Raw genomic sequence first — 57,671 nt, 5'->3', positions numbered from 1 at the left:
ACCGCCAGCGACTACTTCTTCCCCAATGGTAAACCCTTACAGGCCGGTACGTTAAAAAAGAATCCTGAATTGGCCGACACGCTAACGCGCATCGCGGAGCAGGGCGCCGATGCTTTTTATCAAGGCGAATTAGCACAACAGCTAGTCAGCGCCGTTCAGCAAAGCCCGATAGCCCCGGGTAAGCTCGCTCTACAAGACTTAACACAATATCAAGCTAAGCTACGCGAGCCGGTCTGCCAAGGTTATCATCAGTATCAGGTTTGCGGCATGGGCCCACCGAGTTCTGGCGCCTTAACCATCGGTCAATTACTGGGCATTTTGGAGCAGACCAATATTGCCGAGCAACAGCCCAATAGCGCTGAGGCGGTGCATTTATTTACCCAAGCCTCGCGCTTGGCATTCGCCGATCGCGATTATTACATCGCTGACAGCGATTTTGTTGAGGTGCCAAGCGAAGCAATGCTGGCCCCCGACTACTTGGCCAGTCGAGCTAGCTTGATCACAGACAACGATATGGGTAGCGCAGAGCACGGGCAACCGGTAGCTGGTGAATGGGGCCAAGATTTAGCCTATGAATTGCCCAACACGAGCCATGTGTCAATTGTTGACGCTGAAGGTAATGCGCTGTCAATGACCACCAGTATCGAAATGGGGTTTGGTTCCACGGTGATGGTCAATGGCTTCCTGTTGAATAACCAGTTAACCGACTTTTCACTGCAACCGCGTGACCAACAAGGACGTTTGATTGCCAACCGCGTCGAAGCCGGAAAACGTCCGCGTAGTTCGATGTCACCAACCATTGTGTTAAGTGAAGATGGTCAGCGCGTAGTGCATGTGATAGGTTCACCGGGTGGTAGCCGTATCATTGATTACGTGGCACAGACGCTGGTGGCTCTGCTGGATTGGGACATGACCATGCAGCAAGCAGTCGCTTTACCGCATGTGACCAATCGTAATGATTACACCGCACTCGAGCAGGGTACAGCAATTACGGATGTTGCTGAGGCATTAAAAGCACGTGGCCATGAGGTTAAAGTGATGTCGTTAAATAGTGGCTTACACGGCATTACGGTGACTGCGGAAGGGGGCTTGCAAGGGGGTGCAGACCCGCGCCGCGAAGGTATCGCCAAGGGGCAATAACGATGATAAAAAAAGGCTTGCTCATTGCAGCAACCGCATTGCTATTAAACGCGTGCGGCGAGCAATCCGCCGCCGATGCTATGCATGCGGCGATGGAGCCGCAGACGGTGGTTACGGAGTTTTTTGATGATATTTATAACGACCGCGATTTAGAAGCGGCAATGACACACACCAGCGCCGACTTGAGTGCGTTATTGCAACATTATGGTTCTATCAGTTCGGTGCAGCGTTATTTGCTCAACCGTTATTTTGATGAAGCCAAAATTAATGTCGATAACAGTAGCATTCGGCCGTATCTTGGTAACCCAGAAAACTTGCGGGTCACCGTTGCGTTATCAGGGCCGTATAACGGCGGTCAGTATGACGAAGTGCGTTCGGTGTTATTGGTGAAACATGAGAATGAGTGGCTAGTCACACGCATTTTCGACGACCCGTTTAAGTAACGGGTCGCCACTTTAGATGAGGCTGGTTTTACGCTTTCTTGAGCGTGTTGCTGTAGGGCGGCCAGCCCATCGCCTTGCCGGCTAATAGGTGCAAATGAATGTGATAGACGGTTTGTCCACCGTGTTCATTACAGTTCATCACTAATCGGTAACCATCCTCTGCAAAACCCTGCTGCTGAGCGATTTTTGCGGCGACTAAGTAAAGGTGACCGACGCTTTCACAATCGGCGGCTTGAATGTCGTTAACGGTGGCTATCGGCTGTTTGGGAATGATCAACAAATGCACCGGTGCTTGCGGGTTAATATCCTCAAATGCTAACGCAATGTCATCTTCGTAAACGATATTGGCGGGAATTTTGCGCTCAATGATCTGACTAAAAATTGTTGCTTCTGCCACCCTAGACTCCTGTTATAGGCTGCTATTGTCATTGCATGGTACTGCCCGCAGGAGTATAGCGCAAATACTCAATTAGTCTTCGCTAGCAGGCCGTAGCTGCCATGTTGGAATTGCCCCAGCAAACTATTTAGCAATGGATGACTAATTTGCTTAGGCTCGCTCTCGGCCAGCAAGTGTTGCTCGGCGACGTAAGTCTGTAGACTAGAATTATTCACCAGTAATAGATACCAAGGCTGTTGTTTTGCTGGACGCGATAGCGCCATGCGTTGATACCAGTCATCGCTGAGCGAGAAGCACGCGTCGACATCAACAATAACACCACGATAGCCATAGAGCTCATGCACGACCAGTTGCCCCAGTGCAAATTTTACCTCTACCATACTGCTACCTCATTATGCTTTACTGATAACCTATTATCGGACAGACTGACAGCGACTTTAGCGTCAGCTAAGCTTTACTCAGGCTTTTTTTAAGTTGATGCCGAACCGCCGCGAGAGACTCTGTAAGTCAGCAGCGACGCTTGGTGAGAGGGAGGGTGATTATGCAAGGTTATGACGATAAACGGGGATTTCGCCGGGTACCTATCGACACACCGGCGGTTGCCAACTTAATCGACGGACGCCAAGTTCATGGTCGCTGTATCGATATTAGCGCCAGTGGCTTATCGTTGATCATGCCAGACACGATTGCCTGCGGTGAAAGTTTAGTGGTCGAAGTTGCCTCCGCCGGTGGCATTCCACCGTTAGAGGCGGAGGTGCGGGTGCTGCGCTGCGAAGAGCCCGGCGTCGAGGTCAAAGACGCCGACCACTATCATTGGGGCTGTGTCATCGACAAAGTCCGTTAACCGTTTAATCGGCGCGCAGCACTAACCCTTTCAGGTACAAGCCCTCGGGATAGCTGAGTAACACCGGATGGTCGGCAGCTTGATACAGGCGTTGCACTAACTTTAATGGGCGGCCGGCGTCTAAAGCAGCGTCGGCGACTACCTTTTGGAATAAATCCGCGGCCAATAAACCTGAACACGAAAACGTCAGCAAGATACCACCCGGGTTGAGTAATCCCGCCGCCAACCGGTTAATGTCTTTATAGCCGCGACAGGCCCGGGTAAGACTGGCTTTACTGTCAACGAACTTGGGTGGATCTAAGACAATCACATCAAAGCGCTCACCGGCTTTGGTATAATCGCGTAACGCCTGAAAGACATCTGCCTGGTGCTGCTGTACCGGGGCATCGGTCATATTGTTTAGCGCCAGGTTTCGCTGGGCAGTTGCTAACGCCGGCTCAGACACATCGACGTTGATGACTTCACGCGCGCCCGCCGCTGCCGCATAAATACTAAAGCCACCGCTATAACTAAAGGCATTGAGTACACGTTTACCGGCTGCGTAAGTCATGATGGCATGACGACTATCTCGTTGGTCCAAATAATAACCGGTTTTATGACCAGCACAAATATCAACCGCCAGTTGCAGGCCATTTTCGCGAATGATGACCTCGGCTGGCGGCTGATCGCCGCTTAATACACCCGTTACTAGTGGTAAGCCCTCTTTTTTACGAACGTCGACGTCGGAGCGCTCGTATATATGGCAACCGGCGAAACAACGTTTTAATGCGTTAACAATAGCACCACGCCAACGTTCGGCACCGGCGCTCAAGAGCTGGCAGACCAGGTAATTGTCATAACGGTCAATGGTGATGCCGGGTAGCTCATCGGATTCGGCGGCGACCACACGGTAACTGTTGGTATCGCTGCTCAGTAATTGTTGTCGTAGTTGCTGCGCTTGGTGAATACGTCGATAAAAGAATTCATCGTCAATGCTGTCGTTGGCGTCAAAGCTCCACACCCGCGCCCGAATTTGAGACTGCGGAGAATAAGCCGCTAATGCCAAAAATTCACCATTGGCACTCTCGACACGAACCGTATCACCGCTTGCGGGCTTACCTTTGACGGTTTGAATAGCGCCGCTGAAAATCCACGGATGGCGGCGTTTCAGCGACTTCTCTTTACCCGATTTTAAAACAACAACAGCACTCACTTATTTAACCTTCATGCCGGGTTTTGCGCCGTCGTGCGGGTTCATGATGAACAGTTCTTTACCACCCGGACCGGCGGCTAAAACCATTCCCTCAGACAAGCCAAAACGCATTTTTCGCGGTGCTAGATTGGCGACCATGACGGTATGCTGACCAACTAACTCAGCCGGATCGTAGGCCGATTTGATACCCGCAAACACTTGACGAGTTTCACCACCCAGGTCAAGCGTTAACTTAATCAGTTTATCGGCGCCTTCAACAGGCTCGGCGTTAGCAATCAACGCAACGCGCAGATCGACTTTGGCAAAGTCGTCGATAGTGATGGTGTCGGCAATCGGATCGTTTGCCAATTCGTCCCCCCAGCCGATGCTGCGTTAGCGGTATTCTGTTGTTTCGAATCTGCAATCATTTTTTCGACGTTATCCATATCGACGCGCTGCAATAGCGCTTTAAATTTGTTGATGTCGTGGCCAGTTAACACCTGTTGCGCGCTGTCCCAGCTAAACTCGTCGTTGAGGAAGTCTTGTACACGGTGCGCAAGTTCGGGCACCACTGGCGTTAAATAAATCATTAATATGCGAAATAAATGAATCCCCATTGAGCAAATGTCGTGCACATCTTGTTGGCGTTCGGGATCTTTAGCCAGCTGCCAAGGTTCACGATCGGCAATATAACCGTTGGCCTCGTCGGCTAGCGCCATAATGTCGCGCATCGCGCGCGCAAATTCGCGTTTTTCAAAGCTCTCGGCAATGCTGTCGGCGGCTTGTTGAAAACGCGCCAGTAACTCGGGTTCGGCGATTTGCTGTGATAACTTGCCGTCGAATTTTTTGCTAATAAAGCCAGCGCAGCGGCTGGCGATATTAACCACTTTACCGACTAAGTCGGCGTTAACCCGTTGCGCGAAATCGGTCAGGTTCAAATCTAAGTCGTCGATACGGCTGGTTAGCTTGGCGGCAAAATAATAACGCAGATAATCGGGATCTAAATGATCCAAGTAGGTGCGAGCTTGAATAAACGTGCCTTTAGATTTAGACATTTTGGTGCCGTTAACGGTAATAAAACCGTGTGCCCAAACGTTAGTCGGCTGGCGGAAATTGGCGCCTTTTAACATGGCTGGCCAGAACAAACTATGGAAGTAGATGATGTCTTTGCCGATAAAGTGGTAAAGCTCGGCGGCGCTATCGGCACGCCAGAAACTATCCCAATCGGCGTTACCAGTTTGTTCGCAGTAGTGGCGGAAGCTACTCATATAGCCAATCGGCGCATCTAGCCAGACATAAAAGTACTTGCCCGGGGCATCGGGGATTTCAAAGCCAAAATAGGGCGCATCGCGAGAGATATCCCAGCGTTGTAAACCGCTTTCGAACCATTCGTTCAGTTTATTCGCCATTTCTGGCTGTAATGAGCCCGAGCGTGTCCACGCTTTCAACATGTCGGCAAAAGCCGGTAGATCAAAGAAGTAATGCTCGGATTCACGCAGTTCAGGTGTGGCACCGGATACCGCTGAACGCGGATTTTTTAAATCGGTGGGAGCATAAGTCGCACCACAGACATCGCAGTTGTCACCATACTGATCTTCGGCACCGCACTCTGGACAATCGCCTTTGACAAAGCGGTCGGGTAAGAACATCGACTTTTCTGGATCGAATAATTGTTCGATCACTTCGGTTTTGATGTAACCGTTGTCGCGTAGACGGCCATAAATGACCTCAGCTAAGTCACGGTTTTCTGGACTATGGGTTGAATAATAATGATCAAACGCCACATTAAAATCAGCAAAGTCTGCTTCGTGGGCGGCTTTCATGTCGGCAATCATCTGCTCAGGGCTGATGCCCAATTGCTGCGCTTTAAGCATGATTGGCGTACCATGAGCGTCGTCGGCGCACATGTAGTGGCACTCGTGGCCACGAAGTTTTTGAAAACGTACCCAGATATCGGCCTGGATATAGCCCAGCATATGGCCGATATGAATCGGGCCATTGGCGTATGGCAGGGCGTTAGTGACAAGAATTTTGCGAGATACGGATGCCATGCGTGTGTTTGCTTCTCTTGTTATGGATGCGTTAAAAACGAAATGCGTTGCGTTGGCTAGCTAACGGCGCATTGCCGAATGACGCCACCAACGTTATAAAATCACGTCGGCAGTTTAGCATAAAAGCCACGCGGTACACAGCTATCAGGAGTGTTCATGTCGAGTCAAATTGTGGCGCAGTTAGGCGCCCTGAAAACCCGTTACTTTCCGCACGGTATTGCGCCGCAATGGATTACCATTGAGCAGCAAACGGTGACTCTGCGGTTACCGTTTTTATTGAGCCAGCAGGGCTTGCATGAAGTTATTGAAGCCGCTGGTTTGAGTGGCTGGCAGTGGCAGCTAGCACCACAGATTGAACGGCTACGCAACTCGCAACCGGAACTACCCATGCGTACCGGCAACGTGATTGTGGTGTCGTCGGGTAAAGGTGGCGTGGGAAAATCATCGGTAACGGTGTCGTTGGCGATAGCGTTACAGCAACTCGGGGCGCGTGTCGGTATTATTGATGCCGATATTTATGGGCCGTCGATTCCGACGATGCTGGGGCGAGCCAGCGATAGCTTACAGTTCACCTCGCGTAATAAAATGATCCCGCAACAGGTACATGATTTGCAGGTTAACTCGCTGGGTTATCTGGTTGCCGATAAAGATGCCACCATATGGCGCGGGCCGATGGCCAGCGCGGCGCTACAACAACTGTTTAAGGATACCGATTGGCCACAGTTAGATTATCTATTAGTCGACATGCCACCGGGTACCGGTGATATTCAGCTAACCATGGCGCAAAAATTACCCGTTACCGGCGCGCTGGTCGTGACTACTCCACAGACGGTGGCGTTAGCCGATGCGCAAAAGGGCATTGCAATGTTTAATAAGCTCGATATTCCATTGCTTGGCGTGTTAGAGAATATGAGCGTTTATCAGTGCCCCAGCTGTGGTCATCAAGAGGCTATTTTTGGTGACTCTGGTGGCGCCCAAGTGGCTGCTGAACAGGGCGTGCCGCTGTTAGGTCAATGGCCGCTATTCGCGCCGTTGCGCGAAAGTCTGGATCAGGGAGTACCCTATAATCGTCAGCATGCCGACAGCGCGATTGCTGCGCAAATGCGCGACAGTGCCGCGTTTTTAACGGCAAACTTGTACTATCAACGACATGATCGGGTATAGTGTCAGTCAGTTTTGAACCGTAGCAATAACAGGTGGCATCATGCGCTTAACCGATACCGAAATTGAAGCGTATTTAGCAAAGGGCATTATTGGCGTAGAGCCCGCGCCACAAACACAGAATATTTCCGGCGTGACACTGGATATTCATTTGGGTAACGAATTTCGTGTGCTGCAAGATCACGCCGCACCTTATATTGATATTAGTGGTCCACGCTCAGAAATTGAACAAGCCATCAATCAGGTCATGAGCGATCCGATTCATTTGTCTGACGAGCGAGCATTCTTCATTCATCCCGGTGAGTTTGCCTTAGCGGTAACCCACGAGGCAATCACCTTACCAGACGATATGGTCGGTTGGTTAGATGGTCGCTCCTCGCTGGCACGCTTAGGGTTGATGGTGCATGTTACCGCGCATCGCATCGACCCAGGTTGGTCGGGACAAATCGTGTTGGAGTTTTATAATGGTGGCAAATTACCGTTGGCGTTGCGTCCGGGTATGAAAATTGGCGCCATCAGTTTTGAAACCCTCAACCAACCCTGCGCACGCCCATACAACAAACGTTTAGACGCCAAATACAAAGGCCAGCAAGGCGCTGTTGCATCACGCATTTCCGCCGACGGCTCGTAGTTTATCTATTGGCTACCTTCAACTGGCTTTAAGCTTAACGAGCAGTTGTACACATCACCATTCAAGTCTACACTAATGATACTTAAAAGTGTTATTTTTGTAGACTTGAAGGTTGTTATGAAGAAGCTTGATGCACTTAAAGCATTTTCAAAATACGGCGAACAAGGCCGTTATGTCTATGCGTTGTCTGACTTAAAAAAAATATTTCATGAGGACGGAAAGGCGAGTCTACGCGCCGGTATTAAACGTTTGATTGAGGATAACTTGCTGGTGCGGGCTAGTAATGGTGTGTTTGTTTATTCACTTCATATATCGAAGCCCAGCGAAGTACTGGAACAAATAGCTAAAACGTTACGTCGCGGCGAGTATAACTATGTCAGTCTAGAATCGGCGCTTTCTGAATATGGTGTAATTTCTCAAGTGCCCGTTGACCGTTTAACGATCATGACGACGGGACGCTCGGCTGAATACAAAACGCCCTTCGGTACTATCGAATTCACGCATACTAAACGACAAATCACCGACATCCTTGATGATTCAATTGATGTTGATCGGCCACTACGACTAGCGCGAGTTTCGACAGCATTGCGTGACTTAAGAAGGGTCGGTAGGAATCTGCACTTGCTCGATCAAGAGGTGTTAAATAAAAATCGATAGACAAAACTTTTTGCAGCTAGTCGAACGCGCGATGGCCTCGCGCGAGATGGGTCACATGAGAGCTGTGGTTGAGAAAGAGTTATTGCACTATGACATTCTCTACTCACTTGAAAGAGCTGGTTTACTCGATGACTATAGGCTTGATAATTATCACGAAATGCTCAGCGATCTCATCTTGAAATTACCAACGATTATCGCGGATAAGAGTTTTCAAAGTGAGATGCAACGCTTCTTGCCAACGACGGTTTTTGAACGAACTTTGGCTAACGAAAAATTTCAAATTTATTTAAAGAGCACTTTATCCGGGTTATTTAACGATGTCGCCGATAAATTATACCGAACGAACGATGAGTTGGAGTTTCGAATGTAGGTGCGTCGATCATCAAGCTTGATCAACAAGCTAATTGATGTGATTATATGAACAATTGTTCATATATTTGTTTTGAGGCTTTATGAGTCATTCCCATATGCATCACCATGACGACCACCACCATGGTCACAGCCATGACCACAGCGTCACCGGTGCTAACGAAAAAAAGGTACTGTTGTCGTTCTTTTTAATTTTCACCTTTATGTTGGTCGAAGTGGTTGGTGGTTGGCTATCCGGTTCACTGGCACTGCTTGCCGACGCTGGTCATATGTTGACCGATGCCGCGGCGCTGGCGTTAGCTTATGCGGCGTTTCGTTTTGGTCGACGTGGTGCTGATCATAAACGCACATTCGGTTATTTACGGTTTGAAGTGATAGCCGGCTTTATTAACGCGATAACACTGTTTGCCATCGTTATTTGGATTGCTTATGAGGCATGGCAACGTTTTAACCAGCCACACGAGGTGCTAGCCGGACCGATGCTGATAGTAGCGGTGATTGGCTTAATTGTGAATGTGCTGGTGTTCTGGATTTTAACCCGCGGTGATACCGAGCATGTCAACATCAAAGGCGCGGTGTTACACGTGATGGGCGACTTGTTGGGCTCGATTGGTGCGATCATCGCCGCGGCTGTCATCTACTGGACCGGTTGGACGCCGATAGACCCGATTTTGTCCCTGCTGGTGGCACTCATTATTTTACGTAGTGCTTGGAAGCTACTGGTTAAGTCGTTGCATATATTATTAGAGGGTGCGCCCGACAACGCGACTCCGGCCCAGCTTAAGGATTATCTTTGTCAACACATTGAGGGGGTTGCCGATGTTAGTCACGTGCATGTGTGGCTGATCACCTCGGGGCGAGCGTTAGCAACCTTGCATGTGCGACCTAAGCTTGACGAACAGGCGCGAGAAGTCGCTCAGGCGGTTGAGCATGAACTGCTGACACAATTCGATATTGAGCATGTCACGGTGGCGATTGATTGGAATCAAGGCAAGCAGCAGCGGAGCAAGGCCCAGCATGCGACTAGCTGCAGTTTAGAAAACATAGATGCGCAGGCACTGGCGGGGCATCACCACCACCACTAACGCGGTTAGTTAAGCCGTCAATTTAAGGAGAGATGTCATGGGATGCCAAGTACCGACGCTGGATAAACAGCAAGTCACTATTTTAGCGGAGACTTTTCGCTTGTTAGGTGACCCGAATCGGTTGCGTATCTTAATGTATTGCTTGCCTGAGCCGCGTGCCGTAGGTGATATTGCAACCCATTTGGAGCTTTCACAAACACTGGTCAGTCACCATTTACGATTACTCAAAGGGGCTCGTTTGGTACGCGGTGAACGTCAGGCAAAGCATGTGTTTTATGAACTAGCCGACGAGCATGTACGCGATATGCTGCACGATATGGTGCATCATATCGCTGAAGAAGACGCCGAGGACTAAGCCAATAGCGGTTGAGTAAGCGATATGCTTAACCATAGTTAATTAAGGAAATAGACAATGGCGCTCGCATTAATTGATAAATTGGGTTGGATACTCATTGCCGACAACGCTTTACTGGCGGTACGCTCACATGGCAAAGATAAGTTTTATCTGCCAGGCGGCAAGCGTGATGCGGGCGAAAGCGATGAGCAAGCGCTGTGTCGTGAAATCGGTGAAGAGTTGACGGTGCGGTTACGACCTCAGTCACTGCATTTTTATGACGAACTGCGAGCACAGGCAGATGCAAAAAATGATGGTACTGAAGTACGCTTACGCTGCTACTTTGCTGATTATGATGGGCATTTACAAGCGGCCGCCGAAATTGCCGAGCTAGCCTGGTTATCTATGGCAGACTTGCCGCGTTGCTCGCTAGCGTTACAGCTGCTGATGCAACAACTGCATCAGCAGCAACGTTTATAACGGTATTAGCGGCAACAGACTAAGCCAGCGCTAAGACTTTAGCGACTAATTTGCCAATACCGGCATCGGCTTGTAATAGATTCTCGGCTAGCATATAAGCCGGGGTTGTCACCAACTTGTGCTGATCATCAATGACGATATTATCGACTGCACAGTCAATGTGCTCACCGCCCAGTTTGTTAATCGCTTGCGCGGTGTCGGCGTCGTTACCAATAGTCAGTTTAACGCCACGCCCGTATAGCAACGGCAACATGGCCGGGGCGATGCACATATAGCCAGCCGCTTTACCGGCTTTAGCAAATGCCTGAGCGGCATGTAGCATGTCTTTTTGTACGCTGGCCTCGGCACCTTTTACCGCGAAATCACACAAGTTTTTGGCTGCGCCAAAGCCACCCGGTACCAGTAGGGCGTCGAAATCGTCAACCTTCAGTTCGGTGAGTGGTTTTATTTTGCCTCGTGCAATACGGGCAGCCTCGACCAAAACATTGCGTTGTTGTTGCTGCGGCTCGCCTGTTAAATGATTGATGACATGCATTTGCTCGATATCTGGTGCGAAACACTGATAGCTCGCTCCACCTTTTTCGATATGTAGCAGTGTCAATACCGCTTCGTTGACTTCCGCACCATCAAAAACGCCACAGCCCGATAAAATTACCGCAACCTTTTTCATCACAATTCCTCCATGTTTGGTCAATGTGACACAGTATAACCTGTCCTTGTTGCTACGTATAAATAACGAAAACGATTACTCATTGACGGTCGTTGTTAATCGCTTTATCGCTAAAATGAGGTTTATTTAAATAATTCAGGCTCTACAATAAGCACGCTAAATACATTCCGGGACTCAAAAGCTTATGCAGCAAAACATCAAAGGCATTGCGCTGGCCATCGGCGTTGCCGCTATGGCCGGTTTATTAAAACTATGGTTACCTGAAGATTGGCACTTATCACTATTAATTTTAGCGATTGTGTTGGGGGTTGTGGTGGGTAATTTATTACCCGCATCAGTGCGCGGCCAATGTGAGGCGGGCCTGAACTGGGCTAAAGGCCCGGTGCTGCGTTTGGCGATTATTCTGTATGGATTTAATGTGACCTTGCAAGAAGTCGGGCAGGTCGGCAGCTACGGTATTTTGCTAGCAGTATTGATGGTCACGCTGATCACCGTGGTCGGTGTATTTGTTGGCCGGCGCTGGTTTGCTTTAGACAGTCACTCGGCATTGCTGATTGCCAGCTTTGCGGTGCGGCTGCCGTGGCCGCAGTAGAGCCGGTTATCAAGGCCGCGCCTTATAAAGTGGCGGTAGCGGTAGCAACGGTGGTAATTTTTGGCACGGCATCGATGTTTATTTATCCGCTGCTATACCCGTTGACCGGGTTTAATGAATCGCAGTATGGTCTATGGGTCGGTGCGGCGGTTCATGAAGTCGCGCAAGTGGTGGTAGCGGGGGCGGCAGTTAGCGCTGATGCCGCGCACATTGCGGTAACCGAAAAAATGATCCGGGTGATGATGTTGGTGCCGTTACTGCTGGTCATTTCGATTCAGCAGACCGGCATTCACTCAGTCGCTGATATTAAACGTATTAAAGTACCTTGGTTCGCGGTCGCCTTTTTGCTCGTTATCATGGCCAATTCTTGGGTCGATTTTTTAGCGCCTTGGCGTGACTATTTCACCACCGTTGCCGGCTTGTTACTAGCCTTGGCGATGGCTGCTCTGGGCGTACTCACGCATCTCAGCGTATTAAAAAAAGCCGGCGTCCGAGCGCTACTGTTGGCGGCTTTGCTATTTAGCATTCTCATCGCTGTTAGCTGGCTGCTGGTGGCGTTGTTTTAATGCCAAACGGTCAAATAGCGGTCTAAGGCTTACTGCTATGTTGGGTCTTGCTCAAGCCGCCACTGAGGGTGAGTTGCAGCGCTTCTGCTGGTGTCATGTCGAGTGATGTAATACAGTCGCGTGGCACCATGACCATATAGCCGCCGACGTTATAGCTCATGGGCAAAAACACAGCCACTTGGTCGTCGTTCAAGTTACGCGACAACTTATCGTCGTCTTGTCCGGGGGTTTTAGTGACAATACCGATGAGCTGTAACTGACTATTTGGTAAAGATACCAATACTACCGATTCATCGGCGAAATTCTTACCCGACATCATGTCAAATACGTCGTTAATGGTGCCGTATAAACTGCGTAATAGCGGCATCTTATTCATGAATTTACCGGGCATTTGCCAGAGCGAGTTGATCCATAACCAGCGCGAACTAAAGCCAATCACCACCGCTATTAACAAAAAGCTTAAAAACGCCAACCCCGGAAAGTAGTACTGCTCACCAACCAAGGCAACCCAAATAGGACTTAGCCCGGTTTCCACCGTGACTAATAACCAACGCACTAGCGCAATGGTGATGACTATGGGTAACAAGATTGCTAGGCCTTTTAACAGCCACTGCATTAACGTTTTCATTCACTCGGTGCTCAGTTGCTTGATATTCAGCGCTTAGCTTAACGATAAAAATGGTGCAGGGGAATAGCGCCTGTTAGCCAATGGCGGAGTAAGGCAATCGGTGATTTAGCCAATTAAAACGCCAATTAGTCGCTAATTGAGCACTGACTAATTGGCGTTGATAGGTTGTCTGGCGACAATTAACGCAATGGTTTAGCGTGCGCCGCACCAGCAAAAATGGCGTTCATAAAGAGTATATTTAAACCGTCCATATAAGCGCGATAAGTCGGCTCTTGAGTAAAGGCGATCAACATCCCTTTTTGCATCGGTTGCCACATCAAAAAGGGCTTGTAAGCCAACTGTTGTCGGTTTTCTTGCCACAAGTAGCCGCTCGCAAGTACCTTGTCGGCGTCGCTGTAGTAAGCAATATTACGTCCATATTGAATATCGATGGGGGCAAAAATCTGGTTGCCCACATAATTACTGATAACCTGTGGTTTGACTCCAGCGCTTAACCAATGTGCCTGATCAACGTCGGTATTCAAAAGCACGCCAGCGACCCAATAAGGGTCGGCATCGGTGTTTTTGACCTGTTCCAGAAATTGCGAAAAGTCGGTAATGTGCTGACCAGCAGTATAGCTATCATCAGATAGACTGTCGCTGTTATCGGTCACCGCTTTTTCTAGCTGAGTTTTTAATAGTCCTGCCTCGACCGCCCAGCCACTGGCATTGCCAAGCGTGATGAGCACGCCGCCACGATTGACCCAGTCGCGTAGATTAGCCACGCCAGTAGCGCCCAAAGCGCTACTATAACCGCCGCGACTGGCTGGTAAGATGATCACTTGATAATGGCTCAAGTCGGCACGCGCTAATTGCGCACTGCGGATAGCCGTAGTCGGGTAGTTGAATTGCTGCTCAATCACATAGCGCACATGACCTGCACTGAGGCTTTGCACGGGTTCATCCCAAGCAATAGCGATGTTGGTTTGCGGTACGCTGACAACATTATCGGAACCGAAATTGGGACCGTCCAGTACCCAGCTGCTATCGACGCCCTGTATCGTGGCGCCACTACTAATCGCCAATGTTTTTAGTTTGCTAGGCAATTGTTGTTGTGGATTATCGGCAAGGGTAATGATTAATGATCCGGCCGGATAGCGGTCGCCGCTTTTATGGGTGAACGGCAAATCACTGCGTTTCACCTTGATACCGGCACGTAACGCCGCTGTTAGCAGGCGTCCACTGTTCATATCTCCCCACTTGACTAAATAACCGAGCTTAGCATCGGCATGCAGTAGTTGCCCTGGCGCAATAGCAGCGGTCGCTTGCAGTAACCGCTGTTTGATGTCAGGTAATTGCTCACAGACATCTACATCAACATTGAATAAAAGCGGTAACGCCCAGCCGCTGACATCGTATATTTGATCCGCTAGGTTGTGGTTACGACGCCGCTCTTGTTCGGCTAAAAACTCCGCGCTCATATCGACTTGAGGGTCGAGCAGGGTGCGTAATAAACGATAACCGGGTTGTGCAGCGTCAATCACGTAACTGCCTGTTGGATAATCATTGCCGCAGCTAGCAAAGGCTTGCTCGCTACGACTAACTTGTAGACCTTGCTCCACTAATAACGCGGCCAGTTTGTGCGCCCCTGCGGCATCGCCAGTGGGATCGATCACCCAACTGCGTTGCTCACTATTTTGCGCCTCGTTAATGGCACTTTGGCGGTATTGCCAAAAGCGCTGTAATAACTGCTGGCGTCGCTGTGAGACGGTTTCGATGGTTGCCATTGAGGCGACAAAATGGCGCTGCACTCCATCTGCATAAGTGAGAATGTCGCCATCCTGGCGACGAAATTGATGACCGCGCGCTGATGCCATTTCGTAAGTCATGGCGATGGCACCGTGATACAGTGGCCAACTAGCACCATAGCCTGGATAAAAGGCGTCAAATACCTCGCGTGTATAATAGTCAAAGCCCATGGCGTCGAACCAGGCCGCGTTGTTTTGCCCAATCCAGTCCAGCCCCTGTCGTTGCTGTGCGGTAATAAACGGGTTATAGGGCTCGGCTTCCGGCGTAAAGTAGTAGCTTGAGTCTCCACCCATCTCATGCAAATCGACAAAAGCTAACGGATAATAGGTCAGTAATGCCGCAACCTGGCCTTTGATTTCCGGTTGGGTGAGGGCAATCCAATCGCGATTCATATCAAATAAATAATGGTTGCTGCGACCTGACGGCCACGGCTCATTATGCTCGGCAGATAAGCGATCTGCCGAATGTTGCATACCGGCGGTCATATAATAGCGTGATACAAAACGCGCACGACCATCAGGATTTTGCAACGGGTCGATGAACACCAGCGTGTTATCTAGAAAGTTTTTTACCCGATTATCGTCCGCCGCTAACAAGTGGTAAGCGGTCATCATCGCCGCTTCTGGCGGACTGATCTCATTACCGTGTACGCCGTAACCTAACCAAACCGAGCCGGGTAAGCTGTCGATGAGTTGCTGCGCTTGTGCGTCACTAGTTTGTCGAGGATCAGCCAGTGCTTGCATGCCTTGTTCAAATTGGCTCAATTGGGCGATGTTGTCAGCGCTCGAAATGATCGCATAAAACAGTCGCCGACCCTCCCAGCTTTCACCATACTCAACCAATTTAACTTGCTGCGGGTACGCTTGCTGAAGCGCATTAAAGTATTGGCTCAAATCGGCGGGGCTGGTAATTCGACTGCCAATGGGGTACCCCAGCACGCGCTCAACACTAGGACTATCTTCGTTGTAACTGGCACCCGGCCACATGGCTGTAACTGAGTTGTCTTGAGCTGCTGCGGCCAAGGCGTTGTGGCTGAGTGCGCTAGCAAAAATGGCTGCTAAAGAAGTTAGAATCAAACGACGCATCGTCACTCCCGTTATTATTGTTGTTGTCGTTATTCGCTGGCGCGTGCGCGGTTTTAGTTGACTCGCGACGCTGAGCTAAACAACAAGTTTACCGCTCGCTCTAGTGCCTCGAGTAAACTTTGCTGTTGATGTCGGTGCGGCATGCTAGGCTCACAACTGACGTCTCCAACCACCGGCAGTTGCCACTGATTGGCGGTACCCAGTTGTTCGTTGCTGATGACCAAATCGACCAATGGATATTGCCATTGTTGCTGCATCCAATTGAGTTTTTGTGCCAGCGTAAGTTGCCCTGCTGGACTGCGCTCGGCAACTAAATTATCAATAAAAATCACCTTTGCCTGACTATCGGCGACCGCGCGTCGGATATCACCGACTAAAAGCGGTGGCATGACCGAGGTTAGCAAGCTGCCTGGCCCCAAAATGATAAGGTCGCTGTGCATAATATGGCGCACCGCTTCAGGAGTCGCAGCGATATCATTGTCTAAACGCAAGCGGCTGGGCATGTGGGCTAGTTGATCGACATGAATTTCGCCAAAGCAAGAGAGCCCATCTTGGGTATCGGCAACCAGATCGGTGGGCGCCTCTGACATAGGCAGAATGCGGGTATCGATATTCAGTAAACGGGACAGCAATTGAATGCCATCAAGCGGACGCGCGCTCAATTGATCCAGCGTGTATAGCAACAAATTACCGAGATTATGCCCGCTGAGCGTGGTTTCTCCAGCAAAACGAAAATTCAGTACCTCAGCCGCTAGCGGTTGTTGCGCTAATTGTGACAAGCAGTTACGAATGTCGCCCCAGGCGATACAATGATGAGATTGACGTAATAATCCCGTTGCACCGCCATTATCGGTGGTGGCCACCACGCCGATAAGGCGTCGTTTCAAAAAGCTTAGCGTCGAGAGTAAGCGACCTAAACCGTGGCCGCCGCCGATGGCCGTGACCCGTGATAGATTGTTAAGTTGCATGAGTGCTTCGTTTGCAAATATTAACAGCAAGTTACCGAATTAGTCGTCGTTTAGCAAGCCAGCCCGGTTGCAGCTCGTGTTATGCTTAGGCTATCGCTTATATAGAGGCAGTAGGAGTCGATATGGCATCCACAGCAAGCCCTGCGGCTGGTCCGTCATTATTTGATAATCAATATGCAAAACGCTTTGCGGCGCTTTATGAACAACGTCAACCCATTGCATTAGCCGATTATCAATTGGTGTTAAGCAATCCATCGTTAGCTCGACAGTTGGGGTTGTCTGACGAGCCGGCGAGCTTAGCGGCGTTAACCGCAGCGACGAAATTGCCGGCGGGGGCGCAACCGTTAGCGCAAAAATATGCCGGTCATCAATTTGGTCACTATAATCCGTATTTAGGCGATGGTCGTGGACTGTTGCTGGGTGAAATTAACAGCCAAACTTGCGGGCACCAAGATTTGCATATTAAGGGTGCGGGGGTTACGGCATTTAGCCGCCATGGCGATGGTCGTGCGGTATTGCGTTCCAGCTTGCGTGAGTTTTTAGCCAGCGAGGCCGTATTCCATTTGGGCATCCCCAGCACCCGCGCGCTAGCGCTAGTCAAGGGTACACAACAAGTACAGCGCGAACGTTTAGAGCCACAAGCTATGTTGACCCGAGTTGCGACAACGCATATCCGCTTTGGCCATTTTGAACATTGTTATCATCGCGGTTTAACGCAGCCATTAACCGCGTTATTCGATTACCTAAAAGAGGTTATTTGGACCGATCTAGCAACAGCCGACAACCTACAAGTGTTTCAACGCACTGTCCAGCGTACCGCCGAAATGGTCGCGAAGTGGCAGGTTTACGGCTTTTGCCACGGGGTGATGAATACCGATAATATGAGTATTGTCGGTGAGACCTTTGATTATGGGCCGTTTGCCTTCCTTGATGATTATCAACCCGATTATATTTGCAATCATACCGACACGCAGGGGCGCTACCGTTTTGACCGACAACCCTCGGTGGCGCTGTGGAACCTAAACTGCTTGGCAATGGCCGTCAGTCCATTGATTGATAGCGATGCCTTGGTGGCAGCGTTAAAACAGTACGAAGTCATCCTCAATGATCATTATTGGGGCCTGATGAGCCAGCGCTTGGGGTTGTTGGGTGAGCAGCCGGGTGATGACCAATTAATTGCCGAATGGTTGACCTTGTTGCGTGAGCAGCAGCAAGACTATACACAAAGCTTTGTTGCGCTAACGCAAGCGCAGAGCGAGGGGTACGGCGCTTTACTACGTGTTTTGGGCGCCAGTGAAGCGTTGCAACAATTTTGGCAGCGCTTGCAACAGCGCTACCAGCGCCAAGAGGACGAGGTTGGACCGCGGCAACAGCGTATGCAGCAGTGTAATCCGCGTTATATTTTGCGCAATTATTATGCCCAGCAAGCGATAAGCGCGGCAGAGCAGGGCGATATGAGTCTCGCCGAAGCACTTTATCAGTGTTTGCAACAGCCATTTAATTACCAAAACGATGTCGCCCAGTTTTTGGCCTTGCCGCCCGCTCAGGCAAAAAGTATCGCGTTGTCTTGTTCTAGCTAGCGCCATTGACTCCGTTGTTCACATCAGCCTTGCAGCAATCTGTAAAAAACACGTAAAGGCGCCGAACTTAGGGAATTGTTTTGCGGTTTAGCGCTCTGATTGATTACGTAACGATTATGATGTTTGCTGCAGGGGTGACATGGAGGTTGCCTTCTTTTTTTTTGCTGTTCTCAGGATGAGACGGGCTAAATTGGCAAATAAGTGGTGACAATGTCGTTACTACGTGCGCTCGAATCGGTTTCGACCACGATCCGCCACGGATTGATTAAGTCGAGTGGCAACACCTCATCAATGGCAAATTGTGCGTCTCGATGAGGCTGTAATTGGCAGGCGTTTGATCGCGCTAAGGCTAATTGTTTAGCTGCTCGGCTATCGTTAGCAACCACGAAGCAATTATCGTGTTGTTCCGCTAAGGTACCAGCTTGATAACCTCCCAAATGAACAAACCAGAGCTTGTTAGTGGTGTTGTATACCGCGCTAGCCGCTGCATGACTGTCAGCCGGTAAACACTGTATACGGTAGCCGTCGATTTGGTCGAGTTGTTGCCAGCCATCAATATGTAGTCCCTGTCGCTGGCCAAACCATAATGCCGGTAATTGCGGTATGATTTGCTCAATATTATCACCGATAACAAACACCATATCGTGGCATTCTAGCCGACAACCCTGTGCTTTGCCGCCCAATAACACGGCAAATAGGTGTGGTGCATTAACTCTCGGCTGTTGCTCTGCCATGCGGCGTTCCTTTTTATTCAATAGTGACCCCACGCCATTATAAGTCCGGGCAGAGCTGATGCAATGTTGGTGTGCGCGTATTGCATCAGAGCTAAGCGTGTCGACTAAAATGTGATCTATTGCCTGAATTGTTGGGTAAAGATTATTGAAAGATGTCGCAAAAATCTGTAACTGCGCTACGGTATTAATTGATGGTTTATTATGCAGGTAGCAATCTGTCGTAGTGGCTAATAACCATCAATACTGATGAAGTAAAACAATCAAGTACACGACAAAAGGACCTGTGAGTATGCTTTACACAATTGCGCTGATTTTAATTATTCTTTGGTTATTAGGCTGGTTGACTGGTGTCGGTGGGTTAGGCGGTTTAATTCATATTCTGCTCGTTATTGCCATTGTCGCTATCTTGCTTCGCGTTATTCGTGGACGACCGCCGGTCTAGTCAAATCGCTGTCGCCGATATGACGCTAAGACAGTTAACGGTTGCTAGGGCTGGCAATCTGTGTGCTAATCAAGCACAATCAGATGATATTAGAACAACCACAGCCCTGTAAGAAAACGTTATGAGTAAAGCGCTCGCGGTGTTGGCAACAGCCTCTCAATTGACATTATTAAAAGCAGTTACGGCACTGATTGCGGTAACTGCTTTTTTATATCCGCCGGAATTATTGGCGCAGATCGGTGTGCCAGCGCCAACGGAGTATGCCAAACAATCAATCTGTATTGCCGAGCTTAGCCAACCACTAACGGTCGAATTAGCCGATAACTGGCAGCAACGTGCACGAGGTTTGATGCAGCGTGAGAGTTTGGCTGATAACGCCGGTATGTGGTTTCGTTATAACGAAAAACGACCGGGCAACAGTGGTTTTTGGATGTATCAAACGCTGCTGCCGTTGGACATTGCGTTTTTTGACCAGCAGCAGCGTATTGTGAGTATTATCACCATGCCTCCGTGTGCGAGTGAGGATCCAGGGCAGTGTCCGAGTTATGCACCCGGACACGATTATTATTCGGCATTAGAAACGAATGCCGGTTTTTTCTCAGCGCATGGCATTACGGTGGGTGATAAGTTGTATACCGAGAGCCATGGTGATTGTGAATTACCTAATAAAAACTAATCGATAACAAAACCAAGGAGTGACGATGAAGTATTTACCGTTGCTGTTGACCGGTGGTTTAGCGCTGACCGCTTGTTCGCCGGCCCAGCAGTCTCAGCCAGCGCCAGAAACAGCGCAGAAGGCAGCCGCCGAAAGCACCGATATGGCATTTAACCCGAACTACCGTGATTATTTAAAAACACTCGCATCGGACGAGTTCGGTGGCCGTGCGCCGGCAACCGAAGGCGAGGAAATGACGGTCAGCTTTATCGAAAATCATTTTCGTGAATGGGGCTTAAAACCGTTTAATTCTGAGCAAGATAGCTACCGTCAATCGGTACCTTTGGTGAAACTGATCCCGTACAAGGTCAGTTCGTTAACCTTAAATGGTGCTGCCGGTGAACACAGTTTTGGCTATCGTACGCAAATGAATGCGTGGACGCCGCGCGTCACAGACCGCGTTGACGTTACCGACAGTGATGTGGTGTTTGTCGGGTACGGCATTGTTGCGCCGGAATACGACTGGAATGATTACGAAGGTGTCGATGTGACTGGCAAAACTGTGGTCATGTTCGTCAATGATCCCGGTTATGCCACCGAAGATGAGTCGCTGTTTACCGGTAAGGCTATGACGTATTACGGCCGTTGGACCTACAAATTTGAAGAAGCCGCACGACAAGGAGCTAAAGCTGCCATCATTATCCACGAAACCGGGCCAGCCGGTTACGGTTGGGGGGTCGTTGCTGGCGGCTCTCCGGTACGTTTTGATTTAGCTCGTGATAACAAAAATATGGATCGTGCTGAAGTAGAAGGCTGGATCAATAGCGAAGCGGCCGAGTCATTATTTGCCGATATGGGAACCAGTTTGGCCGCCATGCATGAGCGGGCTTTAGGCGATGACTTTAAAGCCATGCCATTGGATCTGAAAGCGTCGGTGACCATTGATAACAAATATGAGTATTTGGAGTCGGATAACGTTATTGGCTACATCGAGGGTAGTAAGTATCCTGAAGAGCATGTGATTTACATGGCGCATTGGGACCATTTGGGTAGTAACCCGATTAACCCTGACGATAAAATTTACAACGGCGCGCAAGATGACGCCACCGGTACTGCTGGCGTGATGGCGATAGCTGAGCAATTTGCCAAAGCCGAACAGCCGGAACGCTCTATTGTGTTCATTACTGTTACTGCCGAAGAGCGTGGCCTATTAGGCTCTGCTTGGTATGCTGAGCATCCATTGTTGCCGTTAGAAAAAGCCGTTGGTGGTATTAACATGGACATGATGAATGTCTATGGTCCGATGAAAGACATGGTTGTCATTGGCTACGGTAATTCGCAGATGGACGACTTGCTGAATAAATACGTGCAGCAGCAAGACCGTTATATTGCGCCTGAACCAACGCCAGAGGCGGGTTTATTCTATCGCTCTGATCATTTTAACTTAGCGAAAAAGGGTGTGCCGGTACTCTTTGCTCGCGGTGGTGATGACCACTTTGAGAAGGGTAAAGAATATGGTGCGGAGCAAATGCGCAACTTTATTGCTAATGATTACCATAAACCGTCGGATGAATACCGCGAGGACTTTGATTTAAGAGGCATTCAGCAGAACTTAGCGGTGTTTTATCGTATGGGTGACGAGCTTGCCAATAGCCGTAGCTGGCCGCAATGGACTGAGGGTAATGAGTTTAAGCCAGTGCGTGAGCAATCGGCACAGCAACGACAGTCAGCTCAATAGCTGTCCTAAGCCGTTAAAATAGCTCATCGCTGCTTGTCGTAAGCGTTGGCGGTGAGCACCTAACGGATACAAACCCGCCTTAGCTTCTGGGCTCTGGCGGGTTCCTTTTACCAAAAATGCGTTCCTTATTGGTTGATCTTGGACCACGGCTTCGAACGCTCGTGCGGCTAATTCGGCCGGTAGTGCATAATATTGTTGCTGACGTTCGCGGTCGGCTTGAATAGCGGCTTCGACTAATGCATTAGGTTGTGTGCCATCTGCGTTTAAGAACACTTGCTTAAACCAATGATGTAGGCGCTGATTGAGTGGATGAGCGATAAATTCATCGTGTTGTAACCATAAACTGGAAGCAAAATCGGCCGCCCGGGCTTGGCTGAAAAAGCGTGCGCTAATGTAATGGTCAAAAGCATGGAACCACTCGTGTGCCAAGGCACCGCCACCGGCGTTTTTGGCTAACGCTAAATTACGCGCCGCGGGCTCATAATGAGCGGCGGCTCCGGGGCGTCCACCACGACCGAACGACAACGATAAGTGGCCATTCAGCGAAAGCACTTGATAGGGAACTTGCAGAATATCTTGTAAATCGCATAGCGCGTCAAAAAACAGGTTGGCGGCAAGTTGCTGTTCGTCCGCGCTGACCCAACGACCAATACTAATGGTTCGAAAGCCCATTAAACGGCGAATATCAGCAAAGCTAACATCGGCACCGGCACGATGATTAGCGCCGTTACGGTAATACGGCTTGTGTATGCGTCCGTGGGAATCGGTCTCGGCCATTGTAATTCTAAATCACGCCCCAATATCAAAGAGTAAGACATTAGCCAACAGGGTGGTGGTTAATGTGCCGGTTTTTATCAGAAAACCTATTGTAAACTTTACAGGGTGATGACGCACGCTGCATACAACTATCGGTGGCGGCAGCAATGTTTGATGGTGGTGGCGTTTACGCTAAACACCGAGCGCGGAAGAAATTAACGGAATTCGTGTCAGCCAATATTGTCTTAGCATTAATAGCCCTGCAACAGGAGTGAGAATGTCTGCAAAAGGCCCCGTGTTTATTCAGTTCCGTCAATGGCAGCAACGTATGCAGCCTGGCCCCTCGGCAAATCCTTTAACGCGGATTTTGATGGGCATCGTATTCTTTTTCATGCTATTGGTGGGCTTGGCCTTGATGGTCGTGTTCGTGCTGGTTGGCTGGATTTTACTGATCCCGATCTTGTGGCGTCGCCGTAAAGCGATGAAGCAAATGTATGAGTTCAGTCGCGCCGCACAAAAGAATGCCAAACAAGCGCAGCAGCAACAGCAGCAGCAACGACAACAGCGCCATGATAGCCGTGATAGCTCGGTGATTGAAGGCGAGTACGAAGTCAAAGATGAGCGCTAAGGTGCTTGTCGCTGCGAATTCAAGCTTGCTTTTAGTCAGTGACGTTACAAACGTAGGCTACGGACGTTATTGGTTGGTCGATAGTCAGCCAACCATTGCGTCAGCTTATGTAACGGCAATGGTTTACTAAAATAATAGCCTTGCAGCACATCACAATCGTTTTGTCGTAAAAAATCGAGCTGTTCGATGGTTTCGACGCCCTCAGCAACCACTTTTAGATCAAGTTTATGGGCCATAGCGATAATGGCATTGGTAATCGCCATATCTTGTTTCTGCTTCGGGATATGCTGAATAAAAGAGCGATCAACTTTTAGTGTATCGACCGGTAGTTTTGACAAATAGGCCAGCGATGAATAACCGCTACCGAAATCGTCAATCGACACCCGCACCCCTAAATCACGGATCTTACTCAGTAAATCAATCGCTAATGACAGGTTACTCATCAGCGCATTTTCGGTAACCTCAATGGTGAGTGCGTCGGCAGTCAATTGATTTTGTTTTAACGTATTTGCGATATATTCGGGTAAGTGAGCATTGGTTAGATTCAAGGCTGAGCAGTTTACTGATACCCGTAAACGACTGTGTCCCATGTTGCGGAGTTGCTTAACATCGGCACACGCTTGAGTAAATATGGCATTGTCTAAATCGCTAACAAAACCGGCATTTTCGGCTAATGAGACAAAGCGCTCAGGACTAATAAAACCTTGCTGTGGGTGCTGCCAACGAGCCAGCGCCTCTAACGCGACAACCTCGCCCGTTCGGGCATTAATTAACGGTTGGTAGTAGGGCGTGAGCTGTTGCTGCTGGATGGCTACCTGTAAATCATGCTCCAGTTCAATATCATCCTGTAATTCCTGATTTAAAGAACTATCAAATAGTGTGGCTTTGTTACCGCCAGATTTTTTCGCATAACGCATAGCAATGTGCGCACTACGAAGTAGGGTATCGTAATCGTGACCGTGTTGAGGCGCATGTGCGACGCCAATACTCGCCGATAACTTGATTCTAAAGTCATCCAGTTCGTAAGGTGCACTGAGTTGCTCGACAATGCGTCGGGCGGTGTCTTGAGTGTCTTTATTAAACGGCAGACTCTTTAAAATTAAAAATTCGTCGCCAACCAGACGACAGAGTAAGTCGTCATCTGATAATACCGCACGAATACGACGTTTAGTGGTTAAAATAACTTGGTCACCGGCGGTGTGGCTAAGGCTATTGTTGACGCGATGAAAGTTATCTAAATCAACATATAATAAGGTAAAGGGGCTAATAGCGCCGCGCTGACTTTTTAGCAGACGCTCATTCAGTAAGCTGGCGAAGGTTTCACCATTTAGCAGACCGGTTAAGCGGTCATGTTGGGTTAGCTGCTTCAACTGTTGGTCTTTTTGTTCGAGGAACTTGACCACACGCATGGCAATCACTGAAGCAGCGATAATCAGTATTGTGGTGATGGCGATGGCAATCGCCATGGAGACGTTGCCAGCGGTGTTATCGATGATGGTATTAATTTCAATATCGGCAGGTACTGCCAACGTTAATGCCGACATGCCGGTAAAGTGCATCGACCAAATAGCACCACCCATAATGACACAAGCCAATCCTTTAAAAGCGTTGACTTTGGGACCGCTACGACCACGGAAAAAATTAGCCAGCAATAGCGCCGCAAAGGATGCCACAATGGCAATTAGAATAGACAATACAAATAGGTCACCGCGATAAAACTGTTGCGCGACTGATTGCATCGCTGCCATGCCGGTATAATGCATACCGGCAATACCAATACCGGCACAAACCGAAGCCACGAAGGCTAAGGGTAACGACAATTCAGGGCGGCCGATCACCCACATCACCACGTAGCAAATAACGATGGCGATAACCAACGATAAGATGGTTAGTGTCGGCTCGAAGGTAAACGGAACTGGCGGTTCAAAGGCTAACATAGCAATAAAGTGCATGGCCCAAATACCACCGCCTAAACTTAATGCACCAACGCCGCGCCATAGCTGCTTGATGGCGGGACGTTGTTTCTCGGCAACACGCTCAGCCAAGTTTAATGCCGGTACCGAAGCGGCTACGGCAACTAAATATGACAGCAATACCAAGCCTGTACTGTGAGTACAATTTAACAGGACTTGATAACTGTCGGGCAAATCACTAATAAAGTGCAGCAAATCATCTATCTCTGAGTAAAATTCTGGCTCTGATTATACGATAAATAACATCAAACAGTTTTGTCTTACAACAACTTTGAGTCCGATTGAAATAATCGCTTTTCCCTGTTGCGGCGTAGTCTGCGGCGTGGCACAAAACAAACACATTCAACTATGAGCAATAACAAGAAAGCGATAATGAAGCCAGCGCCAATAGCTTCTCCGGTTAGCGGCACCACGGCTTTATATTGGCGCCATGTTTCGCGCAAAATATCGCGATCAGGATGACCGATGATGTGTTGTATTTGCCCTGCTAAGTGCGTTTGTAGGGCTTGTTGTTGTTGCTGCAGGTATTGAAAGCGTTGCTGCATTTGGCGCAATGGTTTCGCTTCTGCCGCAAACACATCGTCTTGGCTCTGCTCATGATAAGCGATAAGTTGGTCTAAATCGCCATCGTAAAACTGATCAGCAATGGCTTGAAAGCCTTTTAAATGAATACCGACTTCGATCAAATGCGCGTCAATGCGTTGCTGATATTGATCGACATAGTGGGGGACTTGTACGCCAACCAATAAGCTGGCCATAGCAATGAGGATAAAGAAGTATCGATAAAGCATGACGGTTAGTGCAACAGTCGGGAATAATGACTAACAGTAGCATGCTTTATCGATTTTAAAATGGCACTTGCCAGATTTTTACTCTTCGCGCTCCTTCGGTGGGAAGGTCTTACGTACCACATAATAAAGCAGTGGCACGAAGAAGATGGCCAACACCGTACCGGCTAACATACCGCCGATAACCGAAGTACCGATAGCGTTACGGCTAGCTGCACCGGCACCGCTACTTAATGCCAGCGGCAGTACGCCGAAAGTAAACGCAAATGAGGTCATCAAAATCGGACGTAAACGCAGGCGTACCGCCTCGATGGTCGACTCCAGCAATGACTTACCTTGTTCCTGTAAGTCTTTTGCGAACTCAACAATCAAGATGGCGTTCCGTGCCGATACACCGACAGTGGTCAATAGGCCTACTTGGAAATAGACATCGTTTTCCAAACCGCGCATGAGGGTGGCTAATACCGCACCCAAAATACCCAGTGGCACCACTAACATGACCGAGAACGGGATTGACCAGCTTTCATATAAGGCTGCTAAGCAAAGGAATACCACCAGTAATGAAATGGCATACAGCATCGGTGCCTGATCACCAGACATACGCTCTTGTAGCGAGGTGCCGGTCCATTCGTAGCCGATCCCGTCTGGCAATTTAGCCACTAACTCTTCCATGGCTAACATCGCGTCACCGGAGCTATAACCCGGTCCAGCTTCACCTTGTAGCTCCATCGCTGGCACACCGTTGTAGCGCTCTAAACGTTGCGGACCGAAGGTCCAATCGCTACTTGAGAAGGCGCCAAAGGGCACCATTTCACCGGCGTTGTTACGTACATACCAGCTATCCACATCTTCCGGCAACATACGGAACTCGGCTTCGGCTTGCACATAAACGCGTTTGACACGGCCGCGGTCGATGAAATCGTTGACGTACGACGAACCCCAAGCGGTACTTAAGGTGTTATTGATGTCTTCAATACTGACACCCAGCGCCGTGGCTTTTTCGTAATCAATATCGATTTCAAACTGCGCGGTGTCCTCTAACCCGTTTGGACGTACTTGGCTTAAACGCGGATCTTGAGCGGCCATGCCCAGCAATTGGTTTCGCGCCTCTAACAGTTTGTCATGACCCAAATTAGCACGGTCTTGCAGGAACATGTTGAAACCTGTCGCCGTGCCTAATTCAGGGATTGACGGTAGGTTAAAGGCAAACACCATGGCTTCGCGCAACTGGCTGAATTTGCCCATGGCGCGGCCAATGATGGCTTGCACCGACATATCGTCAGCTTGACGCTCGTCCCAATCATTTAAACGCACGAAAGCGATACCGGCATTCTGGCTACGGCCGGCAAAGCTGAAACCCACCACCGAGAACACTGAACGCACGGCTTTTTCCTCGTTCAGATAATAGTTCTCGATCTTTTCCATGGTGGCAACCGATTGCTCCTGCGTCGACCCAACCGGTAGTTGCATCTGGGTCAGGAATACACCTCGGTCTTCGTCGGGCAAGAATGAGCTGGGTAAGCGTGCAAACAAGAAACCCAGAATCAAAAATAGACCAACGTAAATCAGACTAAAGCGAATGGTGCGACGTAAAATAGCACCGACGCTGTTAGTGTAACGCTCTGTCCATTTGTTTAGCTGACGGTTAAACCAACCCAGTGGACCTTTACCTTCTTTATGGTCTTTGTCGATAGGCTTCAGGATTGTCGCACACAGTGCTGGTGAGAAGATAATCGCGACCATCACCGAGAGTCCCATCGCGGCGATAATGGTCAGTGAGAACTGACGATAGATGGCGCCGGTAGAACCGCTGAAGAATGCCATTGGCGTAAATACCGCTGCCATGACTAGGCCGATAGCGACCAAGGCGCCGGTAATTTGCCCCATTGATTTAATCGCAGCCTGACGCGGAGATAAGCCTTCCTCAGACATCAAACGCTCGACGTTTTCGACCACAACGATGGCGTCATCCACCAGCAAACCGATCGATAGCACCATACCAAACATGGTCAGCGTATTAATACTAAAGCCGGTCACCGCCATAATACCCATGGTACCTAATAGCACCACCGGAATCGCCAGTGTTGGAATAATGGTGGCGCGAACGTTCTGTAAGAACAGATACATCAGCAAGAACACCAAAATAATGGCTTCGATCAGCGTCTTAGCAACCTCGGTAATGGATATTTGTACGAACGGCGTGGTGTCGTATGGGATCACCAAATCCATCCCTTCTGGGAAGTACGCTTTCAAATTATCGAGGGTGGTTTTTACTGCTTCGGCGGTATCCAGAGCGTTTGCTCCGGGTGCTAGCTGAATTGCCAAACCGGTAGCGGGTTTACCGTTATAACGTGCGACGATGGCGTAATTTTCACCACCTTTTTCGACTCGCGCGACATCGCGTAAACGGACCTGCGAACCGTCCGAGTTAACACGTAGCAAAATGTCTTCAAACTCTTCGACAGTTTCTAACCGCGTCTGCGCGATGATAGTCGCGTTCAAACGTTGCCCTTCGACCGCTGGCGCACCACCCAACTCACCGGCGGCGACTTGGTTGTTTTGCACACGAATCGCGGCTACCACTTCATTGGTGGTCATACCAAAGTTGGTCAGTGCTTCTGGGTCTAACCAGATGCGCATAGCATAGGGGGCACCGAATAACTGCACATTACCGACACCGGTAGTCCGTGATACCGGATCTTTAATGTTGGCGTTAATGTAGTCACTCAAATCGGTATTGTCGTAACGGTCATCCTCAGACACCAAGGCCGCGACCATTAAGAACGAGCTACTCGCTTTAGCGACGCTAATACCTTGTTGCTGAACTTCTTGCGGCAATAGCGGCGTGGCTAACTGCAGCTTGTTCTGCACCTGTACCTGAGCAATATCTGGATCGGTACCCGATTGGAAGGTAAGGGTAATAGAACCGCTACCGGCGTTACTTTGCGACGACATGTACATGAAGTTATCGAGACCATTCATGTTCTGCTCGATAACCTGCGTGACGGTGTCCTGCACAGTTTGTGCGTTAGCACCGGGATAAGTAAACTGAATTTCTACCGATGGCGGCGCGATGGTGGGGTACTGCTCCACCGGCAATCCGCGTAGTGCCAAAGCGCCCGCCAACATAATAATGATGGCGATAACCCAGGCAAAAATCGGGCGATTAATAAAAAATTGAGCCATTGACTGAATCCTTTACTGCTGTTGTGGCGAACCATTGCCTTGTTGGCTGTTACCCAAGTCGGCTTCAACCGCTTTAACTGGGGCTCCCGGGCGCACTTTTTGAATACCTTCAACGATTAACTTGTCACCGTCTTGCAAGCCTGAGCTAATTAGCCATTGGTTGCCGATAGCGCGCGCGGTTTCTACTTGCCGTTGTTCGACTTTGCCTTCGCCGTTAACCACTAAAGCGATCGGGCGGCCACGGACGTCACGTTGAATACCTTGCTGTGGAGCAAGTAATCCGTTAGGTACGGTGCCTTCGTTAACGATGGCACGCACGAACATACCTGGGAGTAAGTCACCATCGGGGTTAGGAAAACGTGCCCGTAACAAGATAGTGCCGGTGGTTTCATTAACGCCGACTTCAGAGAACAGTAATTCGCCTTTGTGGCTATAACGTAAGCCTGCTTCTAAGCGCAAATCGACTTCGGCATTACCATTTTTATTAGCTTGTACACGTCCTTTTTCGATTTCTTGCTTCAATCGTAAAAAGGCTTTACTCGATTGGTTAATATCAACATAAATCGGATCGAGTTGCTGAATGACTGCTAATGGTTGTGCTTGAGATGCGGTTACCAACGCACCTTCGGTAAAATTACTGCGTCCAATAATGCCGTTGATTGGCGCATTTACTTCGGTGAATTCGCGGTTGATTTGGGCCGTTTTTAGTTGCGCTTGAGCGACCTGTTGCTGAGCTTTCGCTTCTAAATAGGTGGCTTCGGCGTTATCGAACTCCTGTTGACTAATGGCTTTGTCTTTCAACAGATTTTTGTATCGCTTATAAGTGTTTTCAGTACTTTTTAACGATGCTTCGGCACTGGCGACTGCGGCCTTACCACTCGCCACGTCGGCATCGTAAGTGGCTGGATCGATTTGATACAGCTGCTGCCCAGCTTCTACCGTCGCGCCTTCCTCAAAGTGGCGTTCTAACAGAATACCGCTAACCTGTGGACGAACTTCGGCAATCCGATAGGCGGTGGTTCTGCCCGGTAACTCGGTGCGCAAAGGAACGGGCTGAGTTTTTAATGTCACTACGCCAACTTCGACGGCTTGTTGCTGTTGTTGCTGGGCACCTTGCTCTGCTGTGCCGCAAGCGGACAACAATGCGGTGCTCACTAGCGATAGCGCAAATAGGGGCGCAATCAGTGATCTTTGCTGCATGTAGGGTTTCCTCAACTAACTTAAAAAAAAGTGCACATCCGAGTGATGCATTAGACTGTCGGGCATTATACATACATACATGTATGTTTGTAAAATGCTTAGCGCCTTGCTTTTCGCGCTAAGGCGCCGTAGTTTTGTAACAAAATAAAATAGTTAACGGTTTTTGAGGGTACTGCCTATGTCTGCCGAAAACTCCCCCAGCACCACGCCAACGGTCAGCGACCGCAAAAAGTTCTTCGCATTTATTCTGCTAGGCGTGGTGGCTCTGGTCGTTATTGCCAGTTTACTTTGGTTAAGTGGTTATCCTCAGTCGTTTCTGGCGCAGCGAGAAAAGAGCCAGTTGCGTCAGCAGCTATTAGAAAAGGCTGCACGTATTAATTATCAGGGGCCGCGCATGCTAACCCTGCAAGTTCGATTAGACAGTGTAAGGTTACATAATGACCGATTTTATTACTATTACACCTTTCCGAAAGATCAGGTCGATCGCTTAAACTTGCCACAAATCGAAGCTTCGTTGCGTCGGCAAATGGCTCAGCAGCTATGTCAAGCTGAGGCAATGGCTATTTTTCGTCAACACCAAGTTGCCGTGGTGTTTGCCTATCGGGACGCTAAAGGTAAAGATATTACCGAGTTTAGCTTACGTCCCGAGCAAGTTTGTTAATTTCGGACGACTAAAATTCTAAAACGATTTTGCCGATAGTCGACTGACTCTCTAATTGCTGATGAGCGCGCCTTAAGTTGTCAGCGTTGACCTTGCCGAAGTTTGCCGCCAGCGTTGATTTAATTCGGCCAGCATCGACTAAATCGGCAACCTCGCACAATAAACGGTGTTGTTCGGCCATGTCCTCGGTGTTAAACAACGCACGAGTAAACATAAATTCCCAATGTAACGAAATCGACTTACGCTTCATCAGGCTAATATCGAGCGGCTCGCTTGGGTCATCGATTAAGGCAAAGCGTCCTTGTGCCTGCATGGCATTAATAATGGCGGCATAATGTTGACCGCTATGAGTCAAACAGGCGGCGTGGGTTATCGGGTCAACACCATGCGCGGCTAATTCTTCATCTAACGGCTTGCTGTGATCGATGACAATGTCGGCGCCATGCTGTAACGCCCACTCACGGCTCTCAGTGCGCGAGGCGGTAGCGATAATGGTGGCATCGGTCAATTGTCGCGCCAACTGTAGTAAGATAGAGCCAACCCCACCGGCGCCGCCGACCACTAATAATCGCTGCGCACGGCCATCACCATCGCTGTCTCGAGTCAGTTGTAGACGCTCAAACAGTAATTCGTAGGCGGTGATGGTGGTCAGTGGCAAAGCCGCGGCCTCGGCAAAACTCAGACTGTTCGGCTTATAACCGACAATACGTTCATCCACCAATTGATATTCAGCATTACTGCCTGCTCGAGACACATCTCCGGCATACCAGACCTCGTCACCGACTTTAAAACGGCTGACTTTCTCACCGACAGCGCTGACCACGCCGGCGGCATCCCAGCCCAGGATTTTATAATCGTCGCCGTCGGCACTGGCGCGTTGACGGATTTTAGTGTCGACCGGATTGACCGATATTGCTTTGACCTCTACCAGCAGGTCGTGGCCTGTGGCTGTAGGTTTGGCACAATCGATATCCAATAAGCTATCGGCTTGTTCGATGGGTAAAGACTTTTGGTAACCTACCGCTTTCACGCATGACTCCTTAACGACGATGAAAAGTTATGCTGCGCACTTGGCGCAGTCAATATAGACTGTTATCAGACTAAGCAAGAATGATAAAAATTACCAGTCTGATAGAGGCAAAGATGAGCACGACAAAAGCCCGCCAGCAATGGCAGTCAATTGCACCGATCAATACGAACCGATTAGACATACGGACTTTTCGACCAGACGATGCGGCGTTTATCTTGTCGCTACTCAGGCAGCCGTCCTTTTTACAATATATCGGGGAACGTGGCGTGAGCGATTTGGCCAGCGCGGCAGATTATATTGAACAGCGCTTGCACGTCAGTTATCAGCAGCACGGCTTCGGTCTGTTAGCGGTTTGTGACCGCCAAGGGCAGTGTATGGGTATGTGCGGATTGGTTCGCCGTGAGGGCCTCCCTGAGCCCGATTTAGGCTATGCCTTTTTACCACAGTTTTGGCACCAAGGTTATGCCGTGGAAGCGGGCCAAGCGGTGCTTGACGATGCCTGCCAGCGTTTAGGCTTGCAATCAGTACTGGCCGTGACCGCGTTAGATAACCAAGCTTCAATCGCGGTATTGCAGCGTCTAGGGTTTGTGGCTGCAGGCGAGGTGACGCTAGCGCCGGCCACTAGTCCCAGTCGCTTATTTCGATGGCGCGCGTAAGTCGTTGCCGGCACTGCTGCCATTTGCCGTATTGCTCGGACGATTGAACGTGATTCGACTTGAGTCAGGCGTGGGCACGGGGTAGCCTCGCTGAAACCATCGCAAATTTATAAGGATAACAACATGCGAACCACTCAATCGTTGTCAAAACTCGCATTGGCGGTCTGCCTGGGTGTCACCAGCGTCGCTACCTTAGCTTTAGCCCCACAACCCGCGTTTGCTAACGACACCGCAGCAGGCTTGCAAGCCGAAGATGTGTTTGCCTTGGAGTACGCCAGTGATCCGCAACTATCACCGGATGGTCGTTACTTGATTTATCAGCGTAATAGCAACGATATTATGCACGATAATACCCATCGCACGTTGTGGTTACTGGACCTTGAGCAAGGCAGCCACACACCGTTATTTGCCGATCAGTATCAATACTCGAGTGCGCGTTGGTCACCGTCCGGCGATCGCATTGTCTTTGTCGCTAATCGTGATGGCAGCGCGCAGCTTTATATGCATTGGGTCAAGCAAAATAAAACCGCCCGCATTAGCCAATTACAGAAAGGTGTCAGCGGTTTACGTTGGTCACCAGACGGTCAATGGCTTGCCTTCAGTATGAATGTTGGCGCCAGCGATAAGGCGTTGAGTGTGTCGCTTCCGGCTAAACCGCAGGGCGCGAATTGGGCACCACCGCCAAAATTGATCAATCGTGCCCGCTATCAAGCCGACGGTGCAGGCATATTAGAGCCAAGCTTCCGCCATATTTTTGTGCTACCTGCCGATGGCGGCAGTCCGCGCCAACTGACCCGTGGTGATTATCAGCATGGCAGCGATTTGACTTGGCGCCCCGATAGCCAAGCAATTTTGTTCTCGGCTAATCGCGACAAGGATTGGGAATATCAGGGATTACAGGGCGACCTTTATGCGGTCACCTTAGATGGCCAATTAACGCAGTTAACCGACGCCGATGGTCGTGAGTATCAACCACGCTTTTCGCCCGATGGTCAGCAATTGGCATATTTGAGTAGCCACGCTAAGCCGGTGCCTTATCGTAATGCCAAGCTTAACGTGATGGCTGCCGATGGCAGCGAGCAGCGCCAACTAGCCAGTGATTTTGACCGTTCGGTTGCCGATTACCGTTGGCTCGATGCCGAACAGTTCTTCATTCAGTATGACGATCAGGCACAGCGTAAAGTGGCGCGTTTGACGTTATCCGGTGAGCTGACTGACGTGGTCGATGATGTAGCCGGTACCACCATTGGCCGTCCTTATTTAAGTGGCGAGTTTGACAGTGTTGGTGAAACCATTGCGTACACCAAAGGTAGTGCTAAACGTCCAGCCGATATCGCTATTTGGCGTGATGGTGAGGTGACGCAGTTGACGCAGTTGAATGACGATGTGTTGGCGCATCGCCAACTCGGTGAGGTGCACGAGTTACGTTATCAGTCGTCGTTTGATGGTGAACAAATTCAGGGCTGGTATATCACACCGCCTGATTTTGACCCTAATAAAAAGTATCCGGTCATCTTGGAAATCCACGGCGGGCCGCACTTGGCTTACGGCCCTTATTTCAGCGCCGAAATGCAACGTATGGCGGCAGCCGGTTATGTGGTGTTCTATGATAATCACCGTGGAAGTACCTCATACGGCGAGCGGTTTGCTTTATTGTTAGATGGCAAATATAGCTCAAAAGAGGACTATGCTGACCATGACAGTGGTCTCGATGCGTTGATTGCGAAGGGCTTTATCGATACCGATAATCAATTTATTGCCGGCGGCTCGGCGGGTGGCATTGCCAGTGCTTATGCGATTGGTCTGACTGATCGTTTTAATGCCGCGGTAGTGGTAAAACCGGTGATCAATTGGATCAGTAAGGTGTTAACCGCCGACAGCTATTTATATCAGATCCCAAACCAGTTTCCGGGCATGCCGTGGGACGAGTTTGAGCATTATTGGCAGCGTTCACCGCTATCGCTAGTTGGTAATGTCACTACGCCGACGATGCTGATGACCGGTGAATCTGATCGACGCACACCGATTTCGGAAACCGAGCAATTTTATCAGGCGCTAAAGTTGCGTCATGTGGATACCGTCATGGTACGTATTCCGGGCTCACCGCATGGCATTGCGGGTAAACCCTCGCGCTTGATCAACAAAGTCGAGTATACCTTGGCTTGGTTTGAGAAATACCGCCGTTAACGCTTATTCATTAGCCGTTTGACGCAATGCCCACAACACTAGCCCGCGCTCGACGCGGGCTTTACCCCAGCCTGGTTGCTGTAGCTGCAAACGGGCTAAGCAATCTACCTCGAACGCGGTAGCCGGTTGTCGCCAATAGGCCGCTGGCGCATGTTTCAATAACCAACGACGGTTACCTTGCCATTCATTTAGCCGTTGCAATGCCACTACTAAGTGCTGTTCCACAGTCGTGAACTGTGTGCCTAGCGGAAACCACGGTAATGTGGTCTGCTGTGCCAACGCAGCGTTTATTCGCGCTGGATAGTTATTACGTGCCGATGCCGGTATCTGATAGCTAGCTGGCAGTTTACCTGCCGCCACCGCTTGTTGCCGTAGCGGTTCTTGAAAACGTGAATCGCTAATACAGAGTAACGCGGCGATAACGTCGGCGTCGCTGCGATAGCGAGTATCGGCGACCCCGTATTCGGTGACAAATATATCGCGCAAGTGCCGTGGAATGGTGCAATGCGGATATTGCCATTTAATAGTCGATTCGACCCGCCCAGCGCGCATGCGTGTGGCGGGAAGGGTGATGATAGAGCGTGCATTCGATAACTGTGTCGCTTGGCTGACAAAGTCGTATTGGCCACCGACACCGCTAACCACCTGACTATCGGCAACGCCGTCGCTGATCACCGCGCCGGTAAGGGTGACCATCATGGCGCTATTGATAAAGCGGGCGTGCTGGCGCTGTTGTTGTTTGCCAACACTGTCGCCACTATCGGCACGGTTGGTAAAATTAACCGACATCATCGCGATCGACTGACGTTGCTGTTCACTGAGTTCGTTAAGGGTTTGAAAGAAGCCCTCACTACCGGTAAAAAAAGCCGCGTGAATAATGGCGCCATCAACTTCACGACGAATGATGTTGTGCTTGACCAAATGCAGCATGCCGTCGACCAGCATTTCGGTACAGGCATATAAGCCTTCTTGAAAGGGGTGCTTATGCTCGGTCAACGATGTGGGCAGTGCTGGTAGCTGTTGTAACAGCTGCTGATAGTGCTCGGTCTGTTGCTGCCGTAGCCGTAAACAGTGACTAATGGCATCGCCGATGGCGCCAATACCAATTTGTAACGTACCGGCGTCGGCAATCAGCCGACTAACGTGTAGGCCTATCGCATAATGCACGGCTAATACCGGCTGTAGGGGCGGTGTAAACAAGGCTAATTGGGCATCGTGTTGCTGCAACAGCAGGTCGAACTCAGGCTGTTGCAAACGCGCTTCACCGGCCATTGCGGGCAATTTTGGATGCAGCTCGGCTACCGCGACAAAATCCAGTTCACCGCGTGCGCGGGCACGAAACAAATCAACGGTCAGGTCAGGATTACTGCTCAGGTTTAAACCCTGTGCTGAATGTTCATCGGCAGCCACCCACTGCGCAATGACGTTAACCCCCAAGTCGATTAATAAGGCTAACGCTTGGCTGTAGTTGACCGAAACATAGTGCTGCTGAGCGTGTGCTTGCCCCAGCCAGCGGCCCGGGCTGAGAAAGAACTCATGTACCTGAATGTTGGCAGGCAGTTGACCCTGACGTTGTAGCTGCGCATACAGTAATGCCGGATAGCCACCAAATAAACGTTCTCGCAATGGGCTTAAAAACCGTTCCGGCAGCCCCTGACTGAGTGCCGGAGCTTCTAAAGTCAGTGCGGTAAAGATGGTCAGCGACAATTGGCTATCTTGTTGCGCGCGGCGAACTAGCGCGTTGGCGACATGATTGGCTTTACCGATACCCAGTGGCAGACCCAATACAATGCGCTTACCTAGCCTTTGAATAAGGGCCTCGGCGATGGCATCGGCATCGCTATAGGATTGTGCTGGCCGAGCATTCGCTGTTGTCGCTATCGACGCCATGGTCATGCCTCCATTGCTGGCAGGCGCGTGACCTGCTTGGTTGTCCGTTTATAGTCCAGCTTGCTGTAAATGATTTGCTATCTGACGCAAGGCGTCAAGTCCTTGAATATCGGTTGCCATGAGCGGCACTTGATAGCGTTGCAATGCGCTGAACGATTGTTCAATATCTTGCAAATATTGCAACTCTTGCTGACGTCGTTGCGCTAAAAAGTCACCGTCGGCGGTTGCTGGTAATACGCGATTGATCACCAAACCGTGCAACGGTAGCTTTTCTTCTGCCAGCGCGGCGACGGCTCGCTGTGTTTCCAATATCGGCAGTTTTTCTGGCGTTAGCACAAACATCAGTGCGGTATCGTTGGTATCTTGAAAGCGGCGCCGGCTGCGCTGAAATAAACGCTGACGTTCTAGTAAGCGCTCGGTGATTTGCCGTGTGCGGTCATCCATGCCGTCGGTCTCGGCTTGCTTGGGGTCGGCGATCGGGTTGGCGATATCCTTACCGGCTTTGGGCGTTAAATGATCCAGCACACCGGCGAGTTTTTCTGAGCGTCCTTGTTGTTTCAACATGCCCTGCGTCCAAGCCGCCATAGCCTCTGGCAGGCTCAGCAAGCGCAACGTATGACCGGTAGGGGCGGTATCAAAAATTAACAAGTCGTAATCTTGTTCGGCCTCTTCAATCAAACGGCAAATACGTTCAAGCAATGCCGCCTCTTGAGCGCCAGGCGACTGCTGGGTTAAACGCATTTGCCGTTCGATTTCGGTGAACATGTCGGGGCGGGTAAAGCGCTTCATTTGTGCGGTGACTTGTTCGATATGTTCTTTAACCGCTTTATCGGGATCGATTTCTAAGGCATCGACGCCGTCACAAATGTGCGTCAAGCGGTCACCAATTTTACAATCGAAGGCATCGGCTAAGCTGTGTGCCGGATCGGTCGAAACAACCAACACCCGTTTACCGCGGCTAGCGGCTAACAAACTCAATGACGATGACACGGTGGTTTTGCCGACACCACCTTTACCACCAATTAAAATTAATCGTTTATCGGTTACAGCTGTCATGTTTTATCCTTGTAGAAAAAGCGCGGCCGGAGCCGCGCTTGTTAGATCATTATTACTGCTGAACGTGCGTTAACAACAGCGAAAGTTATCAAGTGGAGAATGCTCCATCCCCATACGTTGATGCCATTCGTGAAAACGCTCTAACAATAAGGGTTGTAGTTCTAAGGTATAGTAGGCGGCCGGATTCGGCACGCCCATCACCTCAGAAAAGACCAGCAGCATAAATAAGTCATCTTCTTCGCGCTTGGCGCGGGCAATGGCTGCGCGGTAAGGCGCGTTATAGACCTCTTCTAACGCTTGTCCGGCTTTATTAAACCATTGTCGAATTTGATGAATTTTCATACTGCTTAACCCTTTACCTTAGCCCTGTTCGACAGTGCGCTCTTTACGCACACGCACCATCGTTGCCGCTGCTTCTAAAGCAATCCAAATAGCGGCAACCAAAATCACGATATCTAGACCGAACAAGAACCAGTTGGCGTCGTTATAGAAACCTTTTAACTGAATCAGTAGTGCCAGAATGGTCATGATCAACAAGAACACGAGTGGAATCAGGGTATAGTACGAAGGTCGACCTAAACGAATCAACATCACCGTGATCACCATCAGCGTCAGACCCGCTAACAGTTGGTTGGTAGTGCCGAACAGTGGCCAAATCAGCATACCGCCTGAGCCGTCAGCGCCTGCGCCAAAGGCTAATAATAAGCAGGTACCGACCGCCAACAATGTTGCTGGCGCTGCTTTTTGCATCCACTTGAGGTTATAAATCGCGCCCCATTCTTGGAAAATATAGCGCTGTAGGCGTAAGCCGGTATCCATGGTGGTACCCGCAAACAACACTGCCATAACGGTTAATAGCGTTTGTGAAATCTCGGTGTCTAAGCCAATACCATTTTGTAAGATGTTCGCACCACCTTCAACGAAGGCTGCAACACCGCCTTGACCGAATGAGGTATAAACCGCTTGCCAGTCTGCCAAGGTGGCGAAACCGGCACAGGCGGCGATGATAGTGGCTAACGACAACGAACCCTCACCGATAGCACCGAAGTAACCGACAAAACGAGCGTCGGTTTCTTTATCCAATTGCTTCGAGGTGGTACCTGAACCGACCAGTCCGTGGAAACCCGAGATGGCGCCACAAGCAATGGTGACGAACAATAAGGGCACGATAGAAGGCGTGCCTTCTGGCAGGTCGGTGTTAAACGCTGGAGCGGTTAATTCTGGACCCGAAATCAACACCGCGGCGTACAGCAAAATCAGGCCGATGAATAACTGTAAGCCATTGATATAGTCGCGTGGTTGCAACAACATCCATACTGGCAACAACGAGGCGATGGCGGCGTATACGAAGAGTAAAATGATCCAGTTAGCTTTGTCTGACAGACCCATAAAGGTATCGGGCAGGCTGACGGGGAACGACGGACCGGCCCAGATCAGTGCGTACAACGCGATAACACCCAAAATCGATACGGTGCCTAAACCGATCCATTTACGGAAAATCAGTTGACCGATGATCAAGGCAACGAAAATTGCACCCCAGACCGGTACGACCGAGCTTGGGAATTTAATCAGCAGACCTGAAATCGCCGTGGCAAATACCGCGTTGACCATTAACAAGACTAAGAAAATCACGATCATAAACAAGCTACGAGCGCGCGAACCGACTACGTCATCGGTCAAAGCACCGATAGATTTAGCCTTGTTACGGTTACTGGCCCAGATTGCGCCTGCGTCATGCACGCCAGCGAAGAAAATGGTACCAAAAACCACCCATAGAAACGCCGGTACCCAACCCCAGATAACCGCAATGGCAGGACCGATGATCGGTGCTGCACCAGCGACAGAGGTAAAGTGGTGACCCCAGAGAACGTATTTGTTGGTGGGAACAAAGTCGACACCATCTTCGAATTCATGTGCGGGAGTTTTGAAGTTTGGATCCAGTTTGTAGATCTTCTCAGCGATGAATTTTGAATAAAATACATAGCCTAAGAACATCGCTCCAAGACCCAACAACATTAAGAGAATTGCATTCATCGGTTCTGCCCTAAATGTGTTTGGTTATTATAGGAGTGAGCGAGTCATTTCAACACGACACTTCATGCATGACACTTACACGCTAATAATACCGAAAAATCATCAATGACACACATACGACTAAAGTCTAACAGTCAGTTTTAAGCGTATGGAATCACTTCACAGCGACCCTTTGGCCTTTTATATTGACGTTAAGAGTGGCTGTTGATGCTGTTATAAACGAGGCAAGGAAGTTTATGGATTTATTGAGCAGTGCGGTTTTAGCCAGTACCGCCACCGGTTTATTAACCGCAGTTGGTGCTGTGCCAGTGCTATTAGGGCGGCGCCCATCGGCGTCTTTCTCCGATATGCTGTTGGGTTTTGCTGCTGGAGTCATGCTAGCGGCTTCTTTTTTTTCGTTGATCATTCCTTCAATTGACATTGCTACCGAGCTCTATGGCGAGGGCCCGATACCGGCGTTGATCGCGGTGGTGGGAATTCTATTGGGTGCGTTAGCGATTGGTTTGATGGATCGATTCTTACCCCATGAACATTTTGTCGGTGGCCGTGAAGGGCCTGATGTCGACAACATTCGACGCATGTGGTTGTTTATCTTCGCCATCACTATTCACAACATTCCCGAAGGTTTAGCGGTTGGGGTTGGTTACGGCAGTGGACAAAGCGACACTGCATTTGCCTTAGCGCTGGGGATTGGCTTACAAAACATGCCAGAGGGACTGGCGGTCGCAGTGGCATTACTGAGCATCGGCTATAGCCGATGGCAGGCATTCTGGGTAGCTGGCGCGACCGGCTTAGTGGAGCCGCTGGGTGGTTTGATTGGCGGCGCTTTTGTCGGCATCTCGGCGCCATTGCTACCGTGGGGCTTAGTGTTTGCGGCCGGCGCCATGCTGTTCGTCATCAGCCATGAAATCATTCCCGAAACTCACCGGCGCGGTCATCACAAGCGTGCTACCGGCGGTTTGATGGTGGGTTTGGTGTTGATGTTGTTTTTAGATGTTTGGTTAGCCGCATGAGCCGCCGTTACTGATCAGAATCGCTGTCCATTGCGTAGGTAAAAGCAGCGTAGATATACGCACCGAGCCATAGTAGAAACGTTAACGCATGATCGATTTAAAAGGCGTTAACGACATACATCGATGTAGGGAGACAGCGACTTGAAAGCATCTGATTTGATGATCAAAGCCCTAGAAAATGAAGGGGTAGAGTATATTTTCGGGATCCCCGGCGAGGAAAACCTCGATCTACTGGAATCTTTGTCGCAATCGTCCATTAAGCTCATTTTGACTCGTCATGAGCAAGGCGCTGGCTTTATGGCGGCTACTTATGGGCGACTCACCGGCAAGCCCGGTGTTTGCTTAGCCACGTTGGGACCGGGCGCGACCAACTTAGTGACGCCGGTTGCTTACGCGCAGCTTGGAGCGATGCCGATGGTGGTGTTAACCGGGCAAAAGCCGATTCGAGACCGTCACCAAGGTAAATTTCAGTTGATCGATGTGGTCGATATGATGACGCCGATCACCAAATACACCACTCAAATCATTAGCGGCAGCAGTATTCCCGCGCATGTGCGCGAAGCATTTCGCGTCGCCGAAGAGGAGCGCCCAGGAGCTGCTCATTTAGAATTGTCTGATGATGTTGCAGCGGAACAAGTGGAAGCCACGCCCATCGAACCGAGCTATTCACGGCGACCGGTGACTGAGCAGAAAGCGGTTCGTCACGTGTTACAACTATTACGTGAAGCTAAGCACCCATTGCTGTTAATCGGCGCCGGTGCTAACCGTAAAATCACGGCCAAAATGCTACGCGCGTTCGTTGATAAAGTGGGTATTCCGTTTGTAACCACGCAAATGGGGAAAGGCGTTATTGATGAGCGCCATCCCTTGTGGATAGGTAACGCGGCAATGTCGGATGGCGACTATCCACATCGTGCCATTGAGCATGCCGATTTGATCCTGAATGTTGGTCACGACGTGGTTGAAAAGCCGCCCTTTATGATGAAAAGTGGTCGTCGTAAAGTGGTTCACATCAACTTCCAAGGTGCGCAGGTTGACCCTGTTTACTTTCCTCATGCCAGCATGATTGGTGATATCGGGAACAGTATTTGGCAGTTAAAAGAAGGTATAGAGCCGCAGTCGCACTGGAACTTTGAATTCATGTTCAAGGTCCGCGATGCCTTACGTGCACATACCGATGAAGGTATTGCCGACGAGCGCTTTCCAATGTTGCCGCAACGTTTGGTACAAGATGTGCGTACAGTTATGCCGGACGATGGCATTATTGCCTTAGATAATGGCATTTATAAAATCTGGTTTGCCCGCAATTACCCCGCACGACAACCTAACACGGTACTACTTGATAATGCGTTAGCCTCGATGGGGGCAGGTTTACCGTCGGCGATCGCTGCTAAATTGGTGCATCCTGAGCGTCAGGTGGTGGCTATCTGTGGCGATGGCGGCTTTATGATGAACTCGCAAGAGATAGAAACAGCCGTCAGGCTGGGTATGGATTTGGTCGTGGTGATCTTAAACGATAGCGGTTACGGCATGATCAAATGGAAACAGCAACATATGGGCTTGCATGATTATGGGTTGGACTTTGGCAACCCCGATTTTGTCAAATACGCTCAAGCCTATGGCGCCATTGGTCACCGGTTACAATCGTCTGACGAGATGATACCGCTAATGAAGCATTGTCAGCAGGCGGGTGGCGTCCACATCATCGATGTGCCAGTTGATTACAGTGAAAATAACCGCTTGTTAAATGAAGATATTCCGGCGCGCAGTCGAGCCATTAAAGAAGACGATTAATGTACGCCTGCGGGTAGTAAAGGAGGTTGTATGAAAGTTGCAGTATTTGGTGCTAACGGCAAAATTGGACGCCAAGTTGTTGAGCAATTAAACCAGCATGAGCGCCATCAAGCGCGCGCCGTAGTGCGTAAACAACAACAGCTAGAGCAGTTGAAGGCGGACGGTGTCGAGGCCGTGATGGCCGATCTTGAAGACGACGTCGAACAACTGCGTGAGGCCATCGGCGATGCTGACGCGGTGGTATTCAGCGCTGGATCCGGCGGTAGTACCGGTGCCGATAAAACCTTGCTAATTGATTTAGACGGCGCGGTAAAAGTGATGGAAGCGACCGAGCAAGCCGGTGTTTCACGCTTTATCATTGTCAGCGCCATGCAAGCCCATAATCGTGATAATTGGCCAGATGAATTACGTAGCTATTACGTGGCTAAGCATTACGCCGACCGTTTACTGCGTGCGACACCATTGCAGTATACGGTGATCAGACCGGGCGCATTAACTGACGAGGCGGGTACTGGTCGGGTACAGCTGCGCGAGGACTTGCCTCGTGGAGAAATTGCCCGTGCCGATGTGGCTACGGTGATTGTGCGAGCAGTAGACTGCGAAGCTAGTTATCGACAGTCATTTGACTTATTGACTGGCGATACGCCGATTAGTGAACTTTGGTCTAATTAACATATGGCCCGATTAAAGCGTGCTCAAAGCGTATGTTGTTAGCTGCAGCATACGCTTTTTTGTATCCGCAGCGGCATTTACATAGCGTCACGGTTAACGTTTAATAAGGCTTATTGTTTTCGTTAGCTGGCAGGTAAAACCTTTACTATGGCAAAACAAACTTGGAATGCGACTCGCATTAGCTATTGGCAAAAGCAACGCGCGGCAGGTAAATGGCGCTTTGTGCGAAAGTACGGTGCGCGTTGGGGCATACTGATGTTCATCGCGTTTATGATTTTTCATTTGATCACTCGGGTGAATTTTAATAGCCCTGACTGGCAGGCGCAGCTGTGGGCCAGCATTATTACCAACCTGATCACCTGGAGTATCGGTGGCTTACTTTTCGGGCTGGTGGTTTGGTATACCAATGAACGCAGTTTTCGTCGTTTTCAGCAGCAACAGCAAGCGTCTTCTGCATCCTCTGATTCATCCACTAATGACTAATCAAGTTTGCTGACATCATCTTTGCATGGCGTTAACGTTATCCGTCAATAGCGCCATGCAGCTTTTACTTATCGCCATGTAACTTTTTCTTAGTTTTCCTTTAAAAGCCTGTTGTAAAAATTACTAATTTAATTTAAATGATTGATTTTATTGCTGTTATTAAAGTTGGCACGCTACTAGCATTATAGTCTTGTGTGAGCAGCCAAGGAGGTTGCTGAATCCGCCAAAACATAGATAAGGAGATTATTATGTTGGGATGGGCACTGGGTTTTTTAATCATTGCGATTATTGCAGGTGTATTAGGCTTTGGTGGTATTGCTGGCGCAGCGGCCGGTATTGCAAAAGTCATTTTCTTCATCTTCTTGGTGCTGCTGGTGATTTCTCTCATCATGCGCGTCACTCGAGGTGGACCTCGAGCATAGCATAGCTCGAAGCACGATAGTTGACGTTGACCAACTTGGTGGCAAGGACGTCGGGTAGCAAGGATGGTACCCAAATGACAATGCCAAAGGATCAACTCGCCAAGGATTGGCGACCAAGTTGGATAGCTCAGGATGAGCAGCGTCAATATCGTTAGCAACGATAGTCGAGCAAGCATTGGGCAACGTGGGTCAGGATGATTCGCACAAAGCAAGGATGAGACAGGCAGGAAGCCTTGTCAGACAAGGATGACGCTAGCGGGAAGCTAGCATCGGCGAGGAATGCCGCAGGGAAGATAACGCCACAGGATGTGGCCTAAAGGACGACATCGGCTAATACCGAGGTGAATGGATTCACCACGCCCAATAAACCGCTATTCAGGATGATTAGCGTGGGCTACATTGAGTAGGTTATGTAACTATTTCATTATGTAATTAAGTCTATGACGACTTAGGTTCGTTACGTAATCCGGCAAAGAGCAGGGGACGCTTTATGGCAGCAGTCACATCGGCATCGTATATCGCACGTTTTTATGCGGCGGGGGCGGCGCTTTCGGCACTGCTAGCCATTGTCATCGATATTTGGATATTGCGCGCGCTGTTAATTTGGATAACCCTATCGTTAGCAGCGGTCACTAGCGCTTATCTTTTAAACAACGCACGTATTTTCCGTAAACGCCAAGATGGCAGCATTCCGTTTTATATCCGCTGGTTATTTATTCCATTTTTATTGGGTGCGCAACTATACAACTTTTACACACGTCGACGTGATTCAGTACCGCCGATTCAAGCGATCGACGAACATGTGTATTTAGCTCGACGTTTGTTCCCCTCCGATGTCGAGCAATTGAAAGCCGAGAATATTACTGCGGTGCTAGATGTGACCGCCGAATTTGATGGTTTGGATTGGAGTCTAAATAACGAAGCCATTGATTATCTGAATATTCCCGTATTAGACCATGCGACCCCGAGTTTGCGCGAGCTGAATGAGGCCATTAACTGGTTAAACAAGCACGTCCAACAAGGGCATAACGTGGTCGTACATTGCGCGTTAGGGCGCGGTCGTTCGGTGATGGTGGTCGCTGCCTTTCTTTTGGCTAGTGGGCGCCAGGCATCATTGGACAAGGCGATGCAAAAGATCACCGATACCCGTACTACCGCACGCTTAAACTCACGCCAACGCAGCCGCTTAGATAACTATTTAGCAACCGGACAACTGCATATTGTGAAAAGCGCTTGGTTAATTGTTAACCCTGTGTCAGGTGGTGGCAAATGGCAGCAGCATCGCGAACAGATCATGGCTGAGTTGCAACCTTATTTTAATTTACAGGTGTGTGAGACCAGTCCAGAGCAGGGGGCTGAGGCATTGGCCGAGAAAGCCTTGGCGCAAGGCGCGGATTTACTCATCGCCTGTGGTGGCGATGGTACTCTGACAGCAGTTGCCAGTGTGCTAGAAGCCAGCGATAAAGCTGTCGATGCGGTTAAAATGGCTATTATTCCCCTAGGTACAGCGAATTCGCTAAGCCACGCGTTGTGGGGCTTTAAGTCAAAGCTGGTGCCGATTGATGTAGCTTGTGACGCGATATTAGGCGGCTATACACAATGCATCGATGTTGCCCGCTGTAACGATGAGATCATGTTGATGGTAACGGGGATTGGCTTTGAACAACAAATGATTGAAAAGGCTGACCGCCAGCAAAAGAATAAGTTGGGTCAGTTAGCCTATATCTCGGCGCTACTTGAAGCCTTTAGTCAAAATCAGCAGCTGCAGCTACGGGTGATATTCGACGACGAAGCGCCAGTAACCATCACTACCAATAGCTTTATCGTCGCTAATGCGGCACCGATCACCACGGTTTTAGCACAAGGCAAAGGCATGCCAACGGTTGATGACGGCGTGTTAGACGTAACCTGGTTAAAAGCCGATGCTGAGGGTGAGCAGCAAATCGTCAGTTTGGCTGAGTTACTCTACAGTGGGCTGACCGAACAAGGCGTTGATTATGCTGGCGAACATCGCACAGCAAAACATATTGAGGTCAGTACCGAAGGTCGTTTAAAGTACGTGATTGATGGTGAAACGCGCGCTGCCGACCAGTTGGTTATCGATGTCATACCGCGCGCGTTAGAGATTTTAATTCCAGATGAACGTTAACTGTCCTTTCCGCTACGTTGCTGGTATTTTCCTAGTTTGTTGTATAACGTTTTGACGCTGATACCTAACTGCTGTGCGGTATCCGATTTATTACCCCGGTTACTCGCTAAGGTGCGCTCGATAGCCGCTTGCTCCAGTTCTTCTAAAGACATACCGGCCGGTACGTCAATGCCTTCTTCAACGCGCGTTCGCGGTGTCGTTTGTAAAATTAAATGTTCCGGCATAATAATATCGTCGGCTAGGATATAAGCACGTTCGATGGTGTGTTTTAACTCTCGCACATTGCCCGGCCACGGATGCGCTTTGATATTTTTTAGCGTTTCCATGTCGATGCTTTTATTTTGCTTTTCCTGCGCATTACGATAAGCCAAAAAGTGTTTCGCTAAGCCGATGATATCTTCGCCACGATCCCGTAACGGCGGTACTTGTAGCGGAAATTGCGCCAACCGGAAGTACAGATCTTCACGAAATAATTCGTCGTTGATGGCTTCGATCGGTTCGCGATTCGTAGCCGCGACGATTCGGACATCCGCCATGTGCGTAGTTTGGCTACCCACCGGACGAAACTCTCCACTTTCTAACACGCGTAACAATTTAACTTGATGCTCCAGCGGCATTTCCGTCACTTCGTCGAGAAATAGTGTACCGCCGCGGGCTTGTTCGAAGACCCCTTGATGGTCTTTGTGGGCGCCCGTAAACGCGCCTTTAACATGGCCGAATAATTCGCTGTCAACCAATTCCGGACTCAGTGCACCACAATTCAGCGCTACAAATGGGTGATCGGTACGCTCGCTGGCGGCGTGAATGGTATTGGCGACCAGCTCTTTACCAGCACCACTTTCACCAACAATAAATACGTTAGCGGAGGTTTGCGCAACCTTACGGATGGTGCGGTAAAGTTTCAGCATCGCTTTCGAGGAACCAACCAATAAGCCGAACTGGTCGAGGTCACTGGTAATAACCTTTTCCGACTGCTGACGGTCGCGTGCTAGATGTTCGTGAAAATCGGATAAGGTCGTACCAATCCGGTTAAGATGATAAGGCTTACGGAAGTGATAACCCGCTCCTCGTAACATCATCTTATCAAGATAGGGGTTCGGCTTCCCGCTGCTGAGAAAAATAAAATCAATATCAGACAACAAGTGATGTTGATTCAGAAAATCGAAATGTTCCTGATCAAATTGCTTGGCTTCAATGATTGCGGCATCAAAGTTGCCAGCCTGTAGCTGCTGCGGCCAGGCATCGGTATCGCTACTGATGGTGACAATGAACTCTTGTAAAACCGGTAGTCTTTGGAGTTCTTGCAGTAACTCAAGATCATCCATAAAAATGAATAGGCTGGGTCGACCCATGTAGGCACTCCATAATCGGCTAACGCCGGTAATAATTATAATGAATGGGGCATATGACTATGGCCGCAATCGGTAATTTTGACTGGGATAACCGGTAATATTTACCCAGTCAGCCAAGCAATACGCCTCATGTTTCGATTTGGATTAATTATTTCTCATAAATATATCGTTTTTTTCGAAAAGTTAAAGTTGGTACGACACTTGTATATGTTTTTTCAACGGATGAAGATTCACAAGGAGTGGATAGCATGGAACAAACAGTACCGATTTTTCCTGATGTAGTAGACGATGTCATCAGTTTGTGTCGTGATGGTATGGCGTTCTATCTGTATGCTGCGGACAATGTTGATGATTACAATTTGCAGCGCTTATTTAAAGCACGTGCCGATATGCGTAGTCGGTTATTGCAACAGTTACAGCGCCAACTTAGCGCTGATAGCGTGCAGCGGGCGATAGCGTCAGGTCGGGCTGAGCAACTGCAACAATGGTATCGAGAGGCGATTGAGCAGATCAGTAGCTATGATAATTTCATTTTTATTGAGCTATTAGAGCGCCATGAAGCGCAAACGTTGCAGTTACTAAAGCATGCGGTTAAGCGCATCAACGACCAGCAAATGTCTGAGTACCTCGCTGAAATGGCTGCACATATGCAAATGGGCCACGACCGCATGCACGCGCTAAAGTCGCAATTTCAGTTCGAACAGCAAGTATCGTTATGAAAGTTTTACCACGGAGTCGGTAAAAGCTTACCCAGTATGTCGGTGAATGATGCGTTCATTGTTCGAGATGGCTGGTTTATTTTTATTTATTTCAGTCAGTTACAAAGTTGGCATGATGTTCGCTTAGTCTGTGCTGAGCAATTAATAATAGCTAAACGAGAGGTTTAGCTACTTTCGTTACAAAATAACAGTGGAGGTTATGATGAAACGTACAACGTTATCGATGGTATTAGCGGCTGCAATTGGTTCGGCCAGTGTATCTGCCTATGCGGCCAATGATTGGCAGGATGGTGCTAAAGATGCTTGGATCGACGGTACCGCTGAAACCACTTTGCTGCTCAATACTAATTTGAACAACTTTGACATTAATACCGATGTAGAGAACGGGGAAATTACGCTGACCGGTAAGGTCGACAGTGAGGTTGATAAGTCGCTGGCTGGCGAGCTAGTGCGTAATATCGACGGTGTTACCGACGTACACAACGAGTTAACGGTGATTAATGACGACGGTGAAGAGGATGACGAAGGGATCATGGATACCCTTAACGATTCGAAAATTTCGACTGTGGTCAAAACACGTTTACTATTTTCTTCTGACGTCAGCGGCACCAGCATTGATGTCGAAGTGAACCGTGGTGTGGTGACCCTAACCGGCACAGTAGACAGCGATGCCGAGCGCGACTTAGCGGTCGAAATTGCAAAAAGTACCGACGACGTACGTGATGTTGAAAATAACATCGAGGTAGCCGACTAAGGCAACCGGTTAAGTACTACTAGTCAGTACTTATATAAAGTACTCATATGGGCCAGCGCTTGCTGGCCTTTTTTCGTTTAATGGTGTGCGTTAGTGACTAATTGGTTGCACAAGCTAGGTAAATTTGATCCAGCGCAAGTTACGCAACGCGGCGACTGACGCACTTTGATCACGATCAATAACTACTACCCAGCAAACACGTAAACTCCATTTCGAATTCATTCGTAAGGAGTTTCTCATGAAACCGTTATCCCGTTGTGCAGTCGCGTTGTTCGGTGTCTTAAGCGTATTCAGTATCAGTTCGCAAGCCAGTGATTTTAGCATCAATGTGGGTGCTATCACGGTCATGCCCGACGACAGCAGCGGTCATTTGAACGTTGTCGAGCAAGTGGCTGGGATGCCAACTAACTCGACCGGCGCGGTCGTGAATACCAATACTCAGTTGGGTTTAAGCGTCGATTATCGCGTCGCTCCGCATTGGCAATTATCGCTAATTGCCGCTACCCCATTCGCGCACGATATTCACGGCAGTGGTAGCTTGGCGGGTATGTCGATCGGTCGTACTAAACAGCTACCGCCAACGCTGTTGGTGCAGTACCACTTTAACGATGACAACGCTGAGTTTAATCCGTTTGTCGGCGTTGGCGTGAACTACACCACGTTCTTTGACGAGAAAGTCGACGATCAACTCGGCTCCGCATTAGTGGGTATGGGAGCAATGCAAGCGACCGACAATGCTGAGTTGGCCTTATCGAGCAGCTGGGGATTAGCCTTTCAAGCGGGTATTAACTGGCAGTTAAGTCAGCAGTGGGGCGTGCATGCGATGGTCAGTAAAATTGCTATCGATACCGACGCCGATGTACGCATTAACGGTACTACCGTGGATAGCATTAAGGTCGATATCGACCCGTACGTGGCGATGCTGGGCTTACGTTATCGCTTCTAATCGTTATTTTGGTCATTAGGTGACACCTTAATTCACCTTATCTGGTTGCCGAGTGACAACCACGAGTTTGCGGCGTAACAGCATGTAGGGAGTGCTGTTGCGTCGCTTTTTTATGTGCTGGTCGACGCTTGCCACTGGTTTCACACCGCCCACCGAGTTCATCCAACAGTTAACCTTTTTCTTTGTTCATTAATTAGTGAACATCTTGTTTTGTTCATTTATGTTGTAACTTTTCCGTTTGTTCACTATATTGTTAACATAAAGCGTATCAACCCAAGTGAACTGAAATATGAGCTCTCAACACGACAACATCGACAATTCGACTAGTGCTGCTAGTATGGAGTACGCTGGCGTATTAACGGGAGATATCGTTGATTCTCAAAAAATCGACGCAAGCCAACACCAAGCGGTATTGACTCGCTTACGACAAACCTTAGCTTCTTTTTACGACACCTTATCATTGGTCGATTTTGATGTTTACCGTGGCGATGCTTTTCAAGCGTTGTTTGCAAAGCCGGCGGATGCGATTAAAGCGGCGATGCTGTTGCGTTTACTCATGCGTAATGCGGAGCCGACTTGTGAGGTCCGGCAGAGCGTAGGTATTGGTGCTATTGGCTCATTATCTGATGCGATAAAACGTGCTAATGGTGAAGCTTTTACACTGTCAGGCCGTGGTTTAGACAGTCTCCGTCATGGCTATTTAAGTGTGCACGCGCAAGATGCCGCGTTGCAGCAGCAATTGGGCTTGTTGACGCGCTTTGTCGATGCCCGATTAAGCGATCTGCCGACCATGCAAAGTCGAGTGTTATTGGCTTATTTACAACAACCCGACGCGACTCATGATGACCTTGCTAAACACTTAGGTAAAGCTCGTAGTACCATTACCCGTAGTTTGAATAGCGCTAACTATCAGCTCTTCGAGGATTATCTGGCGTACGTCGATAAGTGCTTTAATCAACAGCGACAGGGAGGTGCAAGACGATGATGCCATTGGTACTGTTACTACTCTTATTAGTGCTACATGTCTTAGCCGATTTTTATTGGCAGCCGGCTGCTTGGGTTACAGCAAAACGTCAATTAGGTTGGCGTGCGACGGCTTTATATTGGCACGGCTTATGTCATGCTGGGCCAATGTGGTTAGTCATGCTGGCTTTGGGGTATGGCCTACTCAATAGCTTGTTGGCCGCAGCGGTGATTTTTGTCAGTCATATCCTTATCGATTTATTAAAAGCACGCGTCAGTGCTAGCTTACGTCATTTTATCTGGGACCAATTAGCGCACTTAGTGGTGTTAGTCGGTCTGTGCTGGCTGCTCAGCGATGCTACTCAGCGGCAGACGCTGACGGCGATGGTACAGCCTTGGCTGGAAGGACAGCGGTTGTTACTGGTGGTGCCTTACTTATTGGCTTACTTACTGGTATTAAAGCCGGTGTCTGTGGTCATTGCTACCTTATTAAAACCTTGGTCAAATGCCCTCAATCAGCATCAAGGTCACGATCAAGAAACCTTAGATAAAGCCGGTGAGAAAATAGGCTATTTAGAGCGTTTATTAATTTTAACCTTCATGTTGCTTGGTCAGTTTTCCGCCATAGGGTTTTTATTAGCCGCGAAATCAGTATTTCGTTTCGGCGAATTAAAAAACGAACGTGATAAAAAGCTAACCGAATATGTCATGCTTGGCACCTTAGCCAGCTTTGTTTGCACGCTATTGGTGGGGCTATTGGTCAAGGCCTGGCTAAACTTACTAGGGGTCAGCTAACGGTCATGAACCGCAGTCGCTTTTTAGCCGAGTTAGTTTGGTCGTCATGGCCAACTAGCCAGACTCAGGGATTCTTTGACGCATTGGCTTATGCGCCCTTAACCGAGTCTGTTTATTTGGCGCAAGGGCGGTTCTCGCGCACTCATTATCACGCTGACTTGTATCAACAACTGGCTGTTACGCGGCCAGCGACTATCGACAACGCCGTGGTTAAGCGGCAAGCCGAATTTTTGGCCGGTCGTTACTTGGCTAAAAAACTACTAACGGCGCTCAATGTGGCCGATGCTAGCGCCGATATTGGTGTCGGCGATGCGCGCCAACCGCTGTGGCCTAACTGCATACAGGGCTCGATAACCCACAGTAAAGAGCAGGTATTCTGTTTAATCAGCTTACAGCCGGATCGTGCATTGGGTATTGACGTTGAACACATCATGACTGATAAGCTGGCAACACAAATCGGCTCACGCGTTTATCAAGAGCCGGAGTTAAGCGTGCTCAGCGCTGCTGGACTGTCACTAGCGACCGCTAGCACACTGATCTTCTCGGCTAAAGAAAGCATTTACAAAGCGCTGTATCCCCAAGTGCGGCAGTTTTTTGGCTTTGACGCAGCGACCTTACTGGCGGTTAATAAGGTTCAGCGACGGCTGAGATTTCGTTTAGCCAGCGACTTTGCCCATCAACATCAGTTGGCGGCAGAGCATTATGTCGACTTTGCGCTGGCCGACAATTACCTGTTAACTTGGCTGCTTTAAGCGTCGCTGATTAATCTCAAGGACAACTGACATAGGGATAATAATGCAACCGACTGACAATAATTTATTGGAACAAGCACTGCGTTTAGCCGCCGAAGAGCAGGCACATCGGCCGCGTTTTATTGAATTATTGCTCGATGCTGAGGTGTTGGTCTTGGGGCTGAGCGTTGCTGACAGCGATGTTGGAGCCGGTCAGCAAGTACAGATACAACATTGGCAAAAAAACGACGATAGCAAGATCATTCCATTTTTTACGTCGATCACGGCATTGCAGCGTGCCATCAACGAGAAAACCAATTATCTACAACTGCCTGCGCGGGCACTGTTTGAAATGACACAAGGCGCTAACCTAGTGCTGAATCCGTATTCTGATCACGGTAAAGAGTTTACCGCCGAAGAAATTAGCGGGTTACTCACCAATGGCGGCAAAGTTGTCGCGCAACAGCGGCGGATAAGCAAAGATACGCCGGTAATGTTAGGACAACCGGCAAGCTATCCGACAAAGCTTGTTGACTCATTAACACAATTATTTGCGCAGTATTCGCAAGTCAAAAAAGCTTATTTGGCGATGATGTATCAAGGCCAGTCCGGTGCCGACGCAGCGCCCAATTTAGTAATTGGACTACAGGTGGAATCGGATTTAGAAATCGTTATTAGCGCTGCTGGTAGCGTTGTTCGTGACGTAGCCGAAGATGGTGAGGCGGTCGATTTTTGTGCCGTCGAAACCGACGACAATAGCACCTTAAGCCAATATTTTATCAACCAAACTACACCCTTCTACCAACGGCGTTGGGGTAGCAAGCTGAAATCTTGGCTGGCTAAGGGCAGGGCTTAGCTGGCTATGGATATGCACGCATTCAACCGCTTTTGCGCTACTTATACTGCGGCCACGCATGTGCAGCAGTGGGGCGCATCACAGGTTTGGAAGGTAGGCGGAAAAGTCTTTGCTATCGGTGCTATGAGTAAAAGCGGTGAACCGGCTTATAGCTTTAAAACATCGGATCTGAATTACCACTTCCTTTGTCAACAAGCAGGCTATATTCCCGCCCCATATCTAGCCAGCCGTGGTTTAAAATGGATACAACAAATTGCCACCAACGGCGAGCTTGACGACGATCTCAATTATTACCTGAGCGAATCTTATCGTATTGTAGCAACCAGCCTGAGTTTAAAAAAACAACGTGAGTTGGGGCTTGTGCTCAAAAGCTGAATAGCTAACGAAGATGACTTCAGCCATTTGCATGTTTTGCTGTCGACCACCTGGGTCGTTTAAGGAATTTACCGTGAAATTGATTACCGCAGTTGTCAGTACCTTCGCCTTTGTCATGTCGACGCAGGCGGCGACGCTTAAAGTTGGCGATATTGAACTGGAGTATGAACTAGCTGGCAATGGCAAGCACATCGTTCTGCTCGAAGCGGGCGGCAGTGCGGGCATGTCTGACTGGGACCCGGTATTCGAGCAAGTGGCCGAACATGCCACCGTTATTCGCTATTCACGTGTCGGCAATGGTAACTCAACCGCCATTCAGCGCCATTTCACCTCGCGCGACTACGCTGATTACGCCAGCCAACTATTAACCCAGCTAGCTATCGAACAACCCGTTATTTTTGTCGCTCATTCCTACGGTGGTAATATCGCCAGAGATTTCGCTGTGGCGCACCCCTCGCAAATAAAAGCCTTACTATTACTCGACCCATCCTCGGAACACGATGTCGACATTTTGAGAGCCATCGACTTAGAACAGGGCAACCGTGAAATTGCACAGATCAAACTCGACGATATGGCCAACGGCATGTCTAATCAGTACCTCGATTTCTGGAGCAAAAGACCATTACCCGACTATCCGCAAATTCATGACATCCCGGTCACGGTGATCGCCTCGGTCAAAAAACACGACAACCCAGCCAATCTATTTTTTACCGACCAAGGGCGACGCCTTTGGGGTGAACTCTGGCAACAATGGGCAAATGACTTTCCACAGGGCAAATCGGTATTGACCGAAAACAGCGGCCACTTCGTGCAATTTGACGAGCCCGAGCTAGTCATCGACGAACTGTTGGTACTGATAGAAAAGCTTGATGAAGCCGAAGCTAAAGCCACCTCATTATAGTCCGTGGTAGATTTGTTGTGCTTTTCTTTTTCTTAAATATTATCAAAATCCCATTTAAATCGGATTCCTGTATTGTTAGTACCGGCGCGTTGGTGCGTTTTCACTTCAACTCGGTATCCAGAGTAGGTTGTAGGCATAGTCAATTCGAGTGTTGAGCCAGACCATGCTAGCGATGGGGCCGTGGGATTTCCTCCAAGTATTTTTTGCATCACTGCGGGTCTGAACCCTCCCTCGTCGACACCGATTAGCGCCAAAAATTTAGTTGGCTCAGCAGCACCGATGGCGCTAACTTGTACAATGTCAATTTCTATGGCTAGAGCTGCATCTTTCGAATTATCAGTTATAGTTAAAAGTGGTTCAGTAACACTTGATGATGAGGTACGAAATAATACGCTATTACACGGCATTTGTGAGGCTGGCTCGAACCAGTTTCCCTCATCTTGCTGGTCATACGGACGCCCAACAATCTTACCGCCACCAAGATATTTTGCGCCGCTTCGGTAATCGTCTTCATCAGTTTTTATCAGGGCGTTAGCCGATGTTCGTCGACTTATATTGTATGAGATTTCCGATCGCGGGATTGTTTTGTCGACTTTTAGTGAGTTGGCATTATATTGTGAAGGCGTAGATACCTTGATGCGTTTTGTAAATGCAGAGCTCGGGTTACGTAGCTCGAAGTTGGACAGATTGCCCGACTCAAAGAAACCCGAGTATGTGATGGCGTGGTCAATTTCAGTAGAGCCGTCAGAGTGACCTAAGCCTAGCGTATAAATAACGTCAAAAGATGCTGTACGAGCGTTGTGCGCTCGTAAGGCTCGCGTACAGAACTCTACGCCTAGACCAATCGCCTTAAATCCGCGAACATTCTCGATATTGTATGCGTATGAGCTACCTAGCGTGCTAGCGTATGTGTTATTCGAATCGTCTCGGCCAATAAAATCTGCGTGGCAGTTTATCAAGGTGCAATAGGTGTGCCCGCTATTGCCTGACACTGAAAAGCCGTGTAGACCGGCATAATCGGCTGAGCAGGTATCTAGGAGTAAGCCGGTTCTTGCTGCGCTATCGCCATCTTCGGCTTCCGCTGTAAAATTAAAGCAACTATGCAGTTCTCCTGCGTAACGACAGCGAACTTTCTCGAAGCGGGCGACGAAACCACTAAATCTTAATACGTCTTCTCTTGCATGCTCCAATTGCATTTCAGACCACATCGAGTATGACATATTTCGATAATCGGCCTTAATTACGTTGGTCGGTCTGTCGCCGTGCGCATCCCATCTACCACCAGAAATTCGGCCGTTGCACATATGTAGAAACGCTTTCGCACCGATACTGACTGGGCATACTGAAACAACTTCGTCCATAGCTGCCAGCTCCGCTACAGTTTCATCTACGGCTAAGGTGTTATGCTGCCAGTCAATAACGACTAGATCTGGACGTTTTATCATAATGCCTACGCTACGTCCTTCAGCAAGTGCGGGGAGCTCGCCATCGTACAGCGATTGTATTTTAAGCACTGAGTCTTCTAACGTGGGATTCGATATTTTTAAACCTCGGCGTAAGCCCATCAACTCCACGACATCAATCGCTCGTTGAATCGAAGGGCGGATGTCTTTACCGTCGGACTCCAAATAAAATTGTTTCGTATTAATGTAGTCAACAGCGCTAAACACATCGGGATTTAGCACGTTATCAAGAGATAGCGCTACAAGACTAGCGCCAAATCCAGCTGACGTGTTTGCCAAATCACTGCGAATAGCTGCTTGCCCAACATCAATCCAAGCACCATCACCTACGCCGCCGGTTTCAGAGGGGGTTGAGGATGCTGGGACATTTTTTGGTAAGGCGCCATCCCATCGATAATACGTCAATTCATCGGCCAGATAAGCGACTTCATTTCGAGAGTTTATTGTGAAACCAATTGAGAAATTGCCAGCACTCACAGTCTTCAGTGAGTTGATCGCTGCTTCACTTCGCCGCTGTATCTCTGATAGCGTAAGTCTGGGTTGTCCGAGCCTATCGAGTACGCTTGCATCATTGCTAGTCACAACACGGGCTAGTGTAGCCAAATCCAGATCTGCATTAGTTAAAACTTGAGACGTTTCCATTCGTTATCTCCTAAAATCCATTTAATTTTCAGCATACGCCACTAACTAGTCCTTTTCTAAAAGCTTATCTGATCCAAAATGAGAATCTATAGTTAAAGATGTAATTGGTTAGGGGATGACACAACATTAATACCAGCATTGGTTTCTTTTAACACAGTGGTGATTTGCGATTCAGTAAAACGTAATTTTTCATTGTCGTTTCCTGCGTTAATTATTACAGAAAACCCTAATTAAGCCTGTCTCAGTCTAGGCGAAGTAGGCAGTTACATTTGTTAAATTTACTTATTTGAATTGCTACACAAAGCTTTTCGGACTGCTCTGTAAGAGATTGATTTAGCGAGCTATTGAAGAAAGGAAATTGGTCGGCGTGACTGGATTTGAACCAGC

The 57,671-nt window shown here is 49.2% G+C and carries 53 protein-coding genes and 2 pseudogenes (1 of these 55 running past the window's edge); 34 read left to right on the top strand and 21 right to left on the bottom strand.

What is annotated here, in order from left to right:
- Positions 1-1,140 carry the 3' portion of a gamma-glutamyltransferase gene (gene ggt / locus A10D4_RS03970; RefSeq protein WP_008487895.1) on the top strand. 618 nt of this gene lie to the left of the window's left edge, so the window shows 1,140 of its 1,758 coding nt (coding positions 619-1,758); its start codon lies beyond the left edge, outside the window; its stop codon occupies positions 1,138-1,140.
- A 2-nt stretch (positions 1,141-1,142) separates the two neighbouring features.
- A complete protein-coding gene (locus A10D4_RS03965; protein ID WP_008487894.1) occupies positions 1,143-1,583 on the top strand; it encodes a hypothetical protein in 441 nt (146 codons plus the stop codon).
- A 28-nt stretch (positions 1,584-1,611) separates the two neighbouring features.
- On the opposite strand, the gene A10D4_RS03960 is transcribed toward A10D4_RS03965, so the two are convergent.
- Both A10D4_RS03960 and hspQ read right to left on the bottom strand, forming a co-directional pair.
- Positions 1,612-1,980, bottom strand: coding sequence for a histidine triad nucleotide-binding protein (locus A10D4_RS03960; RefSeq protein WP_008487893.1), 369 nt, complete (start codon positions 1,978-1,980; stop codon positions 1,612-1,614).
- 68 nt (positions 1,981-2,048) lie between these two features.
- A complete protein-coding gene (hspQ, locus tag A10D4_RS03955; protein ID WP_008487892.1) occupies positions 2,049-2,360 on the bottom strand; it encodes a heat shock protein HspQ in 312 nt (103 codons plus the stop codon).
- Positions 2,361-2,521: 161 nt separating this feature from the next.
- Here hspQ and A10D4_RS03950 point away from each other — a divergent pair, with 161 nt between their 5' ends.
- Positions 2,522-2,824, top strand: a complete 303-nt coding sequence (locus A10D4_RS03950) for a PilZ domain-containing protein (protein WP_008487891.1) — start codon at positions 2,522-2,524, stop codon at positions 2,822-2,824.
- Positions 2,825-2,828: 4 nt separating this feature from the next.
- Here A10D4_RS03950 and A10D4_RS03945 read toward each other — a convergent pair whose 3' ends face one another.
- Together A10D4_RS03945 and metG are read right to left on the bottom strand one after the other, a co-directional pair.
- Entirely contained in the window at positions 2,829-4,016 is a 1,188-nt protein-coding gene (locus tag A10D4_RS03945) for a class I SAM-dependent rRNA methyltransferase (RefSeq protein WP_008487889.1), read from the bottom strand.
- Positions 4,017-6,046, bottom strand: a pseudogene (gene metG / locus A10D4_RS03940) (methionine--tRNA ligase).
- 156 nt (positions 6,047-6,202) lie between these two features.
- Between metG and apbC the strand changes: the two are divergent.
- The 7 genes from apbC to A10D4_RS03905 all read left to right on the top strand — a co-directional run bounded on the left by apbC (position 6,203) and on the right by A10D4_RS03905 (position 10,763).
- On the top strand, positions 6,203-7,210 hold the full coding sequence (gene apbC, locus A10D4_RS03935; protein ID WP_008487885.1) for an iron-sulfur cluster carrier protein ApbC: 1,008 nt from the start codon (positions 6,203-6,205) through the stop codon (positions 7,208-7,210).
- Between the two features lie 40 nt (positions 7,211-7,250).
- Positions 7,251-7,838, top strand: a complete 588-nt coding sequence (gene dcd, locus A10D4_RS03930; RefSeq protein WP_008487884.1) for a dCTP deaminase — start codon at positions 7,251-7,253, stop codon at positions 7,836-7,838.
- A 117-nt stretch (positions 7,839-7,955) separates the two neighbouring features.
- A complete protein-coding gene (abiEi, locus tag A10D4_RS03925) occupies positions 7,956-8,495 on the top strand; it encodes a type IV toxin-antitoxin system AbiEi family antitoxin (protein WP_040502474.1) in 540 nt (179 codons plus the stop codon).
- Positions 8,496-8,550: 55 nt separating this feature from the next.
- Positions 8,551-8,865, top strand: coding sequence for a hypothetical protein (locus A10D4_RS03920; RefSeq protein ID WP_237738524.1), 315 nt, complete (start codon positions 8,551-8,553; stop codon positions 8,863-8,865).
- Positions 8,866-8,947: 82 nt separating this feature from the next.
- Complete coding sequence (locus tag A10D4_RS03915; RefSeq protein WP_051002081.1) at positions 8,948-9,949, top strand: cation diffusion facilitator family transporter; 1,002 nt, start codon at positions 8,948-8,950, stop codon at positions 9,947-9,949.
- Positions 9,950-9,986: 37 nt separating this feature from the next.
- The gene (locus A10D4_RS03910) at positions 9,987-10,304 is read left to right on the top strand and encodes an ArsR/SmtB family transcription factor (RefSeq protein WP_008487878.1); all 318 of its coding nucleotides are present in this window, start codon (positions 9,987-9,989) and stop codon (positions 10,302-10,304) included.
- A 57-nt stretch (positions 10,305-10,361) separates the two neighbouring features.
- Complete coding sequence (locus A10D4_RS03905; protein ID WP_008487877.1) at positions 10,362-10,763, top strand: NUDIX hydrolase; 402 nt, start codon at positions 10,362-10,364, stop codon at positions 10,761-10,763.
- Between the two features lie 19 nt (positions 10,764-10,782).
- Here the strand turns inward: A10D4_RS03905 and elbB are convergent, their stop codons facing one another.
- Complete coding sequence (gene elbB, locus A10D4_RS03900) at positions 10,783-11,433, bottom strand: isoprenoid biosynthesis glyoxalase ElbB (RefSeq protein WP_008487876.1); 651 nt, start codon at positions 11,431-11,433, stop codon at positions 10,783-10,785.
- A gap of 184 nt (positions 11,434-11,617) precedes the next feature.
- Between elbB and A10D4_RS13575 the strand changes: the two are divergent.
- Positions 11,618-12,591: pseudogene (locus tag A10D4_RS13575) on the top strand (YeiH family protein).
- Between the two features lie 22 nt (positions 12,592-12,613).
- Here A10D4_RS13575 and A10D4_RS03890 read toward each other — a convergent pair.
- The 3 genes from A10D4_RS03890 to yvcK form a co-directional block, all read right to left on the bottom strand.
- The gene (locus tag A10D4_RS03890) at positions 12,614-13,219 is read right to left on the bottom strand and encodes a DUF502 domain-containing protein (protein WP_040502437.1); all 606 of its coding nucleotides are present in this window, start codon (positions 13,217-13,219) and stop codon (positions 12,614-12,616) included.
- 179 nt (positions 13,220-13,398) lie between these two features.
- Positions 13,399-16,092: a M14 family zinc carboxypeptidase gene (locus A10D4_RS03885; RefSeq protein ID WP_008487872.1), complete on the bottom strand. Its 2,694-nt coding sequence runs from the start codon at positions 16,090-16,092 to the stop codon at positions 13,399-13,401.
- Between the two features lie 53 nt (positions 16,093-16,145).
- Complete coding sequence (gene yvcK / locus A10D4_RS03880) at positions 16,146-17,060, bottom strand: uridine diphosphate-N-acetylglucosamine-binding protein YvcK (protein ID WP_008487871.1); 915 nt, start codon at positions 17,058-17,060, stop codon at positions 16,146-16,148.
- A gap of 122 nt (positions 17,061-17,182) precedes the next feature.
- Between yvcK and A10D4_RS03875 the strand changes: the two genes are divergently transcribed.
- Positions 17,183-18,640 carry a protein adenylyltransferase SelO gene (locus tag A10D4_RS03875; protein ID WP_008487870.1) on the top strand — a complete coding sequence of 486 codons (1,458 nt, stop codon included), beginning with the start codon at positions 17,183-17,185 and terminating at the stop codon, positions 18,638-18,640.
- A 185-nt stretch (positions 18,641-18,825) separates the two neighbouring features.
- Here the strand turns inward: A10D4_RS03875 and A10D4_RS03870 are convergent, their stop codons facing one another.
- The gene (locus A10D4_RS03870; RefSeq protein ID WP_008487869.1) at positions 18,826-19,374 is read right to left on the bottom strand and encodes a DUF1543 domain-containing protein; all 549 of its coding nucleotides are present in this window, start codon (positions 19,372-19,374) and stop codon (positions 18,826-18,828) included.
- A gap of 289 nt (positions 19,375-19,663) precedes the next feature.
- Between A10D4_RS03870 and A10D4_RS14050 the strand changes: the two genes are divergently transcribed.
- The 3 genes from A10D4_RS14050 to A10D4_RS03860 all read left to right on the top strand — a co-directional run bounded on the left by A10D4_RS14050 (position 19,664) and on the right by A10D4_RS03860 (position 22,209).
- On the top strand, positions 19,664-19,816 hold the full coding sequence (locus tag A10D4_RS14050; RefSeq protein WP_008487867.1) for a lmo0937 family membrane protein: 153 nt from the start codon (positions 19,664-19,666) through the stop codon (positions 19,814-19,816).
- 121 nt (positions 19,817-19,937) lie between these two features.
- Positions 19,938-20,492, top strand: a complete 555-nt coding sequence (locus A10D4_RS03865; RefSeq protein ID WP_008487865.1) for a DUF192 domain-containing protein — start codon at positions 19,938-19,940, stop codon at positions 20,490-20,492.
- A 25-nt stretch (positions 20,493-20,517) separates the two neighbouring features.
- A complete protein-coding gene (locus tag A10D4_RS03860; protein WP_008487863.1) occupies positions 20,518-22,209 on the top strand; it encodes a M28 family metallopeptidase in 1,692 nt (563 codons plus the stop codon).
- On the opposite strand, the gene A10D4_RS03855 is transcribed toward A10D4_RS03860, so the two are convergent.
- A complete protein-coding gene (locus tag A10D4_RS03855) occupies positions 22,198-22,986 on the bottom strand; it encodes a CLCA_X family protein (protein WP_008487862.1) in 789 nt (262 codons plus the stop codon). The genes A10D4_RS03860 and A10D4_RS03855 overlap by 12 nt on opposite strands.
- A gap of 256 nt (positions 22,987-23,242) precedes the next feature.
- Here A10D4_RS03855 and A10D4_RS03850 point away from each other — a divergent pair, with 256 nt between their 5' ends.
- On the top strand, positions 23,243-23,593 hold the full coding sequence (locus A10D4_RS03850; RefSeq protein WP_008487861.1) for a hypothetical protein: 351 nt from the start codon (positions 23,243-23,245) through the stop codon (positions 23,591-23,593).
- Between the two features lie 44 nt (positions 23,594-23,637).
- Here the strand turns inward: A10D4_RS03850 and A10D4_RS03845 are convergent, their stop codons facing one another.
- The 4 genes from A10D4_RS03845 to A10D4_RS03830 form a co-directional block, all read right to left on the bottom strand.
- Positions 23,638-25,686 carry a putative bifunctional diguanylate cyclase/phosphodiesterase gene (locus A10D4_RS03845; RefSeq protein ID WP_202801430.1) on the bottom strand — a complete coding sequence of 683 codons (2,049 nt, stop codon included), beginning with the start codon at positions 25,684-25,686 and terminating at the stop codon, positions 23,638-23,640.
- Positions 25,687-25,826: 140 nt separating this feature from the next.
- The gene (locus A10D4_RS03840) at positions 25,827-26,357 is read right to left on the bottom strand and encodes a DUF2937 family protein (protein WP_083849610.1); all 531 of its coding nucleotides are present in this window, start codon (positions 26,355-26,357) and stop codon (positions 25,827-25,829) included.
- Between the two features lie 78 nt (positions 26,358-26,435).
- A complete protein-coding gene (locus tag A10D4_RS03835) occupies positions 26,436-29,540 on the bottom strand; it encodes an efflux RND transporter permease subunit (protein WP_008487858.1) in 3,105 nt (1,034 codons plus the stop codon).
- A gap of 12 nt (positions 29,541-29,552) precedes the next feature.
- Entirely contained in the window at positions 29,553-30,740 is a 1,188-nt protein-coding gene (locus A10D4_RS03830; RefSeq protein ID WP_008487857.1) for an efflux RND transporter periplasmic adaptor subunit, read from the bottom strand.
- 178 nt (positions 30,741-30,918) lie between these two features.
- Between A10D4_RS03830 and A10D4_RS03825 the strand changes: the two genes are divergently transcribed.
- The gene (locus A10D4_RS03825) at positions 30,919-31,401 is read left to right on the top strand and encodes a hypothetical protein (RefSeq protein WP_008487855.1); all 483 of its coding nucleotides are present in this window, start codon (positions 30,919-30,921) and stop codon (positions 31,399-31,401) included.
- 10 nt (positions 31,402-31,411) lie between these two features.
- On the opposite strand, the gene A10D4_RS03820 is transcribed toward A10D4_RS03825, so the two are convergent.
- Positions 31,412-32,431: a zinc-binding alcohol dehydrogenase family protein gene (locus A10D4_RS03820; RefSeq protein WP_008487854.1), complete on the bottom strand. Its 1,020-nt coding sequence runs from the start codon at positions 32,429-32,431 to the stop codon at positions 31,412-31,414.
- Between the two features lie 113 nt (positions 32,432-32,544).
- Between A10D4_RS03820 and A10D4_RS03815 the strand changes: the two genes are divergently transcribed.
- Positions 32,545-33,087, top strand: a complete 543-nt coding sequence (locus tag A10D4_RS03815) for a GNAT family N-acetyltransferase (RefSeq protein WP_008487853.1) — start codon at positions 32,545-32,547, stop codon at positions 33,085-33,087.
- Positions 33,088-33,210: 123 nt separating this feature from the next.
- Positions 33,211-35,274, top strand: coding sequence for a S9 family peptidase (locus tag A10D4_RS03810; RefSeq protein ID WP_008487852.1), 2,064 nt, complete (start codon positions 33,211-33,213; stop codon positions 35,272-35,274).
- Positions 35,275-35,277: 3 nt separating this feature from the next.
- On the opposite strand, the gene A10D4_RS03805 is transcribed toward A10D4_RS03810, so the two are convergent.
- The 4 genes from A10D4_RS03805 to A10D4_RS03790 all read right to left on the bottom strand — a co-directional run bounded on the left by A10D4_RS03805 (position 35,278) and on the right by A10D4_RS03790 (position 40,254).
- On the bottom strand, positions 35,278-37,164 hold the full coding sequence (locus A10D4_RS03805) for an acetyl-CoA hydrolase/transferase C-terminal domain-containing protein (protein WP_008487851.1): 1,887 nt from the start codon (positions 37,162-37,164) through the stop codon (positions 35,278-35,280).
- A gap of 48 nt (positions 37,165-37,212) precedes the next feature.
- The gene (locus A10D4_RS03800) at positions 37,213-38,220 is read right to left on the bottom strand and encodes an ArsA family ATPase (RefSeq protein ID WP_008487850.1); all 1,008 of its coding nucleotides are present in this window, start codon (positions 38,218-38,220) and stop codon (positions 37,213-37,215) included.
- Between the two features lie 69 nt (positions 38,221-38,289).
- A complete protein-coding gene (locus A10D4_RS03795; protein ID WP_008487849.1) occupies positions 38,290-38,562 on the bottom strand; it encodes a cory-CC-star protein in 273 nt (90 codons plus the stop codon).
- A gap of 18 nt (positions 38,563-38,580) precedes the next feature.
- Positions 38,581-40,254 carry a carbon starvation CstA family protein gene (locus A10D4_RS03790; protein WP_008487847.1) on the bottom strand — a complete coding sequence of 558 codons (1,674 nt, stop codon included), beginning with the start codon at positions 40,252-40,254 and terminating at the stop codon, positions 38,581-38,583.
- 236 nt (positions 40,255-40,490) lie between these two features.
- Between A10D4_RS03790 and A10D4_RS03785 the strand changes: the two genes are divergently transcribed.
- The 6 genes from A10D4_RS03785 to A10D4_RS03760 all read left to right on the top strand — a co-directional run bounded on the left by A10D4_RS03785 (position 40,491) and on the right by A10D4_RS03760 (position 46,787).
- The gene (locus tag A10D4_RS03785; RefSeq protein ID WP_008487845.1) at positions 40,491-41,267 is read left to right on the top strand and encodes a ZIP family metal transporter; all 777 of its coding nucleotides are present in this window, start codon (positions 40,491-40,493) and stop codon (positions 41,265-41,267) included.
- A 141-nt stretch (positions 41,268-41,408) separates the two neighbouring features.
- Entirely contained in the window at positions 41,409-43,061 is a 1,653-nt protein-coding gene (locus A10D4_RS03780) for an acetolactate synthase large subunit (protein ID WP_008487843.1), read from the top strand.
- 30 nt (positions 43,062-43,091) lie between these two features.
- Complete coding sequence (locus tag A10D4_RS03775) at positions 43,092-43,733, top strand: SDR family oxidoreductase (RefSeq protein ID WP_008487842.1); 642 nt, start codon at positions 43,092-43,094, stop codon at positions 43,731-43,733.
- A 147-nt stretch (positions 43,734-43,880) separates the two neighbouring features.
- On the top strand, positions 43,881-44,216 hold the full coding sequence (locus tag A10D4_RS03770) for a hypothetical protein (protein ID WP_008487841.1): 336 nt from the start codon (positions 43,881-43,883) through the stop codon (positions 44,214-44,216).
- Positions 44,217-44,464: 248 nt separating this feature from the next.
- A complete protein-coding gene (locus A10D4_RS13845) occupies positions 44,465-44,638 on the top strand; it encodes a DUF1328 domain-containing protein (RefSeq protein ID WP_008487840.1) in 174 nt (57 codons plus the stop codon).
- A 490-nt stretch (positions 44,639-45,128) separates the two neighbouring features.
- Positions 45,129-46,787, top strand: a complete 1,659-nt coding sequence (locus tag A10D4_RS03760) for a diacylglycerol kinase family protein (RefSeq protein ID WP_008487839.1) — start codon at positions 45,129-45,131, stop codon at positions 46,785-46,787.
- Here the strand turns inward: A10D4_RS03760 and A10D4_RS03755 are convergent.
- Positions 46,784-48,139 (bottom strand): sigma-54 interaction domain-containing protein, encoded by a 1,356-nt coding sequence (locus A10D4_RS03755; RefSeq protein ID WP_008487838.1) that lies wholly within the window; start codon positions 48,137-48,139, stop codon positions 46,784-46,786. The genes A10D4_RS03760 and A10D4_RS03755 overlap by 4 nt on opposite strands.
- A 248-nt stretch (positions 48,140-48,387) precedes the next feature.
- On the opposite strand from A10D4_RS03755, the gene A10D4_RS03750 reads away from it, so the two are divergent.
- The 9 genes from A10D4_RS03750 to A10D4_RS03710 all read left to right on the top strand — a co-directional run bounded on the left by A10D4_RS03750 (position 48,388) and on the right by A10D4_RS03710 (position 55,179).
- Positions 48,388-48,858 carry a DUF2383 domain-containing protein gene (locus A10D4_RS03750; RefSeq protein ID WP_008487837.1) on the top strand — a complete coding sequence of 157 codons (471 nt, stop codon included), beginning with the start codon at positions 48,388-48,390 and terminating at the stop codon, positions 48,856-48,858.
- Positions 48,859-49,060: 202 nt separating this feature from the next.
- On the top strand, positions 49,061-49,612 hold the full coding sequence (locus tag A10D4_RS03745; RefSeq protein ID WP_008487836.1) for a BON domain-containing protein: 552 nt from the start codon (positions 49,061-49,063) through the stop codon (positions 49,610-49,612).
- 238 nt (positions 49,613-49,850) lie between these two features.
- Complete coding sequence (locus A10D4_RS03740; protein WP_008487835.1) at positions 49,851-50,558, top strand: OmpW/AlkL family protein; 708 nt, start codon at positions 49,851-49,853, stop codon at positions 50,556-50,558.
- Positions 50,559-50,847: 289 nt separating this feature from the next.
- Positions 50,848-51,543: a hypothetical protein gene (locus A10D4_RS03735; RefSeq protein WP_008487834.1), complete on the top strand. Its 696-nt coding sequence runs from the start codon at positions 50,848-50,850 to the stop codon at positions 51,541-51,543.
- On the top strand, positions 51,540-52,316 hold the full coding sequence (locus A10D4_RS03730; RefSeq protein ID WP_008487833.1) for a DUF3307 domain-containing protein: 777 nt from the start codon (positions 51,540-51,542) through the stop codon (positions 52,314-52,316). The genes A10D4_RS03735 and A10D4_RS03730 overlap by 4 nt, the downstream gene beginning before the upstream one ends.
- Positions 52,317-52,321: 5 nt before the next feature.
- Complete coding sequence (locus A10D4_RS03725) at positions 52,322-53,068, top strand: 4'-phosphopantetheinyl transferase family protein (RefSeq protein ID WP_008487832.1); 747 nt, start codon at positions 52,322-52,324, stop codon at positions 53,066-53,068.
- 43 nt (positions 53,069-53,111) lie between these two features.
- Positions 53,112-53,903: an enhanced serine sensitivity protein SseB C-terminal domain-containing protein gene (locus tag A10D4_RS03720; RefSeq protein WP_008487830.1), complete on the top strand. Its 792-nt coding sequence runs from the start codon at positions 53,112-53,114 to the stop codon at positions 53,901-53,903.
- A 6-nt stretch (positions 53,904-53,909) separates the two neighbouring features.
- On the top strand, positions 53,910-54,278 hold the full coding sequence (locus A10D4_RS03715) for an MmcQ/YjbR family DNA-binding protein (RefSeq protein ID WP_008487829.1): 369 nt from the start codon (positions 53,910-53,912) through the stop codon (positions 54,276-54,278).
- A gap of 73 nt (positions 54,279-54,351) precedes the next feature.
- On the top strand, positions 54,352-55,179 hold the full coding sequence (locus tag A10D4_RS03710) for an alpha/beta fold hydrolase (protein ID WP_008487828.1): 828 nt from the start codon (positions 54,352-54,354) through the stop codon (positions 55,177-55,179).
- A gap of 32 nt (positions 55,180-55,211) precedes the next feature.
- On the opposite strand, the gene A10D4_RS03705 is transcribed toward A10D4_RS03710, so the two are convergent.
- Complete coding sequence (locus A10D4_RS03705) at positions 55,212-57,284, bottom strand: tail fiber/spike domain-containing protein (RefSeq protein ID WP_008487827.1); 2,073 nt, start codon at positions 57,282-57,284, stop codon at positions 55,212-55,214.
- Positions 57,285-57,671: the final 387 nt, after the last annotated feature.

It is taken from the genome of Idiomarina xiamenensis 10-D-4, from assembly GCF_000299895.1.
GTDB classification, from domain to species: domain Bacteria; phylum Pseudomonadota; class Gammaproteobacteria; order Enterobacterales; family Alteromonadaceae; genus Idiomarina; species Idiomarina xiamenensis.
The sequence above is the reverse complement of the archived record's forward strand: the minus strand, read 5'-3'. Positions and strand labels throughout refer to the sequence as shown.

What these genes read in the sequence shown, in the direction of transcription:
- A10D4_RS03800 (WP_008487850.1), bottom strand. Translation starts at nt 38,220, where the DNA reads ATGACAGCTGTAACCGATAAACGATTAATTTTAATTGGTGGTAAAGGT.
- A10D4_RS03885 (WP_008487872.1), bottom strand. Translation starts at nt 16,092, where the DNA reads ATGCGTCGTTTGATTCTAACTTCTTTAGCAGCCATTTTTGCTAGCGCA.
- A10D4_RS03905 (WP_008487877.1), top strand. Translation starts at nt 10,362, where the DNA reads ATGGCGCTCGCATTAATTGATAAATTGGGTTGGATACTCATTGCCGAC.
- A10D4_RS03840 (WP_083849610.1), bottom strand. Translation starts at nt 26,357, where the DNA reads ATGCTTTATCGATACTTCTTTATCCTCATTGCTATGGCCAGCTTATTG.
- A10D4_RS03810 (WP_008487852.1), top strand. Translation starts at nt 33,211, where the DNA reads ATGCGAACCACTCAATCGTTGTCAAAACTCGCATTGGCGGTCTGCCTG.
- A10D4_RS13845 (WP_008487840.1), top strand. Translation starts at nt 44,465, where the DNA reads ATGTTGGGATGGGCACTGGGTTTTTTAATCATTGCGATTATTGCAGGT.
- A10D4_RS03755 (WP_008487838.1), bottom strand. Translation starts at nt 48,139, where the DNA reads ATGGGTCGACCCAGCCTATTCATTTTTATGGATGATCTTGAGTTACTG.
- dcd (WP_008487884.1), top strand. Translation starts at nt 7,251, where the DNA reads ATGCGCTTAACCGATACCGAAATTGAAGCGTATTTAGCAAAGGGCATT.
- A10D4_RS03815 (WP_008487853.1), top strand. Translation starts at nt 32,545, where the DNA reads ATGAGCACGACAAAAGCCCGCCAGCAATGGCAGTCAATTGCACCGATC.
- A10D4_RS03915 (WP_051002081.1), top strand. Translation starts at nt 8,948, where the DNA reads ATGAGTCATTCCCATATGCATCACCATGACGACCACCACCATGGTCAC.
- A10D4_RS03870 (WP_008487869.1), bottom strand. Translation starts at nt 19,374, where the DNA reads ATGGCAGAGCAACAGCCGAGAGTTAATGCACCACACCTATTTGCCGTG.
- A10D4_RS03770 (WP_008487841.1), top strand. Translation starts at nt 43,881, where the DNA reads ATGGCAAAACAAACTTGGAATGCGACTCGCATTAGCTATTGGCAAAAG.
- A10D4_RS03850 (WP_008487861.1), top strand. Translation starts at nt 23,243, where the DNA reads ATGTCTGCAAAAGGCCCCGTGTTTATTCAGTTCCGTCAATGGCAGCAA.
- A10D4_RS03965 (WP_008487894.1), top strand. Translation starts at nt 1,143, where the DNA reads ATGATAAAAAAAGGCTTGCTCATTGCAGCAACCGCATTGCTATTAAAC.
- A10D4_RS03775 (WP_008487842.1), top strand. Translation starts at nt 43,092, where the DNA reads ATGAAAGTTGCAGTATTTGGTGCTAACGGCAAAATTGGACGCCAAGTT.
- A10D4_RS14050 (WP_008487867.1), top strand. Translation starts at nt 19,664, where the DNA reads ATGCTTTACACAATTGCGCTGATTTTAATTATTCTTTGGTTATTAGGC.
- A10D4_RS03920 (WP_237738524.1), top strand. Translation starts at nt 8,551, where the DNA reads ATGAGAGCTGTGGTTGAGAAAGAGTTATTGCACTATGACATTCTCTAC.
- A10D4_RS03715 (WP_008487829.1), top strand. Translation starts at nt 53,910, where the DNA reads ATGGATATGCACGCATTCAACCGCTTTTGCGCTACTTATACTGCGGCC.
- A10D4_RS03735 (WP_008487834.1), top strand. Translation starts at nt 50,848, where the DNA reads ATGAGCTCTCAACACGACAACATCGACAATTCGACTAGTGCTGCTAGT.
- A10D4_RS03910 (WP_008487878.1), top strand. Translation starts at nt 9,987, where the DNA reads ATGGGATGCCAAGTACCGACGCTGGATAAACAGCAAGTCACTATTTTA.
- A10D4_RS03860 (WP_008487863.1), top strand. Translation starts at nt 20,518, where the DNA reads ATGAAGTATTTACCGTTGCTGTTGACCGGTGGTTTAGCGCTGACCGCT.
- abiEi (WP_040502474.1), top strand. Translation starts at nt 7,956, where the DNA reads ATGAAGAAGCTTGATGCACTTAAAGCATTTTCAAAATACGGCGAACAA.
- A10D4_RS03830 (WP_008487857.1), bottom strand. Translation starts at nt 30,740, where the DNA reads ATGCAGCAAAGATCACTGATTGCGCCCCTATTTGCGCTATCGCTAGTG.
- A10D4_RS03745 (WP_008487836.1), top strand. Translation starts at nt 49,061, where the DNA reads ATGAAACGTACAACGTTATCGATGGTATTAGCGGCTGCAATTGGTTCG.
- A10D4_RS03805 (WP_008487851.1), bottom strand. Translation starts at nt 37,164, where the DNA reads ATGGCGTCGATAGCGACAACAGCGAATGCTCGGCCAGCACAATCCTAT.
- A10D4_RS03760 (WP_008487839.1), top strand. Translation starts at nt 45,129, where the DNA reads ATGGCAGCAGTCACATCGGCATCGTATATCGCACGTTTTTATGCGGCG.
- hspQ (WP_008487892.1), bottom strand. Translation starts at nt 2,360, where the DNA reads ATGGTAGAGGTAAAATTTGCACTGGGGCAACTGGTCGTGCATGAGCTC.
- A10D4_RS03855 (WP_008487862.1), bottom strand. Translation starts at nt 22,986, where the DNA reads ATGGCCGAGACCGATTCCCACGGACGCATACACAAGCCGTATTACCGT.
- A10D4_RS03720 (WP_008487830.1), top strand. Translation starts at nt 53,112, where the DNA reads ATGCAACCGACTGACAATAATTTATTGGAACAAGCACTGCGTTTAGCC.
- A10D4_RS03875 (WP_008487870.1), top strand. Translation starts at nt 17,183, where the DNA reads ATGGCATCCACAGCAAGCCCTGCGGCTGGTCCGTCATTATTTGATAAT.
- A10D4_RS03865 (WP_008487865.1), top strand. Translation starts at nt 19,938, where the DNA reads ATGAGTAAAGCGCTCGCGGTGTTGGCAACAGCCTCTCAATTGACATTA.
- A10D4_RS03950 (WP_008487891.1), top strand. Translation starts at nt 2,522, where the DNA reads ATGCAAGGTTATGACGATAAACGGGGATTTCGCCGGGTACCTATCGAC.
- elbB (WP_008487876.1), bottom strand. Translation starts at nt 11,433, where the DNA reads ATGAAAAAGGTTGCGGTAATTTTATCGGGCTGTGGCGTTTTTGATGGT.
- A10D4_RS03795 (WP_008487849.1), bottom strand. Translation starts at nt 38,562, where the DNA reads ATGAAAATTCATCAAATTCGACAATGGTTTAATAAAGCCGGACAAGCG.
- A10D4_RS03725 (WP_008487832.1), top strand. Translation starts at nt 52,322, where the DNA reads ATGAACCGCAGTCGCTTTTTAGCCGAGTTAGTTTGGTCGTCATGGCCA.
- A10D4_RS03740 (WP_008487835.1), top strand. Translation starts at nt 49,851, where the DNA reads ATGAAACCGTTATCCCGTTGTGCAGTCGCGTTGTTCGGTGTCTTAAGC.
- A10D4_RS03835 (WP_008487858.1), bottom strand. Translation starts at nt 29,540, where the DNA reads ATGGCTCAATTTTTTATTAATCGCCCGATTTTTGCCTGGGTTATCGCC.
- apbC (WP_008487885.1), top strand. Translation starts at nt 6,203, where the DNA reads ATGTCGAGTCAAATTGTGGCGCAGTTAGGCGCCCTGAAAACCCGTTAC.
- A10D4_RS03790 (WP_008487847.1), bottom strand. Translation starts at nt 40,254, where the DNA reads ATGAATGCAATTCTCTTAATGTTGTTGGGTCTTGGAGCGATGTTCTTA.
- A10D4_RS03750 (WP_008487837.1), top strand. Translation starts at nt 48,388, where the DNA reads ATGGAACAAACAGTACCGATTTTTCCTGATGTAGTAGACGATGTCATC.
- A10D4_RS03890 (WP_040502437.1), bottom strand. Translation starts at nt 13,219, where the DNA reads ATGAAAACGTTAATGCAGTGGCTGTTAAAAGGCCTAGCAATCTTGTTA.
- A10D4_RS03705 (WP_008487827.1), bottom strand. Translation starts at nt 57,284, where the DNA reads ATGGAAACGTCTCAAGTTTTAACTAATGCAGATCTGGATTTGGCTACA.
- yvcK (WP_008487871.1), bottom strand. Translation starts at nt 17,060, where the DNA reads ATGCAACTTAACAATCTATCACGGGTCACGGCCATCGGCGGCGGCCAC.
- A10D4_RS03825 (WP_008487855.1), top strand. Translation starts at nt 30,919, where the DNA reads ATGTCTGCCGAAAACTCCCCCAGCACCACGCCAACGGTCAGCGACCGC.
- A10D4_RS03730 (WP_008487833.1), top strand. Translation starts at nt 51,540, where the DNA reads ATGATGCCATTGGTACTGTTACTACTCTTATTAGTGCTACATGTCTTA.
- A10D4_RS03785 (WP_008487845.1), top strand. Translation starts at nt 40,491, where the DNA reads ATGGATTTATTGAGCAGTGCGGTTTTAGCCAGTACCGCCACCGGTTTA.